The organism is Clostridioides sp. ZZV14-6150 (genome assembly GCF_020657875.1).
In the GTDB taxonomy this organism is placed as follows: Bacteria; Bacillota; Clostridia; order Peptostreptococcales; family Peptostreptococcaceae; genus Clostridioides.
Genome location: NZ_JAGWDA010000005.1, coordinates 173014 through 230684, shown reverse-complemented (window position 1 = coordinate 230684; position 57671 = coordinate 173014). Strand labels below are relative to the sequence as shown.

General features: G+C 29.5%; 52 protein-coding genes and 2 riboswitches (2 of these 54 only partly in view). Of the genes, 51 read left to right on the top strand and 1 reads right to left on the bottom strand.

Going from position 1 to position 57671, the window contains the following annotated elements; all coding sequences use genetic code 11:
• The 17 genes from glmS to fabZ form a co-directional block, all read left to right on the top strand.
• Positions 1–823 carry the end of a glutamine--fructose-6-phosphate transaminase (isomerizing) gene (gene glmS / locus KGF41_RS08390; protein WP_227827892.1) on the top strand. 1010 nt of this gene lie to the left of the window's left edge, so the window shows 823 of its 1833 coding nt (coding positions 1011–1833); its start codon lies beyond the left edge, outside the window; it ends in the stop codon at positions 821–823.
• A gap of 105 nt (positions 824–928) precedes the next feature.
• Positions 929–2086: a (Fe-S)-binding protein gene (locus tag KGF41_RS08385; RefSeq protein WP_413841048.1), complete on the top strand. Its 1158-nt coding sequence runs from the start codon at positions 929–931 to the stop codon at positions 2084–2086.
• A 28-nt stretch (positions 2087–2114) separates the two neighbouring features.
• The gene (locus tag KGF41_RS08380; protein ID WP_227850245.1) at positions 2115–2711 is read left to right on the top strand and encodes a CDP-alcohol phosphatidyltransferase family protein; all 597 of its coding nucleotides are present in this window, start codon (positions 2115–2117) and stop codon (positions 2709–2711) included.
• Between the two features lie 23 nt (positions 2712–2734).
• Positions 2735–3952 carry an ABC transporter substrate-binding protein gene (locus KGF41_RS08375; RefSeq protein WP_227850246.1) on the top strand — a complete coding sequence of 406 codons (1218 nt, stop codon included), beginning with the start codon at positions 2735–2737 and terminating at the stop codon, positions 3950–3952.
• A complete protein-coding gene (locus tag KGF41_RS08370; protein ID WP_227827889.1) occupies positions 3942–4817 on the top strand; it encodes an ABC transporter permease subunit in 876 nt (291 codons plus the stop codon). The genes KGF41_RS08375 and KGF41_RS08370 overlap by 11 nt, the downstream gene beginning before the upstream one ends.
• Positions 4818–4825: 8 nt before the next feature.
• The gene (locus tag KGF41_RS08365; protein ID WP_227856566.1) at positions 4826–5620 is read left to right on the top strand and encodes an ABC transporter permease; all 795 of its coding nucleotides are present in this window, start codon (positions 4826–4828) and stop codon (positions 5618–5620) included.
• Between the two features lie 20 nt (positions 5621–5640).
• Positions 5641–6678, top strand: coding sequence for an ABC transporter ATP-binding protein (locus KGF41_RS08360; protein ID WP_227827887.1), 1038 nt, complete (start codon positions 5641–5643; stop codon positions 6676–6678).
• A gap of 135 nt (positions 6679–6813) precedes the next feature.
• Positions 6814–7554, top strand: a complete 741-nt coding sequence (locus KGF41_RS08355) for a rhodanese-like domain-containing protein (protein ID WP_227856565.1) — start codon at positions 6814–6816, stop codon at positions 7552–7554.
• Between the two features lie 42 nt (positions 7555–7596).
• Complete coding sequence (locus KGF41_RS08350; protein WP_227856564.1) at positions 7597–8382, top strand: rhodanese-like domain-containing protein; 786 nt, start codon at positions 7597–7599, stop codon at positions 8380–8382.
• Positions 8383–8567: 185 nt separating this feature from the next.
• The gene (locus tag KGF41_RS08345; protein WP_227856563.1) at positions 8568–9437 is read left to right on the top strand and encodes a 4Fe-4S binding protein; all 870 of its coding nucleotides are present in this window, start codon (positions 8568–8570) and stop codon (positions 9435–9437) included.
• An 85-nt stretch (positions 9438–9522) separates the two neighbouring features.
• Positions 9523–10260, top strand: coding sequence for a YwmB family TATA-box binding protein (locus KGF41_RS08340; RefSeq protein ID WP_227839399.1), 738 nt, complete (start codon positions 9523–9525; stop codon positions 10258–10260).
• 20 nt (positions 10261–10280) lie between these two features.
• A complete protein-coding gene (murA, locus tag KGF41_RS08335) occupies positions 10281–11534 on the top strand; it encodes a UDP-N-acetylglucosamine 1-carboxyvinyltransferase (protein WP_227827882.1) in 1254 nt (417 codons plus the stop codon).
• 87 nt (positions 11535–11621) lie between these two features.
• Positions 11622–12686 carry a stage II sporulation protein D gene (gene spoIID / locus KGF41_RS08330; protein ID WP_227856562.1) on the top strand — a complete coding sequence of 355 codons (1065 nt, stop codon included), beginning with the start codon at positions 11622–11624 and terminating at the stop codon, positions 12684–12686.
• A 65-nt stretch (positions 12687–12751) separates the two neighbouring features.
• A complete protein-coding gene (locus KGF41_RS08325; RefSeq protein WP_227434544.1) occupies positions 12752–13420 on the top strand; it encodes a M23 family metallopeptidase in 669 nt (222 codons plus the stop codon).
• Positions 13421–13517: 97 nt separating this feature from the next.
• Positions 13518–13778, top strand: coding sequence for a sporulation transcriptional regulator SpoIIID (spoIIID, locus tag KGF41_RS08320; RefSeq protein WP_044212029.1), 261 nt, complete (start codon positions 13518–13520; stop codon positions 13776–13778).
• Between the two features lie 197 nt (positions 13779–13975).
• Positions 13976–14995, top strand: a complete 1020-nt coding sequence (locus KGF41_RS08315; RefSeq protein ID WP_003425449.1) for a rod shape-determining protein — start codon at positions 13976–13978, stop codon at positions 14993–14995.
• Between the two features lie 15 nt (positions 14996–15010).
• On the top strand, positions 15011–15439 hold the full coding sequence (fabZ, locus tag KGF41_RS08310) for a 3-hydroxyacyl-ACP dehydratase FabZ (RefSeq protein ID WP_227483562.1): 429 nt from the start codon (positions 15011–15013) through the stop codon (positions 15437–15439).
• Positions 15440–15574: 135 nt separating this feature from the next.
• On the opposite strand, the gene yyaC is transcribed toward fabZ, so the two are convergent.
• The gene (gene yyaC / locus KGF41_RS08305) at positions 15575–16084 is read right to left on the bottom strand and encodes a spore protease YyaC (RefSeq protein WP_021382545.1); all 510 of its coding nucleotides are present in this window, start codon (positions 16082–16084) and stop codon (positions 15575–15577) included.
• Positions 16085–16272: 188 nt separating this feature from the next.
• Positions 16273–16376, top strand: a riboswitch (SAM riboswitch).
• Positions 16377–16512: 136 nt separating this feature from the next.
• Between yyaC and metK the strand changes: the two genes are divergently transcribed.
• From metK to orr, 34 genes are all read left to right on the top strand, one after another.
• On the top strand, positions 16513–17706 hold the full coding sequence (metK, locus tag KGF41_RS08300) for a methionine adenosyltransferase (protein ID WP_227827880.1): 1194 nt from the start codon (positions 16513–16515) through the stop codon (positions 17704–17706).
• Between the two features lie 334 nt (positions 17707–18040).
• The gene (locus KGF41_RS08295) at positions 18041–19138 is read left to right on the top strand and encodes a hypothetical protein (protein WP_227856561.1); all 1098 of its coding nucleotides are present in this window, start codon (positions 18041–18043) and stop codon (positions 19136–19138) included.
• 271 nt (positions 19139–19409) lie between these two features.
• A complete protein-coding gene (locus KGF41_RS08290; protein ID WP_227840013.1) occupies positions 19410–21629 on the top strand; it encodes an ATP-dependent RecD-like DNA helicase in 2220 nt (739 codons plus the stop codon).
• A gap of 2 nt (positions 21630–21631) precedes the next feature.
• The gene (locus KGF41_RS08285) at positions 21632–22414 is read left to right on the top strand and encodes a ComF family protein (RefSeq protein ID WP_227856560.1); all 783 of its coding nucleotides are present in this window, start codon (positions 21632–21634) and stop codon (positions 22412–22414) included.
• A 343-nt stretch (positions 22415–22757) separates the two neighbouring features.
• Positions 22758–24662 (top strand): BglG family transcription antiterminator, encoded by a 1905-nt coding sequence (locus KGF41_RS08280; RefSeq protein WP_227842680.1) that lies wholly within the window; start codon positions 22758–22760, stop codon positions 24660–24662.
• Positions 24663–24801: 139 nt separating this feature from the next.
• The gene (locus tag KGF41_RS08275; protein ID WP_227483559.1) at positions 24802–25110 is read left to right on the top strand and encodes a PTS lactose/cellobiose transporter subunit IIA; all 309 of its coding nucleotides are present in this window, start codon (positions 24802–24804) and stop codon (positions 25108–25110) included.
• Between the two features lie 26 nt (positions 25111–25136).
• Positions 25137–25463, top strand: a complete 327-nt coding sequence (locus KGF41_RS08270; RefSeq protein ID WP_227434553.1) for a PTS sugar transporter subunit IIB — start codon at positions 25137–25139, stop codon at positions 25461–25463.
• Positions 25464–25509: 46 nt separating this feature from the next.
• Positions 25510–26844 (top strand): PTS cellobiose transporter subunit IIC, encoded by a 1335-nt coding sequence (gene celB, locus KGF41_RS08265; RefSeq protein WP_227842679.1) that lies wholly within the window; start codon positions 25510–25512, stop codon positions 26842–26844.
• A gap of 10 nt (positions 26845–26854) precedes the next feature.
• A complete protein-coding gene (locus KGF41_RS08260) occupies positions 26855–27373 on the top strand; it encodes a GrdB-related putative oxidoreductase (RefSeq protein ID WP_227827874.1) in 519 nt (172 codons plus the stop codon).
• Between the two features lie 95 nt (positions 27374–27468).
• Positions 27469–28428, top strand: coding sequence for a N(4)-(beta-N-acetylglucosaminyl)-L-asparaginase (locus tag KGF41_RS08255; protein WP_227827873.1), 960 nt, complete (start codon positions 27469–27471; stop codon positions 28426–28428).
• 54 nt (positions 28429–28482) lie between these two features.
• Complete coding sequence (locus KGF41_RS08250) at positions 28483–29535, top strand: Sapep family Mn(2+)-dependent dipeptidase (protein WP_227827872.1); 1053 nt, start codon at positions 28483–28485, stop codon at positions 29533–29535.
• Positions 29536–29537: 2 nt separating this feature from the next.
• Positions 29538–30212, top strand: a complete 675-nt coding sequence (locus tag KGF41_RS08245) for a copper homeostasis protein CutC (RefSeq protein ID WP_227856559.1) — start codon at positions 29538–29540, stop codon at positions 30210–30212.
• A 565-nt stretch (positions 30213–30777) separates the two neighbouring features.
• On the top strand, positions 30778–31329 hold the full coding sequence (gene hpf / locus KGF41_RS08240; RefSeq protein WP_227827870.1) for a ribosome hibernation-promoting factor, HPF/YfiA family: 552 nt from the start codon (positions 30778–30780) through the stop codon (positions 31327–31329).
• A gap of 131 nt (positions 31330–31460) precedes the next feature.
• On the top strand, positions 31461–34136 hold the full coding sequence (secA, locus tag KGF41_RS08235) for a preprotein translocase subunit SecA (RefSeq protein ID WP_227827869.1): 2676 nt from the start codon (positions 31461–31463) through the stop codon (positions 34134–34136).
• 14 nt (positions 34137–34150) lie between these two features.
• Positions 34151–35258, top strand: a protein-coding gene (gene prfB, locus KGF41_RS08230) for a peptide chain release factor 2 (protein ID WP_227850250.1) whose coding sequence is annotated in 2 segments (ribosomal slippage) — positions 34151–34225 and positions 34227–35258 — 1107 coding nt in all. Because the reading frame shifts where the segments join, the coding sequence is not laid out codon by codon here.
• 148 nt (positions 35259–35406) lie between these two features.
• Positions 35407–37548, top strand: coding sequence for a Tex family protein (locus KGF41_RS08225; RefSeq protein ID WP_227850251.1), 2142 nt, complete (start codon positions 35407–35409; stop codon positions 37546–37548).
• A gap of 147 nt (positions 37549–37695) precedes the next feature.
• Entirely contained in the window at positions 37696–38862 is a 1167-nt protein-coding gene (locus tag KGF41_RS08220; protein WP_227827866.1) for an amidohydrolase, read from the top strand.
• 59 nt (positions 38863–38921) lie between these two features.
• Positions 38922–39039, top strand: a riboswitch (FMN riboswitch).
• Between the two features lie 124 nt (positions 39040–39163).
• Positions 39164–39769, top strand: a complete 606-nt coding sequence (locus tag KGF41_RS08215; protein WP_227827865.1) for an ECF transporter S component — start codon at positions 39164–39166, stop codon at positions 39767–39769.
• Positions 39770–40105: 336 nt separating this feature from the next.
• The gene (locus tag KGF41_RS08210; protein WP_227827864.1) at positions 40106–41146 is read left to right on the top strand and encodes a DUF4116 domain-containing protein; all 1041 of its coding nucleotides are present in this window, start codon (positions 40106–40108) and stop codon (positions 41144–41146) included.
• Positions 41147–41333: 187 nt separating this feature from the next.
• Positions 41334–41786, top strand: coding sequence for a tRNA (adenosine(37)-N6)-threonylcarbamoyltransferase complex ATPase subunit type 1 TsaE (gene tsaE, locus KGF41_RS08205; protein ID WP_227842675.1), 453 nt, complete (start codon positions 41334–41336; stop codon positions 41784–41786).
• Positions 41786–42502 (top strand): tRNA (adenosine(37)-N6)-threonylcarbamoyltransferase complex dimerization subunit type 1 TsaB, encoded by a 717-nt coding sequence (tsaB, locus tag KGF41_RS08200; RefSeq protein WP_227827862.1) that lies wholly within the window; start codon positions 41786–41788, stop codon positions 42500–42502. Before tsaE ends, tsaB begins: the two co-directional genes overlap by 1 nt.
• Entirely contained in the window at positions 42492–42968 is a 477-nt protein-coding gene (gene rimI, locus KGF41_RS08195; protein WP_227827861.1) for a ribosomal protein S18-alanine N-acetyltransferase, read from the top strand. Before tsaB ends, rimI begins: the two co-directional genes overlap by 11 nt.
• A 5-nt stretch (positions 42969–42973) precedes the next feature.
• A complete protein-coding gene (gene tsaD, locus KGF41_RS08190) occupies positions 42974–43990 on the top strand; it encodes a tRNA (adenosine(37)-N6)-threonylcarbamoyltransferase complex transferase subunit TsaD (protein WP_227839993.1) in 1017 nt (338 codons plus the stop codon).
• A gap of 273 nt (positions 43991–44263) precedes the next feature.
• A complete protein-coding gene (hpdB, locus tag KGF41_RS08185) occupies positions 44264–46972 on the top strand; it encodes a 4-hydroxyphenylacetate decarboxylase large subunit (RefSeq protein ID WP_227827859.1) in 2709 nt (902 codons plus the stop codon).
• 3 nt (positions 46973–46975) lie between these two features.
• On the top strand, positions 46976–47233 hold the full coding sequence (hpdC, locus tag KGF41_RS08180; protein ID WP_227434571.1) for a 4-hydroxyphenylacetate decarboxylase small subunit: 258 nt from the start codon (positions 46976–46978) through the stop codon (positions 47231–47233).
• A complete protein-coding gene (hpdA, locus tag KGF41_RS08175; protein WP_227827857.1) occupies positions 47226–48176 on the top strand; it encodes a 4-hydroxyphenylacetate decarboxylase activase in 951 nt (316 codons plus the stop codon). Before hpdC ends, hpdA begins: the two co-directional genes overlap by 8 nt.
• Before the next feature lie 264 nt (positions 48177–48440).
• Entirely contained in the window at positions 48441–49814 is a 1374-nt protein-coding gene (locus tag KGF41_RS08170) for a sigma 54-interacting transcriptional regulator (RefSeq protein WP_227827856.1), read from the top strand.
• 217 nt (positions 49815–50031) lie between these two features.
• Positions 50032–51099, top strand: coding sequence for a 2,4-diaminopentanoate dehydrogenase (gene ord / locus KGF41_RS08165; RefSeq protein WP_227827855.1), 1068 nt, complete (start codon positions 50032–50034; stop codon positions 51097–51099).
• A 32-nt stretch (positions 51100–51131) separates the two neighbouring features.
• Complete coding sequence (gene ortA / locus KGF41_RS08160) at positions 51132–51440, top strand: 2-amino-4-oxopentanoate thiolase subunit OrtA (protein ID WP_227827854.1); 309 nt, start codon at positions 51132–51134, stop codon at positions 51438–51440.
• The gene (gene ortB, locus KGF41_RS08155; protein ID WP_227839989.1) at positions 51433–52863 is read left to right on the top strand and encodes a 2-amino-4-oxopentanoate thiolase subunit OrtB; all 1431 of its coding nucleotides are present in this window, start codon (positions 51433–51435) and stop codon (positions 52861–52863) included. The genes ortA and ortB overlap by 8 nt, the downstream gene beginning before the upstream one ends.
• Positions 52864–52940: 77 nt before the next feature.
• A complete protein-coding gene (locus tag KGF41_RS08150) occupies positions 52941–53315 on the top strand; it encodes an ornithine aminomutase subunit alpha (RefSeq protein WP_227827852.1) in 375 nt (124 codons plus the stop codon).
• Positions 53309–55513, top strand: coding sequence for a D-ornithine 4,5-aminomutase subunit OraE (gene oraE / locus KGF41_RS08145; protein WP_227839988.1), 2205 nt, complete (start codon positions 53309–53311; stop codon positions 55511–55513). The genes KGF41_RS08150 and oraE overlap by 7 nt, the downstream gene beginning before the upstream one ends.
• Positions 55513–56922, top strand: coding sequence for a GlmL-related ornithine degradation protein (locus tag KGF41_RS08140; RefSeq protein ID WP_227856558.1), 1410 nt, complete (start codon positions 55513–55515; stop codon positions 56920–56922). The genes oraE and KGF41_RS08140 overlap by 1 nt, the downstream gene beginning before the upstream one ends.
• Positions 56907–57671, top strand: partial view of an ornithine racemase Orr gene (orr, locus tag KGF41_RS08135; protein WP_227856557.1) — the 5' portion only. Its footprint extends 300 nt past the window's final position; the window shows 765 of its 1065 coding nt (coding positions 1–765); its start codon is at positions 56907–56909; its stop codon lies off the right edge, out of view. The genes KGF41_RS08140 and orr overlap by 16 nt, the downstream gene beginning before the upstream one ends.

Below are 57671 nucleotides of genomic sequence, written 5' to 3'. Positions count from 1 at the left end.
ATTTGTAGATGAAAACTCATTAGTAATATTAGTTAGCCAATCTGGTGAAACAGCAGACACTTTAGCAGTATTAAGAGATTCAAAAGCTAAAGGAGCAAGAATACTTTCAATAACTAATGTTGTAGGTTCATCTATAGCAAGAGAATCAGATGATGTTTTCTATACTTGGGCAGGACCTGAAGTAGCAGTTGCATCAACTAAGGCATATACAACTCAAATAACTTCTTTATATATGATAGCTTTAGATTTTGCTATTAAAAAAGGAACAATAACTAGAGAATTTTATGATAGTATGATTTCTAAGATGAAAGAAATACCATCAAAAATACAAGAAATATTAGACAATGAGGAATATATAAAAGAAGTTGCTAAAACAGTTGTTAGCTCTGACCATGCTTTCTATTTAGGAAGAGGTATAGATTATAGTTTAGCAATGGAAGGTTCATTGAAATTAAAAGAAATATCATATATACATGCAGAAGCTTTTGCAGCAGGAGAATTAAAACATGGAACAATAGCATTAATAGAAAAAGGAACTCCTGTAATTGCTATAGCTACTCAAGAAAAATTATTTGAAAAAATGGTTTCTAATATGGAAGAAGTAAGAGCAAGAGGAGCTTATGTCGTAGCAATTGCTCAAAGTCATAATAAAGACGTTGAAAAAGCTGCTGAAAAAATAATATATATACCAAACTCAGATGATATTTTATCACCAATATTAGCAGTTGTACCAATGCAATTACTTGCTTATCATGTTTCTGTACTAAGAGGTTGCGATGTAGATAAGCCAAGAAACTTAGCTAAATCAGTAACAGTTGAATAAAAATATATTAAAAATTGCATAGATAATATCTATTAGAAAAAACTCATTCTATTTGTTATAATTTTATAGAATGAGTTTTTTATTATAGAAAAAAACTATTAATCAATCTGGAGGTGTATTTGTATAAAAGAAGTAAAGCTAAAACTAGAGACATTAAAAAAAATCGAAAAAAATAACGATGATTGTATAAATTGCAAAAAATGTTTTAAAGTATGCCCTATGATGAAAGAATTTGGAGATTCACCAAGAGAACTTATGATAGATATTTTACAAAATAAATCAATAAATAAAAATATGCCATATTCCTGTATGTTATGTGGAATATGCAAGGTAGAGTGTCCAAAAGATATAGATTTAAAAGAAATATTTTTTGATGTAAGGAAAGAAATATTCCATGATAATCAAAAAGAATTAAATGATATAGGATATAGAACAATAAAATTTCATCAAACTAATAGTTTCTCTCCATTATTCTCAAAACAATTTATTAAAAAAAACACTAAAAAGATTTTTTTCCCAGGATGTAGCCTTTCTAGTTATAGTAGTGACTTAGTATTAGAAACATATAAATATTTAGAAAATCATATAGAAAATATATCCTTAGCTTTTGAATGTTGTGGCAAGCCAACTTTAGCTATGGGAGATACAAATAAATTTGATGAATATTATTCTAAAATAGACAAGCTATTTAGAGAAAATGATATAGATGAGGTAATCGTAGCTTGTCCCAATTGTTTTAATACTATAAGAAATAATAGTGATATAAAAGTGATTTCAATATGGGAGGTGATAAAAGAATATGGGCTTCCAGAAAATCTAAAAAATCATTATGATGATTTAAATCAGGAATTTTTATTACATGACCCATGCCCTATAAGAAATGAGAATAATATACATGAGTCAGTCAGAGATATACTGGGTTTTATGGGAATAAAAATAATTGAATTTGAAAAAAATAGAGAAAACACAGAATGTTGTGGCTCTGGAGGTATGGTAAGGGTTACTAATAATGAAGTTGCTATAAACCAGACCAAAAATAGAGCAAATAATAAAAAAACAGATTATGTAATCTCATACTGTCAATCTTGTTGTGAGTCTATGTTAATGGCAGATAAAAAAGCACTACATGTATTAGATTTTATTTTTGATGTTGATGTTATAAACAAAAATAAATTAACCCAGAAAAAAACATCATCTATTAAAAAATGGAGCACAAGGTATAAAGGAATAGCATTAGCAAAGAAGATGAATATAGAAACTTAATAAATGCACATAAAAAGTATATAAGCTAATGAAAGGAAATGATATGTTAGATACACATGCAAGAAAATATGTAGAGCCATTTATAAGCAAGGGAGCAGAGTTCTTTTTAAAACTTAAATTAACCCCAAATAACGTAACAATAATAGCGCTTATAGTTGGAATATCTACGTCTTTATTTATATATCTCGATATGAAAGTGCTAGCAATAATTACATTATGGGTTTCAGGATACCTAGATGCTGTAGATGGTGATATGGCTAGAAGTAGTAATAAAACATCCTTATTTGGAACATTAATGGATATTACTTTTGATAGAATAGTAGAAATAAGCATGATTTTAGTATTTGGTTTGAAGATGATTGATGTAAGATTAAATCTAATGATTCTTTTAAGTAGTATTCTTATCTCAATGACTATATTTTTAACTGTTGGTGCTTTAACTGATAAAAAAGGTATGAAATCATTTTATTATCAAGCTGGCGTAGCTGAAAGGAGTGAGGGATTTATACTTTTTACTTTGATGATTTTATTTCAAAGTTATATTGGGATGATAGCAAATCTATTTTCTATAGTAGTTTTATTTACAGCAGTTCAAAGACTATTAGAAGCAAAAAAAATATTATAAATTAATTTTCGAGAGGGGAAAAAATGAAAAAAAGGATATTAACAATACTATTATGTTTAGGACTTATATTTGGATTGGTAGGGTGCTCAAATAACGATAAAAAAGAAGAGCCTCAAAAAGACATATTAGAAAGTAGCAATGAAGAGATTTTAAAATCTGCAAAAGGTACAACAGTTAACTTTTATGGATATGGTGGAAATGAAGTAATGAATAAATGGTTTGATAGTTATGTAATTCCAAAGATGAAAGAAGACTATGACATAACTTTAAAAAGAGTAGGAATGGATATAGAAAACATTCTTAATAAACTATTGTCAGAAAAACAAGCTGGAAGTGCTAAGGGTACTATAGATGTGGTTTGGATAAATGGAGAAAACTTTAAAACAGCAAAAGAGAATAAATTGCTATTTGGACCTTTTGTAGAGAAACTTTCTAATTATGAAAAGTATGTTGATTCATCTTCTGAAGATATTACTACAGATTTCGGAGTGAAGGTAGAGGGGATGGAAGCTCCTTGGGGTAAATCTCAATTTGCAGTTGTAACAGATACATCTAAGATTAATACAAAAATAACTGATGCAGAAACACTAAAAGAAGCAATTGTATCTAATCCTGGAAAATTTACTTATCCAGCTCCACCAGATTTTACAGGAAGTGCATTTGTTAGAAATATAATATATGATGTAGTAGGATATGATAAAGTAAAAAATTTACCAGAAGATGAAGCTAAAGTAAAACAAGCCATACAACCAGCTATGGATTATCTTAAAGAAATAAAACCATACTTATGGAATAAAGGTAAAACTTATCCTGCGACATCTTCCCAGTTAGACAATATGTATTCAGATAATGAAACTTATTTTACAATGACTTATGCTCCAAATGTATTATTAGGAAGAATAGAAAATGGAGAGTTTAGCAAATCTACAAAAGCAATAGAATTTGAAAAAGGAAATATAAGTAACACACACTTTGTTGCTATACCAGATAATTCTCAAAATAAAGAAGGTGCAATAGCGTTAATAGATTTCTTGATGAGTATAGATGCACAATCCTCTAAGACAGAAACTAAAAATTGGGGAGATACATCTGTTTTAGATATGAAAAAGATTCCAAGTGAAGATGTTAAGAAATTTAGTGAAACTATAGTATTAAAAAATTCAGTTCCAGAATTAAAAGCAGGAATAGTTCCAATAATAGAAAAAATATGGACTCAAGAGGTACTAGAAAGTGAAAAGTAAAATAATTAATGATAAAATAATTCCATATTTATTAATAGCACCTGTATCTATCATCTTGATACTTATAATGGGTGTAGGAATTATAAATTGCATCTCGCAAAGTCTAGGATTTTTTCCTCAGATTGGTCTTGAGCAAATTACATTAAGTTATTATAGAGAAATTTTTAGAGATTCTAATTTTTTAGAATCTCTTATCTTTAGTTTGAAGATTTCTTTAGTGTCATCGATTTTAGCTGTTATTATAGGTATACTTTTAGCATACATAATGTCTCAAAATAGATTTTCTAAAGTTAGATATATGATTCTAAATATTCCACTAGTAGTTCCACATATAATAGTTGTATTGTTGGTATTTATAATATTTTCTCAAACAGGTATAATTTCAAGAGTATTTTACTTTTTCAATATAATAAAGGATTCATCTGAATTTATACCAATGGTTTCTGATAAAAACGGAATAGGGATAATTTTAGTTTATCTGTGGAAAGGAATACCATATATAACACTAATGGTTTATAATATACTGAAAAATATAAATGATAATCTACAACAGGTATCTATAAATTTAGGTGCAAGTAAACTTCAAACTTTTAGATATATAGTGTTGCCACTTGCTATGCCCACAATAATTTCTTCATTTATAATAATTTTTGCCTTTTCGTTTGGTTCTTTTGAAGTTCCTTTTTTAATAGGAGCATCAACTCCAAAAGCATTACCAGTTCAAGCATATCTGAGTTATGCTAGCTCAGATTTAATGCAAAGACCAATCTCAATGTGTATCAATGTTTTATTATCTGGAATAAGTTTTATACTATTAATAATTTATGATAGATTTTTTAATAAAATATCAAAATATAATGTATAGGAGTATCTATGAGTAAAAAATTTAATATAATTCTTAATATCCTGTTTGTAGTTATTATAACTCCTATAATATTATTGGCAATATGGGGAGTTGTAAATACATGGCCATTTCCAAATTTTTTACCTAATGAATTTTCATTAAGAGGATTTAGATATATTTTAGATATAAGTAATCTGAATATTATTTTGAGAAGTATTATAATATCAATAACTGTAGTCTTAGTCACTATTTTATTAAGCATACCAGCATCCAAAGCATTAGCATTATATAACTTTAAAGGAAAAAGGTTTTGTGAGTTACTGATATTGTCTCCAATTATAATTCCACTAATATCTGTTGCTATGGGCATACATATAGCATTTATAAGAATAGGTCTAGCCAATAATATTTTGGGAGTAATTATTATAAATATACTTCCATGCATACCATATTCAGTTCGAATAATAACAGATGTTTATAAATTAATAGGTGATAATTTAGAAATACAAGCGAGAGTACTTGGAGCAAGTAGATTTAATACATTTAGATATGTGACTTTCCCTTTGATTTTGCCAGGGATATTGGGTGCATCAAGTATGTCTTTCATAATATCATTTAGTCAATATTTTTTGACTCTTCTTATAGGTGGAGGTAGTGTCATAACCTATCCAATGATTATGTTTCCATATATACAAAGTGGAGACAGGACAATAGCATCTTTGTATAGTATGGTTTTTTTAATAATAAGTTTATTTATCTTGATAATAATAGAATACAATGTAAAAAAGAAATATAAACATATTCAAAATACAAGGCTATTTTAGTACGATTGGAGGTGTAACAATTGTCATCAGTTAAACTTATAAATTTATGTAAGAGTTTTAACAAAATAAAAGTTTTAAACAATATGAATTTGGATATAAAAGAAGGAGAAATAGTTTCTCTTTTAGGCCCATCAGGTTGTGGAAAAAGTACTACTCTAAAATTAATTGCTGGTATTCTACATCCTGATTACGGAGATATACTTTTAAATAATGAATCAGTATTAGATATACCTATAGGAAAAAGAGATACTGTGATAGTTTTTCAAGATTATTTACTATTTCCACATATGACTTTATATGAAAATATAGAATTTGGTCTTAAAATGAAAAAAATAAACAAGAATATAAGACAAAGTAAAGTAAATGAGCTTATAAATTTAGTTAAGCTAAAAGGATATGAAAATAAATATCCAAACGAACTCTCAGGAGGACAACAACAACGTGTTGCAATAGCAAGGTCTTTAGCAATAAATCCAAAGGTACTGTTATTAGATGAGCCATTTTCAAATTTAGATATTAATTTACGCAATGAAATGAGAGAATTTGTATTAGGATTACAAAAACATCTAAAGATAACAACGGTATTAGTAACACATGACAAAGAAGAAGCATTGATGATGAGTGATAGAATAGCAGTTATGTTAAATGGTGAGGTTAAACAATTCGACACGCCAGATAACCTTTATGAAAATCCCAAAAGTAAAGAAGTTGCAAATATATTTGGAGAAAAAAATTATTTAATAGGAAATATAAGAAACGGAGAATTTGTAAATGATATAATTTCTATTAAATTAGATAAATATAAAAATATAAATATAGATAATGTAGAATTAATGATACCAAAAGAAAGTATAATCCTAAAAGCGATTAATAATGATGTAGGAAGAGAAGGGATTATATTAAGAAAGAGATATGCAGGAGATAAAATTTACTATGATGTAGATATTGACGGAACTGTATTAAAAGCTAGTAGTAACAATAATTTATATGAAATAAATGAAAAGGTAAATGTATTTATAGAACAAAGAAAAATTCTATTCTTTCCTATTGAATTATAGAAAAAAACTATAACTGTAATCAAGTAAATAAGTATCAAATATATTTTAATTTTGTTATAATGAATTCGAATACTATAATAAAATAAGATTTTATATCAAAAAAGGGAATATTTTTAATATTTGGAGGGTAATTTTATGAAATTTAGTAAAAGATTTAAAGTTTTAGCTATTGGTTTAACTTTAGTATTAACATTAGGGAGTGTAGTTGGTTGTGATTCTAAAGAATCAGAAAAACCAAAAGAATCTTCTCAAAGTCAAGATAAGACTAGTTATAAAGAAGCCACAGGAGAAGAGGCTGTAAAAATGATGAAGAAAAATAAAGAGTTATTGATATTAGATGTAAGAGGTGCAGACGACTATGCTAAAGGTCATATTATAAATGGTATAAATATATCAGTGGATGATTTAGAAGGTAAATTAAGTGATTTAGAAGGATATAAGGATAAAACTATATTAGTGTATTGTAACTCAGGTAAAAAAAGTGCAAAAGCGGCTGAAATATTAATAAAAAATGGATTTAAAGATGTTTATAATGCAGAAGGTGTAAAAGATTTTGATTATGGATTAGTTAAATATAATGATATAACTGCGCCTGAAATGTTAAAGTTAATAAGCGAAAATAAAGATGCTATAGTGATAGATGCTAGAAAGGCAAAGGAATTTGAAACTGGACATTTAAAAGAAGCTATCAATATACCATTAGAAGACACAGAAAAGAAAATGGGAGAACTTGATAAAAATAAGGATATAATCTTATACTGTAGAACTGGAAATAGAAGTGGACAAGCAGCTAAAATACTTTCAGAGAATGGATTTACAAAAGTATATAATTCAATTGATGGTGTAGATGAATATGATTTTGATTTAGTTAAATAGATTAAAATAATAAAAGATTGCTTAGAAATCGGAGTACAAATTATGTCAAAGAAATTCAGAGAAGAAAAAGAATCTTATGCAAAAGGGCATATACCTACAAGTGTTCATATAAATACTGATATTATAGAACCTCCTCCAACATGGATGCTTACTAATGATGATAATTTGGCCAAATTTGCTTTAGACTATGGATTTACAAAAGATGATACTGTGATAGTTTCAAGTAGTGCATCTATGGCTTCTTATAGAATTGCTATTATATTACGATATATAGGAGTAAGAGATGTAAGAGTTTTGAATGGCGGAATAAACTCATGGTTATCAGAAGGATATGAGTTGGAGTTAACTAGCAATCCAAAGAGTTCATGTACTACTTTTGGGGCAAATATACCAGCTAATCCACAACTAATTGTTAGTATACCAGAATTAAAGCAAAAGCTAAGAGATAAAAATAAATTTACGTTAGTGGACAATCGTTCTTGGGATGAACATATAGGTAAAATATCTGGATATAGCTATTATGATAAAAAAGGGCGTATACCAGGAGCCTTATATGGTTATGCAGGTAGTGACAGTGTATCACTAGAAGAGTACCGTAATATAGATAACACAATGAGAAATCAATATGAGATCTTGGAAATGTGGGATAAAGAAAATATAGATACTAATAAACAACTTGCATTTATGTGTGGCAGTGGATGGCGTGCTGCAGAGGTATTAACATATGCAAATGTTATGGGATTTGAAAATACTTCTCTCTATAGTGATGGATGGATGGGATGGAGTCTTGATGATTCAAATCCAATTGAAATAGGAGATTTAAAATAGAATTTTGTAAAAAATACAATATAATTGTTTAAAATGAAGGTATATTCAGTTTATTAAGTTGAATATACCTTTGTTATGTTTTAAAATATAAACATAGTTAGAATATGCTTATATAGATGTACACTTATTTAAACATATTATTAGCAATATAGAATTAGAAATTTATATATTATGAGGTGTGAAATATGATTAGTAAAGCTGAAAAAGCAAGGTTAAAAGCTGAAGGTATATTAGCTCAAAGCCAAGAAGGGTATTTCTCAATAAGAATATTGAGTAGAGCTGGAAACTTTACAGCAGAACAACTTATCAACTTATCAAAGCTATCTGAAAAATATGGTAGAGGTTATTTAGGTGTTACTACTAGATTAGCTGTTGAAATACCATGGATAAAGTATGAAGATATAGATTTAATGAAGGAAGATTTAAAAGCTGTAGGGTTAAAGCATGGTGGTACGGGTAAAAAAGTAAGACCATTAGTCGCATGTAAGGGTACTGTATGCCAACATGGAATATATGATACACAAGAATTATGTGGAAAGTTACATGATTCATATTTTGGATATGATTTACCATCTAAAACTAAAATTACATTAGTTGGATGTCCAAATAACTGTGCAAAGGCGAATACTAATGATGTGGGTATAGTAGGTCAAGTATATGTAAAATTTAATGAAGAGAAATGTAAAAATTGTGGGTTGTGTACATCATCCTGTAGACAAAAAGCAGTTTATATGGAAGATAAGAAATTAGTGTGGAATAAAGAAGAATGTGTAAATTGTGGAAAGTGTGCTCAAGCATGTCCATTTGGAGCTATGGAAGTTGATAAAAAAGGACTAGCTGTTTATCTTGGTGGTAGAATGGGAAGAGGCTATAGATTTGGAGATAGACTTAGTAATTTGTATACAGAAGATAATATAGAAGAATTAGTGCAAGATGTATTTTATACATATAAACAATTAGCAAGTCCAGGAGAAAGAATAAGTAAAGTATTAGAGAGAATTGGAATTGAAGAGTTTGAAAAACATTTATTGAATATAAAATTACAAAATGCATAAAAATACATAATGATGAAGTATATCTCTCTTAAATTTGTTAATAATTCTGTTATAGAGAAAAACAAATTTAAGGGGGATTTTTATTATGAAGATAATAAAATTAGTTGTAAGTTTTTTTATGTTAATGGCTATAGGCATGACAATATCTTATGCGGATACAAGCATAAATACTAGATATAATAAACTAATTAGTGCTCTTGAAACTTCAGAAGCTGATTTTAAATATTATAATATGAAAATTAATTCTGTTATAAATTATAATTTATCAAATAAAGAATTACATAATATTTTTCTAGAAATAATTAACAATCTAAAGCTAGATGAAAAAGGAATAAATTGGAATGAAAAAGGGTATGGCGATAAAATACAATTATGTGCTACTATAAAAGATAGCGATAAAGAAATTTCTATAAAAGGAATAAATAAAAATAATAAAGAAAGCTACATAATAGTTGACATATTGGACAACAAAGTATATAAACATAAAGAGGATATTTATAGTAGTGTAGAAAATGTGTTAAATAAATATTCATCTCAAGTAGATGTATCTGCTTGTGTTGTTGGAGAATACACAAAAAGGTTACAAAACCACAAATATGATGATATTTTACAAAAAATATTATATAATATGAGTGCTAAGCAAATAGATAAAGTGAAAGACGTAAACTTTTTATCTATAACAGCATATAGTAAAGTATTAAATGATGATGATTTAGAATATTTAGGGGAAAAAATCAATTTAAATATAGGAATTAAATATAATGAGGACGATGGAAAAACACTCATATATATTGCCACACCAATTATAAAATTAGATTATTAATTATGAGGAGATCAGAAAATATGGCTAAGATAATAGTAAAAAAGAGTAATCCACTTAAAGGTAGTGTTAAAATAGATGGTGCAAAAAATGCAGTTTTACCAATAATAGCAGCAACTTTATTAGCGAACGGGAAATCAACTTTAAATGGAGTCCCAAATTTGAGAGATGTTCATGTTATATCAGATTTATTGAGACATGTAGGAGCAGAAGTTGAATATAAAGAAAATATACTTACTGTTGATGCAAGTAATATAAAAACTTGTGAAGCTCCATATGAGCTTGTAAGAAAGATGAGAGCTTCTTTTTTGGTTATGGGACCATTACTTGCTAGATTTAATAGTACAAAAATTTCTATGCCAGGAGGATGTGCTATAGGAACGAGACCTATAGATTTACATTTAAAAGGATTTAAAGCTTTAGGTGCAAAAATAGAAATGGACCATGGTTTTGTTGAAGCTGCAACAGAAAAATTAGTAGGAAATAAATTGTATTTAGATTTCCCATCTGTTGGAGCTACTGAAAATATAATGATGGCAGCTTCTTTAGCAGAAGGAACTACAATAATAGAAAATGCAGCAGAAGAACCAGAAATAGTTGACTTAGCTAATTTCTTAAATGAAATGGGAGCAGATGTTAAAGGTGCAGGTACTAACACTATAAAGATAAAAGGTGTTAAGGAGTTAAAAGGAGCAGAACATAATGTAATTCCAGACAGAATAGAAGCAGCAACTTATATGGTTGCAGCAGCTATGACAAAAGGTGACATAACAGTTGAAAATGTTTTAATGGAGCATTTAAAGCCAGTTGTAGCTAAATTAAGAGAAGCAGGTTGTGAAATTACAGAGATGGACAATTCTGTTAGAGTAGTAGGTCCAAAGGTATTAAAGCCAATAGACATAAAGACTTTACCACATCCAGGGTTTCCTACAGATGTGCAAGCTCAGTTTATGGCTATGCTTACTGTAGCTAATGGAACTGGTGTAGTTATAGAAACTGTTTTTGAAAATAGATTTATGCATGTTGCTGAATTCAATAGAATGGGTGCTAATATAAAAATAGATGGAAGAAGTGCGGTTGTTAATGGAGTAGATGAATTACACGGTGCAGCAGTAAATGCTACTGATTTAAGAGCAGGAGCAGCGCTTATTTTATGCGGTCTTATAGCAGAAGGAGAAACTCAAATAGGAGAAATATACCATATTCAAAGAGGTTATGTTGATATAGATAAAAAGATAACAGCATTAGGTGGTCAAATCAAAATAGTAGAAGATTAATAATTGGTTTAGATAAGTAAGTTATAAATTGATAGGGGTTGTTCATATACTTAAATACAAGGTTTTAAAAGCTAAGGAGGAGAGTATATGAAGAACCCATTGGTTGTTTTGTTAGGATTTGTAACTTGCTCTGTGTTAGTCCCTTCATTGATAACTTTAGTTTCTTACAAAAATGTGGAACTAACTGAAAAACCAGAGAAAGTAGTATCTATAAACAAAACCATTAAAAAAAATGATATTAAAGATGAAAGTAAGAAAGAAGAGAAAAAGGTAGTAAACTATGAAACTGTAGACAAAAAAACACCAGTTATAAATGTCTATAATCACATATCAAGTAAAGTTGAAAAAATGGACATGGAAAACTATCTATGTGGAGTACTAGCTGGTGAGATGTCCTCGGATTTTGATATAGAGGCTTTAAAAGCCCAAGCTGTAGCAGCTAGAACGTATGTAGTATATAAGCAAGAACATGGGAAATCAAGTAAACATAAAAATGCAGTGGTATGTACTGATTACAAACACTGTCAAGAGTACAAGAGTTATGCTACTCTTAAAAAGTTGAATGGCGAAGAATGGATTAAAAATAAGTATTCTAAAATTCAAAACGCAGTTAAAGGTACTAAGGGGCAGATAATAACTTATAATGATAAGGCTATACTTCCTCTTTATTTCTCTACCTCTTCAGGGAAAACAGAGAATAGTGAAGAAGTATTTGCATCAAAATATCCTTATTTAAAATCTGTAGAAAGCCCATATGATAAGTATTCTCCAAAATTTGCATCAACACTTAAAATAAGTAATACAGATTTTGTCAAGAGTCTTAGAAAGTTTTATAGTAGTATTGTAATAGATGTGAATAATTTGAGTAAACAAGTTGCAATAACTAAAAGAAGCGATGCTGGAACTGTAGAAAAAATAAAATTAGGAAACAAAGAAGTAACAGGTAAAGATGTAAGAACTGTTTTTAACTTAAATTCTGCAAACTTTGATATAAAATTTGGAGAAGGATACATAGATTTTGTAGTAAAAGGATATGGTCATGGTGTTGGTATGAGCCAATGGGGAGCTGAAGGTATGGCAGAAGAAGGCTATAAATACTATGATATATTATCACATTACTATACTGATACAAAAATAAAAGATATATACTAATAATTGTATAAAATACCAAAAACACGTCAATAATCCAAATGTAGAAATATATTTGGAGGTGCGAAATGAAGAAAAAACTGTTAGAAAAAGATGGTTTTTATTTATCTTTATTTGTATGTGTTTGTTTATTAGCAGTAGGTGGAGTTTGGTTTACAAATAATAATGTAGATAAATTAGCTTCTAATAAAGGCATGATAGAAAAATCTAATAAAGATAGTGAAGAGGAAATACATTTAATTGAAAAAGATAAGAAAGATGCTATCCCTACTGCGACAGATTCAAAACAAAACTTAGAAAAAGCTAAGGCAAAAGAAGAAAATAAGTCAAGTACAACAAAATTAAATTACATTGGTGATAAGATAATAAGAGAGTATTCAGAAAAAGAACCTAGTTATTCTAAAACATTGGATGTTTGGGAAACTCATAAAGGTATAGATGTTAGTTGTACTAAAGGTAAAGAAATAAAATCTCTATTAAACGGAATGGTAGTAGATGTATTTGACGATGAAGAATATGGAAAATCAGTAAAAATAAAAAGCGACAATAATACTGTAGTAGTATATTCAAATCTAGATGAAAATGTTAGTGTTAAGAAGAATCAGAAAGTAACAGAAGGACAATCACTAGGTACTGTAGGAAGTACTTCTCAGATAGAAAGTGAAGAAGGTATACATGTGCATTTAGAAGCATATAATGGAGAAAAATCTATAGACCCAATGAGTCTAATTAAGTAAAAGTATAACAAGTTTAATCATATTTGGTTAAGCTTGTTATATTTTTTGGTGTTTTTACATATATATCATTAAAGCTATTATGTGAGGGGGGTAATCTTTGAGATCTCATATAGAGGAAAGAGCCATAGTGGTAGCAAAATATATACTTGAAAAAAACACTACAGTAAGACAAACAGCCAAGACATTTGGAGTAAGTAAAAGTACAATTCACAAGGATGTTACAGAAAGATTGAAGGAAATAAATCCATCCCTTGCCAAAGAAGTTAAAAGTGTGCTAGACAAAAATAAATCAGAGAGACATATTAGAGGGGGATTAGCAACGAAATTAAAGTATGAGAAGGAACATAAAAAAATGTAGGTTAAAAACCTACTTTTTTTATTACATTAAATTATTATAAGAAATATATTAGATAATTATAAATAGTAAAAGAATAATACCCTCAAAACATTTATTTTCTCTTGATTAAAGCGAGATTTTTGTATATGCTTTATTATAGGAGTATTAATAAATAGGCTTATAATATAATCTAATATATAAATGAAGGAGTTGAAAAAATGGCTGGAGCTGATATAGGCATAGATTTAGGTACTGCAAATGTACTTGTTTATGTTAGTGGTAAGGGAATCGTTTTAGAAGAACCATCTGTTGTTGCAATAGACAACAGAACAGATTCTGTTTTAGCTGTAGGAGAAGAGGCTAAAAAAATGATAGGAAGAACACCAGGTAATATAGTTGCAATAAGACCTTTAAGAGATGGTGTAATTTCAGATTATGATGTAACTGAGAAGATGTTAAAATCTTTTATAGATAAGATAGTTGATAAAAAGGGATTTGGAAGATTTTTCATGCCTAGAATTATGGTATGTGTGCCAACAGGTGTTACAGAAGTAGAAAAGAGAGCAGTAGAGGATGCAACTAGACAAGCTGGGGCTAGAGAAGTATATATCATAGAAGAGCCAATAGCAGCAGCTATAGGAGCTGGTGTAGACATATCACAACCTAATGGTAATATGATTATAGATATTGGTGGAGGAACTGTAGATATAGCCGTAATATCACTAGGAGGAGCAGTTGTAAGTGAATCTATAAAAGTTGGTGGAGACCGATTTGATGATGCTATAGTTAAGTACATGAAAAAACAACATAATCTTCTTATTGGAGAAAGAACAGCAGAAAAAATTAAGTTTGAAATTGGTTCTGCATTTAAGAGAGAAGAAGAAAAGTATATGAAAATAACAGGAAGAAATCTGATTACAGGTCTTCCTAGTTCTATAACTATAAACTCAACAGAAATGTTAGAAGCCCTTAGAGAATGTGTTGAACAAATAGTTGTTGCAACTCATGCTGTTTTAGAAAAAACACCACCTGAATTAGCAGCAGACATAGGTGATGTTGGTATAATAATGACTGGCGGAGGCTCATTATTATATGGATTAGATAAAATAATAGAACAGAGAACAGGAATAACTGTTACAATAGCAGATGAACCACTATCTTGTGTTGCGAAAGGAACAGGGATTGCTTTGGGCTCAATAGATTTACTTGAAACAGGTGGGTCTTTCAAAAGAAAATAATTAGGAGAGTTTAAAATGTTAAATATAGATGAAATAAAAGAACTAATACCACATAGATATCCATTTTTATTAGTGGACAAGATTACAGAGTTAGAAGTTGGAAAAAGAGCTGTTGGTATAAAAAATGTAACAGTTAATGAACCATTTTTTCAAGGTCATTTTCCAAATTACCCATTGATGCCAGGCGTGTTGATAGTAGAAGCTCTAGCACAAGTGTGTGGAGTGGCAATGATGTCTTTGGAAGAAAATAAAGGGAAATTAGGTGTATTTGCTGGTATTGATAAAGTTAGAATCAAGAGAGAAGTAAGACCAGGAGATACATTGACTATGGAAGTTGAAATGACAACGCTTAGAAGAAATATAGCAAAAGCAGATGCTAAAGCTTATGTTGGTGAAGAACTTGTCTGTAAAGGTGAGTTAATGTTTGCTCTAGTAGAGAAATAAAATTTTTAAGCATGAAAACAGAAGAATAAATATCAAAATAAAAAGGTAGATAATTTGGAGTATTTATTAAATTAAATACTCTATAGTATCTACCCTTTTAATACAAAAAATTTTATCAGTTACCTTATATAAGATTTAAGTAGATACCAATAGTGCTAAGGCTATTGTTTCAGCTAAGTCTAGTATAAAGCTAAGACGTATATTATTAAATGAAAGTCTGTTATTTTCATCAATTTTATCTACAATTCCTACTATAGAATAATTTCCTATTTGAGGTAGTTTTTTTCCCACACCTTTTCCAGGCAGGATAGGTCCTTCTCTAATCTGTATATTACCTATGTTACTCTGTGACCCCAAGCAAGCATCTATAGCCAAGAAGTTACCTTGCATATGTGTATTTTTTATAGTATCTAAAGACTCATATATATTTAAGGCGTGAATAGGGTTATCTAGTGTACCGTAAACGGGGTATTTAAATTTACTGTTTTTAAGTATTGTTCCAACTAAAGGGCCTAAAGTATCACCTATAGCCCTGTCTGTTCCTATGCAAACAACAATCGTATTTTCATTAATTATGGTTTTGAGAACTGAACTTAGCATCTGTATAACATCATCATCGCTGTAATTTACTTTAGCTAAATACAATAGGAACACCCCCTTCAAAAAAATATATGAATAAAAAACATTAAAAAGACCTAACTTTAAATTTCAGATAGAGATAATATTTTATTTGTCTCACAAAAAAAGTAATGGCAAAAATATGACTAAAAATCTTGACAAAATTTTAAAAAAATAGTAAGCTAATAAGGTAAAATAAAACTTAAATCTTGATTACCTTATCAAGAGAGGCTGAGGGATAGGCCCTGTGAAGCCCAGCAACCACCCAAATGGGAAAAGGTGCTAATTCCTGCAAGACAAAAGTCTTGAAAGATGAGGTCAGTTAATTAGTATGTGATTACGATTATTAACCTCTTCTTATAAGGAGAGGTTTTTTATTTTGAGTAAAATTTCTAAGAATTTAAGATAAGGTAAAACCTATAATAAAAATTAAGAATGAATAAGGAGGAACAAAAATGGCAAGACATTTATTTACTTCAGAATCAGTTACAGAAGGACATCCTGATAAGATATGTGACCAAATATCAGATTCAATATTAGATGCATTGTTAGAAAAAGACCCACAATCTAGAGTAGCTTGTGAAACTACAGTAACAACAGGCTTAGTTTTAGTAGCTGGAGAAATAAGTACATCTGCTTATGTAGATATACCTAAATTAGTAAGAGAAACAGTAAAAGAAATTGGATATACAAGAGCAAAATATGGATTTGACTGTGACACTTGTGCAGTTATAACTTCTATAGATGAACAATCTGGAGATATAGCTATGGGAGTTGATGAAGGTCTAGAAAGTAAGACTGGAGAAGAAATAGAACAAGAAATAGAAAAAGTGGGAGCTGGAGACCAAGGTATAATGTTTGGATTTGCATGTAATGAAACTCCAGAATTAATGCCACTTCCAATATCATTAGCTCATAAATTATCAAGAAGACTTACAGAAGTTAGAAAGACAGGTTTAGTTGATTATTTAAGACCAGATGGAAAAACTCAAGTTACTGTTGAATATGAAGGAAATAAAGCTATAAGAGTACATACAGTTCTTATATCAGCTCAACACTGTGAAACAGTATCAAATGATAAGATAAGACAAGATTTAATTGAGCATGTTATAAAATCAGTTATACCAGCTGAATTACTTGATGAAGATACTAAAATTTATATAAACCCAACAGGAAGATTCGTTATAGGAGGACCTCAAGGAGATACAGGTCTTACAGGAAGAAAAATAATAATAGACACTTATGGTGGATATTCTAGACATGGTGGAGGAGCTTTTTCAGGAAAAGACCCTACAAAAGTTGATAGATCTGCTGCTTATGCTGCTAGATATGTGGCTAAAAATATTGTTGCAGCTGGACTTGCAGATAAATGTGAGATAGAACTTGCATATGCCATAGGTATAGCTAGACCATTATCTATATTTATAGATACTTTTGGGACAGGCAAAGTTTCAGAAGAAAAGCTTGTTGAACTAGTAAACAAACACTTTGATTTAAGACCAGGAGCAATAATAAGAGATTTAGATTTAAGAAAGCCTCTTTACAAAAAGGTTGCTGCTTATGGTCACTTTGGTAGAACGGATATAGATTTACCATGGGAAAGAACTGATAAAGTAGAACAATTAAGAAAAGACGCATTAGGTGAATAATGCTTAGATAAGGAGCTGCTAGAATGTAATTTTAAAATTACGTTTTAGCAGTTTTTTATTTTATGATTAAATATATTTAATAAATACTAATTTTCAATCATATAATAAAGAAACGTTATTTAGTGAGATTAATATATTTCATTATATAATATTGCATTAAATTAATACATATTAGGAGACATATGTTAAAAACTGGTTAAGATTTCGTTAAGTAATGTTAAATAATTCAAAAAATATTGAAAAGCATCAATAATACAACTAATATAGTCTTAATAAACTTACATTAAATTTTACTTATTAAAAAATTTATTTTATTTAGGAGGGAGTAGTGTGTATGTCGGGTAAAATGAACATCAAAATGGTTATAAGTTTTGCTGGAGCATATGTAGCGACTGTAATAGGTTCTGGATTTGCAACTGGTCAAGAGATATTACAATTCTTTACGTTTTATGGGTATGCTGGTATTATAGGAGGAATAATATCTATGGTATTATTCTCATGGTTTGGAGCAGAAGTTATAGAAAAAGGGAGAGAACTAAAGCTTAAAGAGCCAATAAAGATTTATCAAGTATATTGTGGAAAATATCTTGGTACATTTTTTGAATGGTTTGGACCATTGTTTTTGTTTGGTACATTAGTAATAATGATTGCAGGAGCAGGAGCTACATTGTCAGAGTATTATGGGCTAAATCCATATGTAGGTAGAATTGGCATGGCAATCGTTTCCCTAATAACTGTATCTCTAGGTTTGACAAGACTTTCAAAGATACTAGGTAATATAGGTCCTATAATAATAATATTTACACTTTTAGTGGGAGCAATTAGTTTATTTAGTAATATTGGTGCTTTATCAAATGCAGGAGCTATAGTTGATAGTCTAAACGTTAAAACTGCTACATCAAATGGATATTTCTCAGGTGTACTTTATACTTGCTATAATGTAATAATAGTAATAACATTCTTGACAGGAATGGGAGCTTCAGCAGTAAATAAGAAAGATGCTGTATGGGGAGGTATAATAGGTGGAGTAGCACTTATGGCAGCAGCTATAATGATGAATCTAGCACTACTTTCAGATGTAGGAAATATATACACAAAAGAAATACCAGCTCTTTATTTAGCTGACAAGATATCTCCAATTATAGGTATTTTATTCTCAGTAGTACTTTTATTAGGAATATATACTACAGCTGTACCATTATTATGGTCAGTAACTAATAGATTTGTGGAAGATGACCATCCTAAATTTAAAATAATAACAGTAGTAGTAAGCATATTAGCATGTATAGGAGGATTATTACCATTTGATAAACTTGTAGGGACATTATATCCATACACAGGTTATATGGGAATTTTAATTTTACTATGTATGCTTTATCGAAGAATTACCAAAACTGAAGGATATAAGGAAAATAAATCTGAAGTAAATTAATATCAAAATAAATTTGTGAAATTTAATCTATGTTTTAGAAGCAAGATGGTTGAAATAAAATAATTATTTGTATATGGTGCCTTTATTTTAAGGTACCATATTTTTAGGATGCAGATTTTTTTTGTTTCTGATAAAATGTATAATAGTTGGAAATTAAGTTAAGTATAAAAATATAGAAAAATTTTCTGATAGAATCCTATCATAGAACTTAATATATTTAAGTATACTAACATGCAAACGGGACAATTATTAGTATTTTTAGGAGATAAAAATGGAAAAATTAGAAGGAATGATAAGTGAAATAGTCTTTAAAAATGAAGATAATGGCTATACAATAGCTCATCTGGTAAATGAAAATGATGAAATTGTTGTTGTAGGATGTATGCCTACCTTAGCAATGGGAGAGAGTATAGAAGTTGAAGGTAAATGGGTAAACCACAAAATTTATGGAACTCAATTTGAAGTGAATAGTTTTATGCCAGTGACACCATCATCTTTAGAAGGAATTTATGTTTACTTATCTTCTGGTATGATACATGGAATTGGCGAAAAAATGGCTAAGAGAATAATTGATAAGTTTGGTGTTGATACACTAGATGTAATACAAAATTACCCAGAAAAATTACAAGAAGTAGAGGGTATAGGCAGTAAAAAGGTAAAGCAAATAGTAAAGAGTTATGAAGAAGATAGAGAATTAAGAAATATAATAATAGAACTATCTCCTTTTGGAATAACACCCAATTACTGTCTAAAAATATATAAAAAATATAAAAGTAGTGCAATAGAAATTATAAATAAAAATCCATATCAGCTTGCTGAAGACATAAGAGGAATAGGGTTTAAAGTAGCTGATAGTATAGCTAATAAAATTGGCATAGATAAAAATTCTAAAGATAGAGTATGTCAAGGAATATTATATACCTTAAATAAATCCCTAAGTAATGGACATACATATTTACCAGAACACATTCTAATACAAGATTCGGAAAAATTGTTGGAGTTAAGTGGAGACATAGTAAAAGAATGTGTAATGATGTTGGTATATAATCAAAAAATACATATAGAAAAAGTAAATAATGAAAATCTCATATATCTTATGCCATACTACCTATCTGAAAATGGAGTATGTAGTCAAATAGTAAAATTGTCGCAGTATGAATTTGAAGATTTGAATATAGATATAGAAAATGAAATTAAAATTTTAGAAGATGATAAGAAAATTAAGTTAGCAGAGAAACAAGTTTTAGCAGTTAAAGAATCTATGAACAGTGGAGTATTAATTATAACTGGTGGTCCAGGTACTGGAAAGACTACTACTATTAATGCAATTATAGATATATTTGAAAATAATGGTAAAAGCGTAACTTTAGCTGCTCCAACGGGAAGAGCAGCTAAGAGAATGAGTGAAACTTCTAATAAAGAAGCAAAGACTATACATAGATTATTAGAAATGGGATTTTCAACAGATGATGATTTAACATTTTTTAAAGATGAAGAAGACCCGATAAACTCAGATGTAATAATAGTCGATGAAGTATCAATGGTAGATATTATCTTAATGTATAATTTACTTAGAGCAATAAAATTAGGAACAAGAGTAATATTAGTTGGGGATAGTGACCAATTACCTTCTGTAGGTGCGGGTAATGTACTTAAGGACATGATAGACTCAAATATTATAAATGTGGTCAAATTAAATGAAATATTTAGACAAGCTCAAGAAAGTATGATAATTGTGAATGCGCATAAGATAAATAATGGCGAACCACTTCATTTAAATACAAAGGGAAAAGACTTCTTTTTTATAAGAAAATCAACGAATGAAGAGATATTGAATGAAATAATAGGTTTGGTAAATGAAAGACTACCTAAATTTTATAATGTTGATAAACTAAAAGATATACAGGTTTTATCTTCAATGAGAAAAGGAGAGCTAGGAGTTACCAATCTGAATATAGAGTTACAAAAGTATCTTAACAAAAAGGAGAAGTTTAAAGTAGAAGAAAGTTTTTCTAAAAGGTTGTTTAGAGTTGGTGACAAGGTAATGCAAGTAAAAAATAATTATACAAAAAAATGGGAGACAGAAGACCAAAAGGAAAGTGGGGAAGGTATATATAATGGAGATATAGGCTATGTATATCATATAGATAAAGATAAGAAAACTATTTATGTGTTATTTGACCAAACTAAAATTGTATCATATTTATATGATGAGTTAGATGAGATTGACCATAGTTTTTGTACAACTATACATAAAAGTCAAGGAAGTGAATTTCCAGTTGTAGTGATACCAATAACTTGGGCTCCTCCTATGTTATTAAGCCGTAATTTATTATATACAGCAGTGACAAGAGCAAAAAAATTAGTTGTATTAGTTGGAGATGTGAAATATTTGGAATATATGATAAAAAATAATAGAGTAAATCAAAGATATTCAAACTTAGGATATAAGCTAAATAAATTCAAACAAGAAGGGCTGTTGATAGAGTAAATATGAAAATATGCAATGATAATTTTATTAAGAGTCTTAGAAATCTGATTAATAAATGTCTGGATTTTATTTATCCTGAAAATATAAATTGCATAATTTGTGATAAATCAATAAAAAAAACTAATACCTATTCAGTCTGTAAAAGTTGTTTTGATGAAATGAATTTTATACTAAATGGGTGCATAAAATGTGGAAAGCCAATCATACATCATTCGCTTGAAAAAGAATTTATTGAAGGATGTAGCTATTGTTTTGATAAAAGTTTTTATTTTGATAAGTCAATCTCCTGTATTGAATACAATGATATAACTAAAAAAATAATATTAGGATTAAAGTACAATCAAAAAACATTTATGGCTAAATACATAGCTCAAATAATGAAAGAAAAGTTGGATTTAGAAAATGTGAAATTTGATTATATATTATTTGTTCCACTTCATAGGAAAAGACTTAATAAAAGAGGATTTAATCAAGCACGAAAAATAGCTTTGAGTTTGAGTAAAATAACAAATGTTCCAATATTAGATTGTATATCTAGGGAAAAAAATACAAGGATGCTCTATAAGTTAAGTAAACAAGAGCGAAAAAAGGAATTAAAAAATGTATTTGCTGTTAACGAAAATATTAAATTAATAAATAATAAAAATGTACTTTTGATAGATGATATATTTACAACTGGCTTGACAACAAATGAAATATCTAAGATTTTAAAGTTATCTGGTGTTAATAAGGTTTTTGTAATGACTTTGCTTACAAGAGCAAATGACAACTATGTTATGGAATAATCTTATATATTGACAATTTCACTTTAAAATATTAAAATGAATAAGTGATATTTAGGTCTGTGGTTGAAAGTCCAAGCCAGTCGCAGGCAAAAGGATCCACGTAAGTTAACACTAAAAGTTGAGTTAATGAGCATGGTGCGGCTTAGAAGTAAGACCTACCGATAATAAAATCGAGAGAGAGTAGTAGTGCGGCGAACCCAAGCGAACCCTCCAGTAGGCGAGTGTGGGGTCAAAGACCAGGTCAGCTAAATATCATATTAAAAGAGAGCTAACATAATGTTTTTATGTGTAGCTCTTTTTTATATATAATAAATTTAGAATGAGTCATAAAGAGGTGATATATATGAACAAAAGACAAGAGAACTTGTTGACAGTATTGCTATTAAAAGAAGAATTTATAAATATCAATGAGATTGCTAACGATTTTGAGTGCTCAGAGAGAACAATAAGAAATGATTGTAAGTACATTGATGAATGGTTATCTACTTTTTGTAGTGCTTATATTAAAAGAAAGCCTAACATAGGGATTAAGTTTAGTGGAGATGATACGGATAAAATAGTAGTAAATCAGAAGTTAAGAGGTGAAGTTAAAAGAGTAAATAGTGAACTTCATAAACAAGTTGAGATATTGAATCTATTACTTTGCAATAATAAGAAAATTACCTTAAATGATTTATCCAATAAATTGTATATAAATAAAAATATTGTTAGAGAAGAAATAAATAAATTATCAGTAGAATTAAGTAATTATAATTTAAAAATTTCAACTAAAACAGGTAGTGGTATATGTATTGAGGGAAATGAGAAAGACATAAGGATAATGTTAGTGGCGTTCTTATTTAAATATATAGATAAATACAGACTAAACATGGATGAAATAGAATATTTCCATATGGTAGACATAATAGTTGTCAAAAATATAATGTCTATGATAGAAGATAAAATGGATATAAGACTTACAGATGTCTCATTCAGGCAATTGATGTTATTTTTACTTATAAATATCATACGAATAAGGTTAGGGAATTTTTTTGAAATATTAAATACTAAAAAAGAACTAAAATTAGAAATTCTTATATTAGATATAGAAAATGAGTTGAAATCCAGTCTGTCTATAGTGTTAAACCATGAAGAAAAATTATTTATAGAGTCACTAATACTTGGTATGAATAAACAAATAAATAGTAAAGATACTAAAAAATCACTATACCTTAATGAAGAATTATCAGAGTACACAAAAAGAATTATAAATCTAGTATCAGAAGAATCAGGTATAAACTTTAATAATGATATATTGCTTTATGACCAATTAATATGTCACTTAAATGTTACAATGCACCAAATGCAAAGTAATGTTTATTTGGAAAATCCACTTTTAGATAATATAAAAAATAAATTTTGTTTTTTATTTACAGTAATTTCAAATTCAATAGGAATTGAGCAAAAAGAAAAACAAATAACTGAAGATGAAATAGGTTATCTTACTCTTCACTTTCAAACATCTTTAGAAAGAAAAAGTAATAAGAGAGAATCAACTAAAAAAGCAAGTATCGTATGCCCATTTAGCTTTGGAGTAAGTATGTTACTAAAAGTAAAGATAGAAAAGAGATTTAATAATATAGAAATAGTTGAAACACTAAGGGAAGAAGATTTAAGAAGAGATAACTTCAATAAAATGATAGATTTTATAATTGCATTTCAAGAATATGAAAATGTACAAAAGCCAATTTTTATAACAACACCACTATTTACTGATGAAGATGAAAATAAACTCAAAGAATTTACCAACAAAATAAAAGAAAAAGATACATCATATAAACTTATGAATAGATTAATGATGTCTGATTATTTAATAAGAGAGCTAGAACATAATGATATTTATGAGGCTATAGCATACTTAACTAATTTATTAATCGAAAAGCATTATGCAGATAAGGAGTATTTAAATTCTATTATAGAAAGAGAAAAGGCATATCCAACTAATGTCGGGAAAGGAATATTGTTTCCTCATGGAGATATGAAATATATAAAACAATCTGTCCTATGTTTTGCAAGATTGAAAACACCAATAAAAATTAGAAATGGAAAATACATAAAGATTATACTTTTGTTAGCTTATAAAAAAGATGATGATAGAAAAGTATTTAGAGAATTATTCAAAGAAATATCTAAATTGACAGAAGATGAAAATATGCTTGATGTGCTAAGTAAATGTGATATTAAAAATATAAAAAATATTCTTATATAAATTTATATCAAAATGTGAATAAGCACAAAATTTTCCATGTAATGGAAAAAGTTGTGCATGTTTTTTTGTTTTTATAAGATATTATATATCTATCAGATAGAAATCAGTTAAAAGTAGACAAGTAATTTAGGAGGAAGAAATGGAAGAAATAGTATTAAAGATTATAATTCATGCTGGAAATGCAAAATCTATGCTTTACGAAGCTCTTGATTGTGCAAAGGAAAACGATTTTGAAAAGGCTGATGAATTAATCGAAAGTGCAAATGAAGAAATATTAAAAGCACATAAAGTACAAACAGAACTTATACAAAAGGAAGCAGGAGGAAATAAGTCAGATATATCTATCTTACTAATTCACTCTCAAGACCATTTAATGACTTGTATGAGTGAAAGAAACCTTATAAAAGAAATGATAGTGCTAAGAAAAGAAATTCAAAAACTAAAATAAAAAGTAGTTAAGGGGGATTTAAGATAATGAAGAGAAAAGTATATTTATTTTGTAGTTTTGGGATGTCAACAAGCTTACTTGCAGGAAAGATGCAGAAAGTAGCAGATGAACACAATTTACCAATAGAAGTAGAAGCATTTCCAATAGCAGAAATTGATAAGATAGTTGCAGAAAAGAATCCAGATTGTATATTGTTAGGGCCTCAAGTTAAATACATGCTAAAGGAGTTAAAGCCAAAGTTTGAAGCTCAAGGAAAACCTGTGGATATAATAAACGAAACTGATTATGGAACTATGAATGGAGAAAAAGTACTAAAGCTTGCTATAAAATTAATAAAATCTAAACAAGCTTAAAGGCTTAAAATATAGTAAAAAGATACTGAGAAATGAGGGTGGATAGATGAATAAATTGGAAAGAATACTTATGCCATTGGCTGAAAAAATAGGTAAAAATAAATTATTAATTGCAATTAGAGATGGTTTTTTAGTATCATCACCATTATTGATAATAGGGTCGTTATTTTTATTAGTAGCGAACTTCCCAATAAAAGGATGGGACGAATTCGTAGGTCAAATTTTTGGTCCAGATTGGGCAGTAAAATTACAACAACCAACTATAGCGACTTTTGAAGTAATGACTTTACTTGCAGTTTTAGGAATTGGTTACTCTTATGCTAAACAAATAGATGTAGACCCAATTGCATCAGCAGCAGTTGCAATAGTAGCTTTTTTTATAGTGACACCATTTGTAATACCATATACACCAGAAGGAACAAAGGCAGTCTATATGGTAACAGGTATCCCATTAGGTTGGATGGGTTCTAAGGGAATGTTTGTAGGAATGATAACCGCAATAACATCTGTTAAATTATTTGCAGTAGTTGTTAAAAAAGGGTGGACATTGAAGATGCCAGATGGAGTTCCTCCAACTGTTTCAAAATCATTTGCTGCATTAATACCAAGTGCAATAGTTATGATAGTTTTCTTTTTAGTTAAGATTGCTTTTGAAGCTACACCATATGGAAGTATACATGAATTTATATTTAAGTTTTTACAAATGCCATTATTAAAATTAGGAAATAGTTTAGGTGCTATGGCAATAGCTTATATATTCTTACATTTATTCTGGTTCTTTGGAATAAATGGTAGTAGTGTTGTTGGAGCTGTCTATAATCCAATATTAAAAATTTTATCAGCTGAAAATTTAGCGGCTTTTCAAGCTGGTTCAAAAATACCAAACATAATAACTGGTCAATTCCAGGATATGTTTGCAACATTTGGTGGAGCAGGTAGTACACTATCCTTAATTATAGCTATGTTACTTATATGCAAAAGTAAACGTATAAAATCAATGGGTAAATTATCAATTCTACCAGGGATATTTGGAATAAATGAGCCATTAATATTTGGTCTACCAATAATGCTTAACCCAATATTATTGATACCATTTGCAATAGTTCCAACAATAAACATAATAATAGCTTATTTCTGTATGTCAGCAGGATTAGTACCACTTACAAATGGAGTTCAATTGCCATGGACAACTCCAATTATATTCTCTGGATTTCTAACAACAGGATGGCAAGGTGCTTTACTACAAATAATACTTCTTGTACTAGGAATATTTATGTACATGCCATTTATAAAAATGTTAGATAAACAATATTTAAAAGAAGAAAAAACAAATGTTGAAGAGGAAGATGATGATATATCTTTTGATGATTTAGTATTATAGGAGGAAAATTATGAAGAAAATAGTTATGATATTGGATCAAATACAAGCAGGTGCAGGTGGGAAAGAAAAAAGCAATATACCTCCTGCTGGAAAATCAAGCCCATTAGGTCCAGGTATAATGATGGAACCATTTTTAAAAGAATCTAAAGTGATAGCGACACTTTTTTGTGGGGATGAATTTTTTATAAACAATGAAGAAGAAGTAACAAATAAGATGATAGCTATGGTTAAAAAGTTAAATCCTGATGTAGTTATTTGTGGACCGAGTTTTAACTATGAAAATTTTTCTAAGATGTCAGCAATATTATCTAAAAGTATAAACAATAAAACGGATATACCAGCTTTTGCGGCTATGTCAGAAGAAAATACAGATATAATAAACGAATACAAAAATGATATATGTATAGTTAAGACACCTAAAAAAGGTGGAATTGGTCTTAACGATTCACTAAACAATATATGTAAATTAGCAAAATCAATAGCAAATAAAGAAGATATAACTTCAATGAGAGAAGAATTTTGTTATTAATTAATACTTCACCAATTGTCAAGTTTAAGTACCATACTATATTATGATTAAAGTATATGGATAGAGTTTATATAATTAAGGAGGGATTTTCTGATATGTGGGGAATGATAGCAACATGGAGAATGGCCATAGAAGGAATCACTGAAGCATCAGAACATTTAGAAAAAGGAATGGAAGCAGGAGATGCTGTAGAACTTGCTGTAAGAAAAGTTGAAGATTATCCATTCTATAAATCGGTTGGATATGGAGGACTTCCAAATGAAAACTGTGAAGTAGAACTTGATGCTGCATTTATGGATGGAAACACACTAGATATAGGAGCAGTTGCAGGTATAAGAGATTATTCTAATCCTGTCAGTATAGCTAGAAAATTAAGTTATGAGAAAGTGAATAATTTCTTAGTTGGAATAGGAGCTGAAGAGTATGCTCATAAAAATGGATTTGAAAGAAAAAATATGTTAACAGATAGAGCTAAGCTACATTATAAGAAGAGAAAAAAAGAAACTTTAGATAAAGGATTAAGCCCATATGCTGGTCATGATACTGTTGGGATGATATCTTTAGATAAAAATGGAAAGATGTGTGCAGCAACCTCAACAAGTGGTCTATTTATGAAGAAAAGAGGTAGAATAGGAGATTCTGCACTATCTGGTTCGGGGTTCTTCGTTGATAGTAGCATAGGAGGGGCTACAGCTACTGGTCTTGGAGAAGATTTGATGAAAGGATGTATATCATATGAGATAGTTAGACTTATGAAAGAAGGAAAACATCCACAAGAGGCATGTGATATAGCAGTAAATGAGTTAGATGAACAGCTTATCAAAAGACGAGGAAAAGCTGGAGATTTATCATTAGTTGCTATGAATAATAAAGGAGAGTGGGGAGTAGCTACAAATATAGCTGACTTTACATTTTCAGTAGCTACTAAAGCAGAAGCTCCTACAGTATATATATCAAATAGAATAGATGGTAAAACTATACATAAGGTTGTGTCAAACGAGTGGATGGAAGCATATGAAGCTAGGATAAAGGCACCAATAGAAGTGAGTGAATAAAGTTTGTATTTATACAGTAAAGTAGAGTTCTTTAATATTTAAAAGGAGATTTTTATGAATATCATAAACAATAAAGTAGATGAGATAAAAGAAGATTTATTAAGTGATATTGTAGATATTGTAAAAATACCTAGCGTTGAAGGGGAGCCAGAAAATGGCTTCCCTTTTGGCGAAAAGGTAGGAAAAGCACTTAATAAAGCACTAGAAATTTCAAGAAAATTAGGATTTAAAGTTAGAAACTTAGACAATTATATTGGTTATGCAGAATATGGAGATAGTAAAGATTATATCTGTGTAATTGGCCATGTAGATGTAGTACATGAAGGTAAAAATTGGATATATCAACCTTATGGAGGAGAGATATATAATGGAAGAATCTATGGTAGAGGGGTATTAGATAATAAAGGGCCTATAATGTGTTCTTTATATGGACTATATGTTATTAAAGAATTAAGTTTAAAGTTAGATAAAAAAGTTAGGATAATTTTTGGTACAAATGAAGAAAGTGGATTTAAAGATATACCATATTATTTAAAAAAAGAAAAACCTCCTATAATGGGGTTCACACCAGATTGCAAATATCCTGTTGTATATGGTGAAAAAGGTATGGCGAAAATTATAATCAAAAATAACTGTAACTATAAGGAAGACATATTTTTAAGCTTTATAGAAAACATGTCTGAAAAAGTGATTGTTACAAATCAAGAGTTACATAAAGAGAATAGTTACATAATGCTGGAGATAAAAGTAAAATATGACTTTAGTTATAAACTAGAAGATGTATTATATGAAATAAAATCTAATTTTCCTAATGGTACAGAGATAGAAGTAATTTCTAATTTTAATCCTGTATATTTTGATAAGGATAGTAAGCTTGTTAAAAAACTTCAAATAGCTTATGAAAGAGTAACATCATTAGATGGTACTCCAGTAACAACTAATGGAGGTACATATGCAAAAGTAATGCCAAATATAGTTCCATTTGGACCTTCGTTTCCAGGACAAAAAGGAATAGCACATAATCACGACGAATACATGGATATAGATGATATAATTTTAAATGCAAAGATATTTGCAAATGCAATATATGAATTAGCAAAGGAGTAGTTATGTTAGAGATAATAGGAATGACAGTAGAAGACGCTAAGATTATAGAAGATTGTGGCGCAGATAGAATAGAATTAGTTAGTGCTTTAACTGAAGGAGGACTGACACCAAGCTTTGGCCTTATAGAAAGTGTTGTTAACAGTGTAAAGATACCTGTGAATGTAATGATAAGACCTCATGCCAAAAGTTTTGTGTATAGTAAAGAAGATATAAGTATAATGTTAAAAGATATAAATATAGTCAAAGAGATTGGAGCTAATGGAGTTGTATTTGGAATGCTAGATAAGAATGATAATATAGACGAAGAAAATTTAGATTTTTTGTTGCAATACTGCGATAATCTTGATGTTACATTTCATAGAGCAATAGATGAATCAAATACAATAGAAAGTGTTAATATTCTAAAGAATTATGACAGAATTACAAATATACTAACATCAGGGGGCAAGGGAAATATAAAAGATAATATAAAAATTATAAAAGATATGATGCTTAACTCTAATAATATAAAAATTCTTTTAGGTGGAGGTCTTAATTTTAATAATATAGTTGAAATAAAGGGAGTAACTAAGGCAAGTAATTTTCATTTTGGTACAGCTGTTAGAATAGATAAGAGTCCATTTGAAGATATAGACAGACAAAAGCTTAAACAATTAGTAGATATAATTTCGAAATAATATAAACATATATGATTTATACAACTTATTAGATTAAATAAAGAGTGTTAGTCAATTGTAGTTTGGGTATATGAATATTATGAGTATTGATTAAGAAATTATTGTTATGATGCTTTACTACTTTTAGGTAATCTTGAAGCTAAACTAAATAGTGAAAGAAAAAATGAAATATGGAGGTCTTAGAAGGTGGATAACTATGAAAAATTTATAAAAGTTAAGTGGCATAGAATACATATAATTTCCTAAAATTACCACTTTATGACATGAATTCACATATTAATAAACAATTATTGGAGATATTTGTGGATAGAAAGGACAATAAAAATAGCTTTAAATACACAGGAACAAGAGTTATTAACAGTTTTATCCACATTATCCACAGGGTATTGTTATAATATTAATCCACATAAGCGTTAAGGTGATTTAAAATGAAAAATAATTCTATCAATTGAATAGAAAAAATCACAAAAGTTAATAATAAAAGAAGGATTATGAGAGTTCGTGTAGAATATATTATTAAAGTATAAATTTTCTTATACTGGCATAATTGAAGGGAGATGTACTTATGAACATAATTATATCTGGAAAACAAATCGAATTGACTGATGCAATAAAAAATAAAATCGAAAGCAAATTAAGTAAGTTAGATAATTACATTCATCCAGACACTGATGTAAAGGTTACAGTAAGTGCTAGAAAAACAAGACAAAAAATAGAAGTAACAATAGCTACTGTAAATGGTCCTATAATTAGAGCAGAAGATATGCAGGAAAATTTATACACAGCTATAGATGTTGTATATGATAAATTAAGTAGACAATTAAAAAAATATAAAAAGAGACTACAAGATAAGCATCAAGACAATAAGAGTATAAGATTCCAAGATGCAGAGATAAATCTAGCAGATGAACAAGAAGATTACGAAGATGAAAATCAAGATATAGTAATTCAAAGACGTAAGAAGTTTAGTGTTAAGCCAATGAGCGAAGAAGAAGCTGTATTACAAATGGAATTAGTAGGACATGATTTCTATATGTTCAAGAATATAGATTCAGATGAAATAGCCGTAGTTTATAAACGTCATAATGGCGGATATGGTATAATAGAACATGAATAAAGCAATTTAGATTTAATCATATTAGCTATCGATAAATTATTTATCGATAGCTTTTTAAATTAATATTAAAAGTATAGTTTTTATGGTAAAATGAATAATAGTACAATAAAGAACGAGGAGAGATGTAAAATATGAGCTTTATGGATAGTTTATTCAACATGGCAGATAAAAAAGAATTGAAAAAGTTCAGTAAGACTGTTGATATAATAGATTCATTAGAACCTAAATTTGAATCTATGGCAGACTCGGAACTTAAAAATATGACAAATACATTTAAAGAAAGATTAGAAAATGGAGAAAGTATAGATGATATACTTCCAGAAGCATTTGCAGTAGTCAGAGAGACTTCTAAAAGAGTATTAGGTCTTAGACACTACAGAGTTCAAATGATTGGAGGTATAGTATTACATCAAGGAAGAATAGCTGAGATGAAAACAGGTGAAGGTAAAACTTTGGTTGCAACTGCTCCTGTTTATTTGAATGCTCTTACTGGAAAAGGTGTACATGTTGTAACAGTAAATGACTACCTTGCAAAACGTGATAGAGACCAAATGGCAAAAGTTTATGAGTTTTTAGGAATGAGTGTAGGTGTTATTGTACATGGTCAAAATCCAAAAGTTAGAAAAGAACAATATGATTGTGATATAACTTATGGTACAAATAATGAATACGGATTTGACTACTTAAAAGACAATATGGTAATACACAAAGAGCAAAGAGTTCAAAGAGGATTAAATTATGCGATAGTGGATGAGGTCGACTCTATACTTATAGATGAAGCTAGAACACCACTTATTATATCTGGTCCTGGAGATAAATCAACTCACTTATATTCAGATGCAAATACATTTGTGTTAACTTTAAAACCAGATGACTATGAATTAGAAGAAAAAGATAAGGCTGTATCTCTAACAGCATCAGGTATACAAAAAGCAGAGGTATATTTTAATGTTGATAATATAACAGATATATCTCATACAGAGTTATACCACCATATAAATCAGGCTCTAAGAGCACATGTAATAATGAAAAAAGATGTTGATTATGTTGCTAAAGATGGAGAAATAGTAATAGTTGATGAGTTTACTGGTAGACTTATGTTTGGTAGAAGATATTCAGAAGGCTTACATCAAGCAATAGAAGCAAAAGAAGGTCTTAAAATACAGAGAGAATCTAAAACACTAGCTACTGTAACATTCCAAAATTACTTTAGAATGTATAAAAAACTTTCAGGTATGACTGGTACAGCAAAAACAGAAGAAGAAGAGTTTAAAGCAATATATAAAATGGATGTTTTCCAAGTGCCTACTAATAAGCTTATGGTAAGAGAAGATTTACCAGATTGTGTATATAAAAGTGAGATAGGTAAATTTAACGCTGTAGCTGAAGAAATAATTGAAAGACACAAAGTTAATCAACCAATACTTGTAGGTACAGTTTCGATAGAAAAGTCAGAACTACTATCACAAATATTAAAGAAAAAAGGTATTAAACATGAAGTGTTAAACGCTAAACACCATGATAAAGAAGCAGAAATAATAGCACAAGCAGGTAGACTTGGAGCTGTTACAATAGCTACTAACATGGCTGGTCGTGGTACTGATATAGTTTTAGGTGGGAATCCAGATTTCTTAACTAAGAGAGAAATGAGAAGAAATGGATTTAAAGAAGATGTAGTAAATAGAGTTGATACTCCAATAGAAGGAATACCTGTGGCAGGAAATGAAATTTTATTTGAAGCTAGAGCAGAGTACGAAAGATTATATAAACAATTTAAGCAACAAACAGAAGAAGAACAAAAACAAGTGATAGAAGCAGGTGGACTTGCTATAATTGGTACAGAAAGACATGAATCTCGAAGAATAGATAACCAGTTAAGAGGTCGTGCTGGTCGTCAAGGTGACCCAGGTAGCTCAAGATTTTATATAGGGCTTGATGATGACCTTATGAGATTGTTTGGAAGTGATAGAATATCTGGAATCGTAAATAAAATAGGTCTTGAAGAAGACATGCCTATAGAACATAGAATATTATCTAAATCTATTGAAGGTGCACAAAAGAAAGTCGAAGGTAAAAACTTTGGAATAAGAAAACATGTACTTCAATATGATGATGTTATGAATAAGCAAAGAGAAATAATATATGCAGAGAGAAAACGTGTATTAGAAGGTGAAGATTTACAAGAGCAAGTACAGTCAATGACTCATTCTATAATAGAAGAATCAGTGACTCTTTATACAAAAGATAAAGGATTTGATGAAGACGGATTTAAGGAACATATGTATAATCTGTTCTTACCAAAAGGTAGTATAGAAATCCCAGAGATAGAAAAGCTTAATCCAGTTGAAATAACAGAAAAAGTTTATGAAATAGCTATGAAGATATATACTGCAAAAGAAGAACAAATAGGTTATGAAAGAATGAGAGAAGTTGAGAGAGTTATCTTACTTCAAGCTGTTGATAATCATTGGATAGACCATATAGATGCAATGGATCAATTACGTCAAGGTATAGGGCTTCGTGCTGTAGGTCAACAAGACCCAGTTATTGCTTATAAAATGGAAGGTTTTGATATGTTTGATGAGATGAATAAACATATCAAAGAAGATACTGTAAGATATTTATTTAATATAACAATAGAGGCTCCAGTGGAAAGAAAAGCAGTTGTAGATGTTGAAAATCTAACTTCTCCATCAGATGGAACTCTTCCAACAAGTAAAACTATTAAAAAAGATGAAAAGGTTGGAAGAAATGATTTATGTCCTTGTGGAAGTGGCAAGAAATATAAAAACTGTTGTGGAAGATAGTCTTGGAGGATTAAATGTTAAGGATACAAGAGTATAGACATAGTGTGGAGCAAATAGCTTCAAATTTAGAAGAATTGAGGGTTTCTCTTTGACGTAGCTTCATTGATGGAAAAGATAAAAATTAATGAAGAGAAGATAAACAAACAAGATTTTTGGAATGATAATGAAGTAGCACAAAAAGTACTTCAAGAAAATAAAGCTTTAAAAGAAACTCTAGATGAATATGAAAGTCTAAACAACTTATTAGAAGATATAGAAGTATTAATTGAAATAGGTCTAGAAGAAGAGGATGATTCTGTTGAAAAGGATATAGAAAAGTCTATAGAATCAATAGAAGAAAAATTATCTGAGATGAAAATAAAAACTCTTCTAAATGGTGAGTATGATAAAAATAATGCTATATTATCTATAAATGCTGGAACTGGAGGTCTAGACGCTCAAGATTGGGCTCAGATGCTTCTAAGAATGTATATAAGATGGGCAGAAGGTAAGGGTTATAGAGTTAAGCTTTTAGATATAATATCAGACCCTGAAGCGGGAATAAAGACATCTACAATTCTTGTAGAGGGAACCAACACTTATGGATATTTAAAAAGTGAAAAAGGGGTTCATAGATTGGTAAGAATATCTCCATTTGACCCATCAGGAAAGAGACATACTTCATTTGCTTCTATAGATGTAACACCAGAGTTAGATGAAAATATAGAAGTGGAAATTAATCCATCAGATTTAAAGATAGACACATATAGAGCGTCTGGTGCTGGAGGACAGCATGTAAATACAACTGACTCAGCCGTTAGAATAACACATATTCCTACTGGTGTAGTGGTTCAGTGTCAAAATGAAAGGTCTCAACATTTAAATAAAGATAGAGCTATGAGACTTTTGATGGCAAAATTGATAGAGTTAAAAGAATTAGAGCAAAAGGAAAAAATAGAAGATATACAAGGCAAATACTCACAAATAACGTGGGGTAGCCAAATTAGGTCATATGTTTTCCAACCATATAAGTTAGTCAAAGACCATAGGACAAATGCTGAGTTTGGAAATGTAGATAGTGTGATGAATGGAAATATAGACTTGTTTATCAATGAATACTTAAAAATGAATAAGACAGTTTAATAAATAATGCACAGTAATTAAGATAGATATATAAGAAGGTTAGTGCTTACTATGCACTTTTTACAGCACTTAGGCTGAGGACTACAACCCTCAGCCTTCGTTCTGTTTGTTATACTTATGAAAAAACTAACATTAGGAGTGAAAAAAATTGGATATAAATCAAATCTTAAAAAATGAATTTAATCTCAGAGACGAACAAATAAATAATACACTAAAGCTTATTGATGAAGGAAATACAATACCCTTTATAGCTAGATACAGAAAAGAAATGACTGGTGAGATGAGTGATGTCACATTAAGAGAATTCTATGAAAAATTGATGTATCTAAGAAACCTTCAAAGTAGAAAAGATGATGTAGTTAGGTTAATAGATGAACAAGGAAAATTAACAGATGAGATAACACAAAATATAGAAAAAGCAAAAACACTACAAGAAGTAGAAGATATATATGCGCCATATAAACAAAAGAAAAGGACTAGAGCAACAATAGCAAAAGAAAAAGGTCTAGAAAATCTAGCAGTATCAATACTAGAGAGGAATCTAGATAATATAGATTTAGAGGCAAAGAGTTATATAAATGAAGAAAAAGAAGTAATTTCTGTTGAGGATGCCCTAAAAGGCGCAAGAGATATAATTGCAGAAACAGTTTCAGATGATGCTAAGATTAGAAAATACATAAGAGAGCTTGCTTTAAGACAAGGAATGATAGTTAGTAAAAGTTCTACTGATGAGAAATCAGTTTATGATATGTATTATGATTATAGTGAAGCAGTAAAAAGTATGGCTCCACATAGAGTTTTAGCAATAAATAGAGGAGAAAAAGAGAATTTTTTAAAAGTTAAATTAGAAATAAATAATGATAAAGTTTTAAATTATATAGTAAATGAATATGTAAATGATAAAAACTTTAAGAATAAAGATGAAATTGTAAATTCAATAGAAGATTCGTATAAAAGATTAATTTTCCCATCTATAGAAAGAGAAATAAGAAATCATCTGACAGAAATAGCTCAAGAAAGAGCTATAAGTGTATTTGGAAAAAATGTTAAAAGTTTATTACTTCAACCACCAGTTAAAGATAAAGTAGTTATGGGATTTGACCCTGCATTTAGAACTGGTTGCAAAATAGCAGTTGTAGATAAAAATGGTAAATTATTGGACTATACAACAGTATATCCAACAGACCCTCAAAATAATGTAGAAGGGGCAAAGAAGGCTTTAAAAGAATTAATTGAGAAATATAATATAGAAATAATTTCAATAGGAAATGGGACAGCATCAAGAGAATCAGAAACATTTGTATCAGAAATGATAAAGGAGATAGATAGAGAAGTTCAATATGTTATAGTCAGTGAGGCTGGTGCATCAGTTTATTCAGCATCTGAACTTGCAAATGAAGAACATCCAGATATAAATGTATCAATAAGAGGAGCTATATCTATAGCGAGAAGACTACAAGACCCATTAGCAGAACTTGTAAAAATAGACCCTAAGAGTATAGGTGTAGGTCAATATCAACATGACTTAAACAAGAAGAGATTAGAAGAAGTATTAAATGGAGTTGTTGAGGATTCTGTAAATAGTGTTGGAGTAGATTTAAATACTGCATCATATTCTCTCTTAGAGCATATTGCAGGAATAAGTAAGGTTATCGCAAAAAATATAATAGCATATAGAGAAGAAAATGGAGACTTTACATCAAGAGTCCAATTGAAAAAAGTAAAAAGACTTGGACCTCAAGCATTTACTCAATGTGCTGGATTTATGAGAATTTTAGATGGAAAAAATCCTCTAGATAATACAGGTGTACATCCTGAAAGTTATGATATATGCAAAAAAATGATTGAAATAATAGGATATTCTTTGGATGATGTAAAAAATAAAAATATAGAAGAAATAGATGAAAAAGTTAAGGAAATTGGTTTGAGAGAATTAAGTGAAAAATTGGAAGTAGGTCAAGTTACTTTAAGAGATATAATAGCTGAAATCAAAAAACCAGGAAGAGACCCAAGAGAAGAAGGTATAAAGCCTATACTTAGAACTGATGTCTTAAAAATTGAAGATATACAAGAAGGAATGTCTTTAAAAGGTACTATAAGAAATGTTGTAGATTTTGGAGCATTTGTAGATATTGGAATAAAAAATGATGGATTAGTTCATAAATCAGAAATGAGTAATAGCTTTGTAAAAGACCCTATGAGTATTGTTACAGTAGGTGATATAGTAGATGTAAAAGTAATTGGAATTGACTTAAATAAAAAAAGAGTAGCATTGTCAATGAAAAAATAGGCTAATTTATGTTTAGTTATGCTACTTACATGTAACAATTATAAATGTAAGTAGCATAATAAAAAATTTAAGAAATTATGAAATGAGATTGTAAAAAAATAATATTTAAAATAATTAGTATAGTATTGAAAATCAGGAGGAAAATGAATGGTTTTTGTAAAAAATGGTAACATAAATACCATAACAAATGGAATAATTCAGGGAGATATACTTATAGACCAAGGAAAAATAATAGAAATAGGAAAAGATTTAATAGCACCTTTAGATGTAGAGGTGATAGATGCAAGTGGTAAATTTGTGTTTCCAGGGTTTATAGATGCCCATACTCATTTAGGATTATGGGAAGATGGTATAGGATTTGAAGGAGCAGATGGAAATGAAGAAACTGACCCAATAACACCACAATTAAATCCTATAGATGGGATTAATCCAATGGACAGAACATTTAAAGAAGCTTTTGAAGGTGGTATAACTTCTGTATGTACAACTCCTGGAAGTGCGAATGTTATGGGAGGTCAATGTATAGCTATAAAGACATATGGAAAAAGAATTGATAAAATGGTAATAAAAAATCCAGTAGCATCTAAAATAGCCTTTGGAGAAAATCCAAAAAGTTGTTATGGTCAAGATGATAAATCTCCACAAACTAGAATGGCAATAGCTTCATTACTTAGAGAAAATCTTAAAAAAGCAGAAGAATATTTAGAGGAAGTCGACCTGTATGAAAGTCATGATGATGAAGACTGTGAAAAACCTGAATATGATATAAAAATGGAAAGTTTGATACCTGTTTTAAGAGGAGAAATTCCTTTTAAAGCACATGCCCATAGAGCTGATGATATGTTCACAGCTATAAGGATTGCAAAAGAGTTTAATTTAAAGCTTACATTAGACCATTGTACAGAAGGTCATCTTATAGTGGATGAGCTATTGGAAGAAGGATTTCCTGTAATAGTAGGACCATCATTATCAGAAAGGTCTAAATTTGAACTTAGAAATTTAACGTTTAATACAGCTGGAATACTTTCAAATGCAGGGCTTGATGTGTGTATAATGACAGACCATCCAGTAATACCAGTTCAATATCTTCCAATATGTGCAGGGATAGCAGTTAAGCATGGTATGAAAAAAGAAAAAGCAATAGAATCCATTACAATAAATCCAGCTAAGACTCTAGGGATTGAAGATAGAGTAGGTTCTATAGAAGTTGGGAAAGATGCAGATATAGTAATTTGGGATAATTCTCCACTAGAGATTCAAAGTAAGGTGCTTTACACGATAATAAATGGTAAAGTAGTGTACGAAAAAAAATAACTTGACAATTATTAAAAAATTAACTAATATAAGAGTGTAAGGAAAATTAAAAAATCAAAGAAGATCTTCGGGGCAGGGTGAGATTCCCTACCGGCGGTATAGCCCGCGAACTACTTAGGTGGTTGATTTGGTGAAATTCCAAAGCCGACAGTAAAGTCTGGATGAGAGAAGATATTTATGGAATATAAATAAGTTTATTTTAGTTTGTTTAAACTATATCCATAAAAACTCGAAGATAGGGTCTTCGAGTTTTTTGTTTTTCCTAAAAAATATAAATATATTTATTAGGAGGATAATAATTATGCAAAGTACAGCAAAAAGAGGTAATATGATTTCAACAAGAACTTTAGTAGTAATGTCAATTTTATCAGCAATATCTTATTTACTAATGTTTATTCAAGCACCAATACCAGGTATATTTCCAGATTTCTTAAAAATTGACTTATCAGATATTCCAGCAATATTTGGTGGTATGTCTTTAGGGCCAGTGGTTGGGTTTGGAATAGTTGTAGTAAAAAATGTACTACAAGCAATTACAGCAACAACAACTGGAGGGATAGGAGAATTTGCAAATATATTAATTGGTGGTTCTTATGTAATGATACTTTGTTATTCATATAAGAGAAGTAAAGATTTAAAAGGTGTATTAATTGGTTTTGTATTAGGAACAATAGCAATGACTATAATTGGTTCATTAGTGAATTATTTTGTAATGTTACCACTTTATGGTCAAATGATGGGACTAGATGCTATAATAGGCTTAGGTTCAGCTCTAAATCCTAAAATTCACGACCTATTTACTTTTGTAATTTGGATGATAGCTCCATTTAATGTACTAAAAGCTGTGATAATATCTTTAGTAACATTACCACTTTATAAAAAAATGGGAAATGTAATAAAAAAATAATCAGACAAGAAAATATAAAATTTTAAAATTAAATATATTGGAAAGCCATAATTTATTTATAACTTCAGTCTCATGTTGTGATTGATGTATTAAATACATTATGGCTTTATTAATTTATCAAAAAATGTATTTAAAATAAGAAATATTTAGACAGATTTAATTTTTAAAATAAAGGAAGAATTAAAACGATTAACTATTAAAATACTAAAAAGGTATCTACAATATGCAGAGCGAATTCATAATAAACAAAAAATAAAGTTATTATTAAGAATAAATAATGTTTTGAACTGTAATTCTTAATAATAGCTAATTTAATAATGATAGGAGAGTAGATTTATGAAAGTATGTAAAAAAATGAAAAAAGTATTTTTAGACGATAAAGGGTATTATTTTAATAGTGATTGGGAAAATATTCATATAGGCATTGATAGTGAAATGTTAGGAGATTCTTTAAAGCATATTACGAATGAATATATTGAAAATATGGAAAGAGTGAAGTATGATTATCATGAATTAGAAAATATAAATAACCAAACAGATGGTATGTGTATTTTAGCGGTAAGGCAGAATTATAAAGCTTTGAAGTATGTAAAAGAGCAAACAGAAGAATTATGTTTAGAAGCTATAAGGTACAATTATAGAGCACTTGAATATGTAAAAGAACAAACTGAGTATATATGTCTTGAAGCAATAAAAAAGGATTGCAATGCACTTAAGTATGTAAGAAATCAAACAGAAGAACTTATTATAAAAGCAATAAGATGTTCTTCTAATATAGATGTTGTAAGTATATTAAAAGCTTTAGAGGTTCAAACAAGAAAAATATGTTTAGAATCAATTAAAAAAGATGGCAGGTGTCTTGCATATGTTAGAGAACAAAGTGAAGAATTATGTATAGAAGCAATAAAACGAAACTATAAAGCACTTCAATATGTACAAAACCAAACAGAAAAAATGTGTATAGAAGCTGTAAGTCAAAATGGTATGGCATTACAATATGTAAACCAGCAAACAGAAAAAATATGTTTAGAAGCAGTTAAACAAGATGGAAGGAGCCTACAATTTGTTAATAATAAGACAGAAGAAACATGTATAAGAGCTATAAGATATTTGGATAAAAAGTACAATATTAAAGATGTACTAAATTACATAGATAACTATACAGAAGAGATATGTACAGAGATTGTAAGACAAAATGGAAAGATGCTTATGTATATAAAAAATCAAACAGAAAAAATGTGCATTGAAGCAGTAAAAGAAAATTATAAATCTCTCAAGTACGTAAAAGAGCAATCAGAGGAAATATGTAAAGAAGCTCTAAAACAAAATTGTAAGGCAAAAGAATATGTAAAGATTGCTATTGATGATTATATATAAGTTTTGATTAAAAAATAGCTACGCACACTCATGACTTTAGCCATGGGAGGTTCAGAGAATCATCAATATTGAAAGATAAACAAAAAAGATAAATAGAAGTACTTTATAATAGTTGGGGCTTATACTATAATTAATTAAGCAGTGATATAAATTCACACGACGATTATATCAAGATGGAGATGAATTAATGGCAAAAATATATTTAGAAAATGAAAGTAAAACTAGAGAAATAGGACATAAATTAGGTGAATTATTAAAAGAAGGTAGTGTAATTTGTTTAGTGGGGGATTTAGGAGCTGGAAAGACCACAATGACACAAAGTTTAGCAGACTCATTAGGAATAAATGATTATATAACAAGTCCAACTTTTACTATAATAAACGAATATGAAGGAAAAATACCTTTGTATCATTTTGATGTTTATAGAATTGGTAGTAGTGATGAAATGTATGATATTGGATATGATGAATATATAAATTCAAATGGAATCTGTATAATTGAATGGGGTAATTTAATAGAAGATATACTTCCAAAAGAATATTTAAACATAGAATTAAGATACAAAGATGAAGGAAGAGAAATGATATTAACTCCAAAAGGAGATTATTATAAAGGTATAGTTGAGGAGTTGATTAAATAATGAAGATATTAGGTATAGATACATCTTCTATGGCAGCAAGTGTAGCAGTTGTCGAAGATGATAATTTAATCTGTGAGTTTACAGTAAATAACAAAAAAACTCATTCACAAAAGCTTATGCCAATGATAGAAAATATGTTGGATATGAGTGATTTAAACATAAAAGAGATGGATTTGTTAGCTATATGTATAGGGCCTGGTTCATTTACAGGTCTTAGAATAGGTATGGCTACAGTAAAAGCTATAGCCCATGTAAATAATCTACCAATAATAGCAGTAAATTCTTTAGAATCTTTAGCTGGTAATATGAATTTATGCGAAAGAAAAATATGCTCTATATTAGATGCACAAAAAAATCAGGTTTATTCAGCTAAATATAAGTTTGAAGATGGAGAGTTAATAGAGTTAGATAGTGTTGATGTTGTAGAGTTTGAAACTTTACTAAAAGAGATTAAATCAAGTGATGAAGAATTTATAATAGTTGGAGAAGCTGTTTATAAATATAAGGATGAGCTAGAAAACATAAAAAATATAAAGATACCTTCACCAGCTCATAATGTATCTAAAGCAGGAAGCTTATGTTCTGTAGCATTAAATAAATATAGTAAAAATATAGATGTACATACTTGTTATACAATAAACCCTATGTATATCAGAAAATCTCAGGCTGAAGTACAATATGACGAAAAAATGAAGAGGATAAATAATGAAAGATAATACAAAACAAATAGTAGATGATGTAAAAATAGAAGAAATGACTATTAAAGATATAGATGAAGTTTTTGAAGTAGAAAAAAATTGTTTTGAAGATTATTGGTCAAAAGAATCTTTTAGAAAAGAGTTATCTAATGAAGTTGCAAAGTATATAGTAGCAAAACTAGATGGAAAAGTAGTTGGATATGTTGGAATTTGGCTTATAATTGATGAAGGGCATATAAATAATGTAGCTGTTCATAGTGACTATAGAGGCAGAAAAATAGGAGATAAGTTAATAAAAAGATTAGTTGATTTATGTAAAGATAATAATATTGCGTCTATGACATTAGAAGTTAGAGCATCAAATAAAATAGCACAAAATCTATATAGAAAATATGGATTTAAAATGGGTGGAATCAGAAAAGAATACTACAGTGATAATAAAGAAGATGCAATTATAATGTGGAACCAATTAAAAGAGGTGTAGAGTTTATGGGTGATATAATAACATTAGCTATAGAGAGTAGCTGTGATGAGACAGCTGCATCAGTTTTAAAAAATGGTAGAGAAGTACTTTCAAACATAATCTCTACTCAAATAGAAACACATAAAAAGTTTGGCGGTGTAGTACCAGAGGTGGCTTCAAGAAAACATGTGGAAAATATTGATATAGTTGTTCAAGAAGCTTTAGACAAGGCAAATATAGGATTTAATGATATAGACCACATTGCAGTTACATATGGTCCAGGGCTAGTAGGGGCTTTATTAGTTGGATTATCCTATGCTAAAGCACTTGCATATACATTGGATATTCCTCTTGTAGGAGTAAATCATATTGAGGGACATCTAAGTGCAAACTATATAGAACATAAAGATTTAAAACCTCCTTTTATAACATTAATAGTATCGGGAGGTCATACTCATTTAGTAGAAGTTAAAGATTATGGTAAATATGAAATTTTAGGAAAGACGAGAGATGATGCGTCTGGAGAAGCCTTCGATAAGATTTCAAGAGCTATGAATTTGGGTTACCCAGGAGGTCCTATTATTGATAATTTAGCTAAAAAGGGAAATAAGCATGCTATAGAATTTCCAAGAGCTTATTTAGAAGAGGATAGCTATGACTTTAGTTTTAGTGGTCTAAAATCTTCTGTATTGAATTATTTAAATGGAAAAAGGATGAAAAATGAAGAAATAGTAGTTGAAGATGTTGCTGCATCTTTTCAAGAAGCTGTAGTTGAAGTTTTAGCTACTAAAGCATTAAAGGCAACAAAAGATAAAGGTTATGATGTTATAACTCTTTCTGGTGGAGTTGCTTCTAACTCTGGTCTTAGAGCTAAAATAACAGAACTTGCAAAAGAAAGTGGAATTATAGTTAAATATCCTCCTTTAATTTTATGTACAGATAATGCTGCTATGATAGGTTGTGCAGGATATTATAATTTCATAAACAATAAAACACATGATATGAGTCTGAATGCAGTTCCAAATCTTAAGATAAACCAGTAATATAAACTAGGTTTAAAAATATATTGAGTAAGTATTTTTATAAAATTAAATATGTTGTCTATTAAAGCTTAAAACAAGACCATGGATAATCTTTATATTCTAATAAATCAGGAGGTTTTTTAGATATTTAGATATAAGGTAAATTTATGGTCTAAATTGTTTTAAGTTTTATTTTTTTGTAGAAAGATTATTTTAGAAAGTGGGTAATAGACTCTTTTTTTTCATTCTTAAAAAGTTTTATACTAAGTGTAGAAAGTTTAAGGAGGGGAAGAAATGAGTCAAAGTAAAGAAGATAAAATAAGAAGTATTTTAGAAGCAAAAAATATTAAAGCAAATTTTCAAAATCAAGAAAATTTAGATGAACTTAGTGAAAAAAAAGCAAGTAAAAGAGCAGATGATTTATTGAATGTATATTACAATACATTGTCTACAGCTGATATGGAATTTCCATATTGGTACAATAGAGAATATAGAAAATCAGATGGTGATATAGCAGTAGTTAGAAGAGCTAAAGCTCTTAAAGCTGCTTTTTCTCATATGACACCAAATATAATACCTGGTGAGAAGATAGTAATGCAAAAAACACGCCATTATAGAGGCTCTTTCCCAATGCCTTGGGTAAGTGAAAGTTTCTTTGTTGCTCAGGGAGAACAAATGAAAGAAGAAGCAAAGAAGTTAGCTAGCAATACAGCAGATGAGCTTACAAAATTTGGTTCTGGTGGAGGAAATGTAACTGAAAGTTTTGGAAATGTTGTTTCAATAGCTGGTAAATTTGGAATGAGAAAAGAAGAAGTTCCTGTTCTTGTAAAAATGGCAAAAGAATGGGTTGGAAAATCAGTTGAAGATTTAGGATTTCACTATGAAAAGATGATGCCAGATTATGATTTAAAAGAAAATTTAATGAGTACACTTATATGCATGTTTGATTCAGGATATACACTTCCTCAAGGTAGAGAAGTTATAAACTATTTTTATCCTTTAAATTATGGATTAGATGGAATTATAGAAATGGCAAAAGAATGTAAAAAAGCAGTCGCAGGAAATGCATCTGGAGATGGTCTTATCGGAATGGATCGTCTATATTTTTATGAAGCTGTTATTCAAGTTATTGAAGGGTTACAAGCTTGGATTTTAAACTATGCAAAACATGCAAAATATTTAGAGAGTATAGAAACAGATTTAGAAGCAAAAAAAGAATATTCAGATTTAGTAGAGATATTAGAACATATTGCACATAAACAACCTCGTACATTTAGAGAAGCTCTTCAATTGACTTATACAATCCATATAGCATCAGTAAACGAAGATGCGATATCTGGTATGTCTATAGGTCGCTTTGGTCAAATTTTATATCCTTGGTATGAACAGGATATGGAAAAAGGACTAATTACAAAAGAAGAAGTTATTGAATTATTAGAACTTTACAGAATAAAAATCACTTGTATTGACTGTTTTGCTTCAGCAGGTGTAAATGGAGGAGTATTATCAGGAAATACATTTAATACTTTATCTATAGGTGGTTTAAGAGAAGATGGTTCTACAGGAGCTAATGAATTAGAAGAATTATTATTAGAGGCAAGTATGAGATGTAGAACTCCTCAACCTAGCTTGACTATGTTATATGATGAAAAACTTCCAGAAGATTTTTTAATGAAAGCTGTTGAATGTACAAAACTTGGTTCTGGTTATCCAGCATGGGTAAACAATTCAAATGGGACAACATTTATGATGAAGCAATTTGCCGATGAAGGAATGACTGTTGAAGAAGCTAGAGCATTTGCATTAGGTGGATGTCTTGAAACATCTCCAGGATGCTGGAAACAACTGACTTTAAATGGAAAGACATATTCTATTGCAGGTGGAGCAGGACAATCTGCTGGTTCTGGAGTTCACTTTATTGCTAATCCCAAAATCTTAGAGCTTGTTCTTATGAATGGTAAAGACCATCGTATGAATATACAAGTATTTGAACCTCATAATAAGCCATTAGATACTTATGAAGAAGTTGTAGAAGTATTTAAAGATTATTATAAACAAGCGATAAATGTTCTTGAGAGAGCAAATAATATTGAGTTAGATATATGGAGAAAGTTTGATACTTCTATAATAAATTCTCTATTAAAACCAGACTGTTTAGATAAAGGTCAACATATAGGAAATATGGGCTATCGTTATAATGCAACATTAAATGTAGAAACTTGTGGAACTGTTACTATGGTTAATTCATTTGCTGCACTTAAAAAACTTGTATATGATGACAAAACTTTTACAGTTGAAGAAATGAAGGATGCTGTATTAAATAATTTTGGATTTAAAGACGCATTAGAAGTTGGTAATTATTCTATGGCAGACCAAGTAAAAGTAGATAAGACTGGCAAATATGATGCTATTTATAAGGCCTGTCTTGATGCACCTAAATATGGAAACAATGATTTGTATGCAGATACGATTCTTAAAAATTATGAAATATGGTTAGCAAAAGTGTGTGAAGAAGCACAATCTTTATATGCTAAAAAAATGTATCCTTGTCAAATTTCTGTATCTACACATGGGCCACAAGGAGCTGCCACTTTAGCTACTCCAGATGGTAGATTAAGTGGAACAACATATTCAGATGGTTCAGTTTCTGCATATGCAGGAACAGATAAAAATGGTGTGTATGCATTATTTGAATCTGCAACTATTTGGGACCAAGCAGTAGTTCAAAATTCTCAAATGAATTTAAAACTTCACCCAACAACTATTAGAGGACAACAAGGAACAAAAAAACTGTTAGATTTAACAAGAAGTTATTTAAGAAAAGGTGGATTCCATATTCAATACAATGTTGTGGACTCAGAAACTTTGAAAGATGCACAAAAAAATCCTGACAATTATCGTCAACTAATGGTACGTGTTGCTGGATTTACTCAATATTGGTGTGAGTTAGGTAAACCAATACAAGATGAAGTAATTGCTAGAACAGAGTATGAAGGGGTGTAAAATATGAGAAAACATAGTGATTGTATGAATTTTTGCGCAGTAGATGCCACTAAAGGGATTTGTAGATTATCAAAACAAATGATTAATCTAGATGATGAAGCATGTTCAGAAATAAAAGTAATGCCAAAATGTAAAAATTGTAAAAATTTTGTTGACGCTAATGATGAAGGTATAGGTAAATGTGTTGGGTTAGAAAATGAAGATTGGGTATACTCAACATTAAACGCAATTACTTGTGAAGGGCATGTGTTTAATGAATAGTCAAAGCCAATTAGAAGGAATGATTTTTGATATACAAAGCTTTTCAGTTCATGATGGGCCAGGTTGTAGAACAACTGTATTTTTAAATGGATGTCCACTTAGTTGTAAGTGGTGTGCAAATCCTGAAAGTTGGACTGTTAGACCACATATGATGTTTAGTGAGTTGTCTTGTCAATATGAAAATGGATGTACTGTATGTCATGGTAAATGTAAAAATGGTGCATTGAGTTTTGACCTTGACAATAAGCCCGTCATAGATTGGGATATATGTAAGAATTGTGAGAGTTTTGAATGTGTCAACTCATGTTATTATAATGCGTTTAAATTATGTGCAAAACCCTATACTGTAGATGAACTTGTAAAGGTGATTAAGCGTGATTCTAACAACTGGAGAAGTAATGGAGGAGTAACATTTAGTGGAGGAGAGCCACTACTTCAACATGAATTTTTACATGAAGTGCTATTAAAATGTCATGAAACAAATGTGCACACTGCTATTGAAACGAGTGCATGTGTTTCAAATGAAATTTTTAATAATATATTTAAGGATATAGACTTTGCGTTTATTGATATAAAGCATATGGATAGAGAAAAACACAAAGAACAAACAGGTGTGTATAATGATTTAATATTAGAAAACATATCAAATCTTGTAAACTCTGACTGGGGTGGAAGATTAGTACTTAGAGTACCAGTTATTTCAGGGTTTAATGATAGTATGGAAAATATAAATGATATTATATCTTTTATGCATAAAAATAATTTAGTAGAAATTAACCTATTACCATTTCATAGACTAGGAGAATCAAAGTGGATTCAATTAGGTAAAGAATATGAGTATTCTGATAAAGGAGATGTTGATGAAGAACATCTTGAAGAATTACAGGACATATTTTTAGATAATGGCATAGCCTGTTATGTTGGACATGAGACTGCTTTTTAGAAATAAATATCATAAAAATTAAATATTAGTTTGCAGAAGGGAGTTATCGCATGAGTAAATTAAATTTATTCTGTGATAGCTTCTTTTTGCTATTCATACTCTACTATATAGTTCATCCAGCGTTAATTAAAAATATAATGGACATAAAAAATATCATAAATATGTGATAAGATAAATATATAGAAATATTTTACTTATTTTGGGGTTGTTATATATTTAGGTACTGGGGTGATATAGTTGAACCAAGAAATATTTTTTAAAGTAATGAATGAAATATTGGAAAATATTGATGAAGGGGTACATTTTGTTAATAAAGAAGGGAAAACTATAATCTACAATGATTCTGTACAAAAAATGGAAAAAATGAATAGACATGATATTTTAACTAATTCATTTTTTGATATAGTCAGCAAAATGAAAATAAATAGAAGTACACTAGTAGAAGTTTTGGAAAAAAGGGAAATTATTAAAGACAATATTCAAAAATATCTAGATAAAAATGGAAAAGAAATAACAGCAATAAATACTACGATACCAATTGATATTAAAGGAGAATTTGTAGGGGCACTTGAAATATCAAAGAATATGACAACTATAGAAAATTTATTAAACAGAAGCTATAAAAAAAATTTAGTTAATAAAGTTAATAATAAACAAAAAAATGGCTATGAATTTGATGATATTTTAGGTGAAAGTGATTTGATTAAAGAGGCAATAGCAAAATCTAAGAAAGCTTGTAAGTCTGATGCCTCAGTATTTATATATGGTGAAACTGGGACAGGCAAAGAGTTATTTAGCCAGTCCATTCACTATGGAAGTAATAGAAAAAATTATCCGTTTATAGCACAAAATTGTGCAGCTTTACCAGAATCATTATTCGAAGGAATACTATTTGGAACTGCTAAGGGAGGATTTACAGGTGCAATAGACAGGCCAGGTTTATTTGAACAAGCTAACAAAGGAACATTATTATTAGATGAAATAAATTCCATGCCTATTATGTTACAGGCTAAATTACTAAGGGTTTTGCAAGAAGGTTATGTAAGAAGAGTTGGAGGGACCAAAGATATACCTGTTGATGTAAGAATTATTGCAACAACAAATGAAAGTCCAAGAGTTATTTTAAATGAGAATAAAATTAGAAAAGATTTATATTATAGGCTTAACATAATACATATAAAAATTCCTCCTCTTAGAGATAGAAAAGAGGATATATCTGTATTATGCAAAAAATTTATTTCAAAGTATAATAAAAAGTTAAATAAAAAAGTAGTAGGTATTTCAGATGAAGCTATCAGAATTTTAAAAAATTATGACTGGCAAGGTAACATAAGAGAACTGGAAAACATAATTTATTGTACTATGAGTATGATGGAAGACGAGATACAAATAGAAACAAGCATGATTAATCTAAATGACTATTACAATCTAAAAGAGAATAAAGAGGTTAACAATTATTCTTTAAATGATTTAGAGAATAAGACACTTAATAATATTATTGGTGAGATAGAAGAGAAGTATATATATGAATCATTAGAAAAGACCTCATATAATATAACTAAGGCTGCATCAATTTTAGGTATGAACAGGCAAAATTTACAGTATAAAATGAAAAAATATAATATCAAAATATTATAAAGGAGCAAAATAAAGGAGCAAAATTATTATGAAAGAGCAAAATTTTTTGCTCTTTTTTTATTTCTCAGAAAAAATATTATTTTTTATTTATGAAAATATATAACAAGATAATTATAGTTTCAACGTTCTCATAAATATTTAACTTCGTTTTGAAGTTGGCACGATTTATGCTTTAACTAATAATTAAGAATATATAAATTTTTAGGAGGGTGTATATATGAGAAAAGTAAGAGTTGGTATATGGGGATTTGGAGCTATGGGGATAGGAATGGCTAATATGATTTTAAAAAAAGAAGGTATAGAAATAGTATCTGTTTGCAGTAGAAGTACTTCAGGTAAAAGTATGTATGATGTCCTAGGAATTGAAAGAGGAGAAAGAGAAGAAGTTATTATCAATGGAAATTATGAAGAAGTTTTTAAAGAAAAAAGTGCAGATGTTGTTTTATTAGCAACTGATTCATTTACCAAAAAGGCTTTTGATAAAATAATGTTCTTATTAAATAGAAAAATAAATGTTATATCAACAGCAGAACAAATGGCATATCCACAAGCTGATGATGCAGATTTGGCTAAGCAAATGGATGAAGTTGCAAAAGAGAATGGAGTAAGTATTCTTGGAACAGGAATAAATCCAGGGTTTGTATTAGATTTACTAGTATTAGCACTTTCAGGTACTTGTGAAGAAGTTAATAGTATAAAAGCTAAGAGGGTAAATGATTTATCACCATTTGGAAAATCTGTTATGGTAGAACAAGGTGTTGGAGTAACAAAAGAAGAGTTCATAAAAGGTGTAGAAAATAATACTATAGCAGGTCATGTAGGATTTGTAGAATCAATAAATATGATAGCTGATGGATTAGGATGGAAACTAGATAAGATAGAACAAACAAAAGAACCAATAATGACTACAGTAGATAGAAAATCTAAGTACGGTGAGGCATTAGCTGGAAATGTTGCTGGTTGTAGACAATGTGGATATGGATATGTAAATGGAGACGTTTTAATTGAAATGGAGCATCCACAACAGATAATACCTGAAGCAGAAGGCATTAAAACAGGAGACTATGTATCAATAAAAGGGATACCAAACATTGATTTACAAATAAATCCTGAAATACCTGGAGGGGTAGGTACTTACGCAATGATAGTAAACTCTATTCCATTAATAATAAATGCTAGACCAGGTCTTAAAACTATGTTGGATATACCAGTACCTAGAGCAATAATGGGAGATATAAGAAATCAGATAGAAGTTGAATTAGAAGAAGAATCAAAAGCAAATTAATAAAATAACATAGTTAATAAGGGGATGAAAAAATGGATGCTAAAATTAATGATTGGGTTATTATACACAATATAGTGTTAACTCCAGAAGAAAGAGCTCCACAAGTTCCAGAGGATACTAAGAAAGTATCCTTAGAAATGTGGGTTAAAGGATTTATACAAAAAGATGCTTTTATAGGCGATTTAGTAGAAGTTAAAACAATTACAGGTAGACTTGTAAAAGGTAATTTACTTAAAGTAAATCCATACTATACTCATGATTATGGTAAATGTATACCAGAGTTACTCCAAATAGGAATACAGGCGAAAGAAATATTATTTGGAGGTGTATGTAATGAATAATGCAGCATCAATGAAAGATATGAGCTATCAAGCTGTTATGGGAAGAAACAATGAAATAATGAAAAATGCAATTGGACTGGATTACTCATCTTTTGAACAAGAAGGAATAGGATTTGATTATGAAAAAATGATGGGTGAAACAGGATATACATTACAAGATATTGAAGCAATTCAATCACAATATGCTGTTGGAAATACTCCTATAATAGAACTTAAAAATTTGACTAAGCTAGCTAGAAAATGCGCTCCAGAAGGTAAAGGTGCTAGAATATTTGTAAAAGATGAAGCAATGAATGCATCTGGTAGCTTTAAAGCGAGAAGAGCAGCTACTGCAGTATATCATGCCAAAAAAATGGGATATAAAGGTGTAATAGCAGCCACTAGTGGTAACTATGGGGCAGCTGTAGCATCTCAAGCAGCAATGCAGGGGTTAAAATGTATAATAGTCCAAGAATGCTATGATTCTAATGGTGTAGGTCAACCTGAAATTATAGAGAAAGCAAGAAAATGTGAAGCCTATGGAGCAGAAGTTGTTCAATTAACTGTTGGGCCAGAATTATTTTATACATTCTTAGTTTTATTAGAAGAAACAGGCTATTTTAATGCATCATTATATTCACCATTTGGCATTGCAGGTGTAGAAACTTTAGGGTATGAGTTAGCTATTCAATTTAGAGAAAAATATAAAAAAGACCCAGATATAGTTGTTTGTACAAATGCAGGTGGAGGTAATCTTACTGGAACTGCAAGGGGTCTAATAAAAGCTGGTTCCCTTAATACTAAAGTAGTAGGAGCAAGTGTTGATTTGAAAGGATTACACATGGCTAGTGATAATCAATTTAATAAAAAATCATTTACAACAGGACATACAGGTTTTGGTATACCATTCTGTACATGGCCTGATAGGTCAGATGTACCTAGATCTGCAGCTAGGCCACTTAGATATATGGACAGATATGTGTTAGTAAAACAAGGAGAAGTTTTCTATACAACTGAATTATTAGCACAGTTGGAAGGGATAGAGAGAGGTCCTGCTGGTAATACATCTTTAGCAGCAGCATTTTCTTTAGCACAAGAATTAGATGAAGATAAAGTTATAGTAGTACAAGAGACAGAGTATACAGGTGCAGGTAAACACATATGTCCACAACTTACTTTTGCAAGAGAAAATGGAATAGATATAAAATTTGGGAATCCAGAAGAAGAAATTGCAGGAGTAAACTTAATATTACCAGAAAGACCAGAATTATTAAAATGTGTTGATATTGATATGAATAAAATAAGAAAATCATTTATAAAAAATTGTATCTCTCACAACGATATTCATGATGTTGATAGTATAAGTAATCAAGATATAGAATTTTTAATGGAAGAAGTAAAAAGTTCAAGAGATTTTGTTATTGATACGTTAAATAATTTATAATAGTTACTGTTTTTTAATTTAACATGAAATAAATAGTTGGAAAATTCACTTAAATTGATATGAATGGGGGAATGTTCATGAAAAAAAGAGAGGATGATTTTGAGGTTAGAAGAAAACATCTTCAGAAATTGAGTGATGATGAGTTAAAAGAAAGATTTTGGAGTTTAGCTACCCAGATAGTAGAACCAATGATAGACCTTGGTAAAAAGAACACAACACCATCAATAGAAAGGTCTGTTTTGTTAAGAATGGGATTTTCTTCTCTTGAGGTAAAACCTATTTTAGAAGGTGTTATGGAAAGAGGTCTTATAGGTAAGGGGGCAGGGCATGTAGTTTATAAGTTTGCTAAATCTAAAAATATATCAGTTAGAGAAGCTGGTTTATTATTAGTTAATGGTGAATATTGGGATGAAGTTACATGTTTATTTAGAGAAGGGGTAGAATCATGTTAAAGGAAAATAAAAAATTAGATATAGACTATATATTAAAAGATTTGGATAAATATAAACCAAAAAGAAGAGGTTGGGTTTGGAGAGAACACTTGGAAAATCTTGAAATGGGACCTTTTGAATATAAAGACTGTACAAAACCTTTAAAGAAGAGTATAGGGTTACCATCATCTAAATATTTCAATAATATAGACCCTCAACCAAGCCCAGTTATTACTACTGAAATAGCTTCTGGAAGATTTGAAGATGATATAAGAAGAATGAGGATGGCAGCTCATCATGGTGCTGACCACTTAATGGTCATTAGAACAGCTGGACAATCGCATTTTGATGGACTTATAGAAGGCACTCCTCAAGGTATAGGTGGTGTTCCAATAACAAGAAAACAAGTAAGAGCTCAAAGAAAAGCTCTTGACTTTATAGAAGAAGAAGTTGGTAGACCGATTAATTACCATTCATATGTAAGCGGTGTTGCGGGTCCTGAAGTAGCAGTAATGTTTGCTGAAGAAGGGGTCAATGGAGCACATCAAGACCCACAATATAATGTTCTATATAGAAATATAAACATGGTAAGATCTTTTGTAGATGCTTGTGAAGCTAAACAAATAATGGCTTTTGCCAATATAGCTCAAATAGATGGAGCACATAATGCTAATGCTACTGCTAGAGAAGCATGGAAGGTAATGCCTGAACTTATGGTTCAACACGCTTTAAATTCTATATTCTCAGAAAAAATAGGAATAGATAAAAGTAATATATGTTTATCAACAGTTCCACCAACAGCACCTCCAGCACCATGTTTAAGAATAGACTTACCTTACGCTGTTGCACTTAGGGAGTTATTTAGTGATTATAAGATGAGAGCTCAAATGAATACTAAATATATGGAATCATCAACTAGAGAAGCTACAGTCACTCATGTATTAAATTTATTAACATCAGTTTTAACTAGAGCTGACATACAATCAACTATAACACCTGACGAAGGTAGAAATGTACCTTGGCATATATACAACATAGAAGCATGTGATACAGCAAAGCAAGCTTTAGTTGGTATGGATGGTCTTATGGATATGATAGAACTTAAAGATGTTGGCGAATTAAGATACAAAGCAAGAGAGCTTAAAGAAAGAGCTGTATTATATATGGAAGAAATATTTGAAGTTGGAGGATATTTTGAATCTGTAGAACAAGGATTCTTCGTTGACTCAGGAAATTATCCAGAAAGAAATGGTGATGGAATATCTAGAAAAATAAAAGGAGGAGTTGGAGAAGGTACTGTTTATGAAAGAGATAAAGATTATTTAGCACCTGTAACTGCTCACTTTGGATACAATAATGTAGCTCAATACGATGAAAAAGCTATAGATAATCCATCAATATTAATAGATGGATGTACATTTGAAAATCCAGACAAAATAATATACATCGATGAACTGGATGATTTTGATAATGTGGAAAATAGACTAAAAGAATCAGAGGAATACAGAAGTGGAACTAAAATCAAGCCTGAAATGGAATGGTGTGCAGATGGAATTGTAATGATAACAATGATGCTTCCTACCGATAAAAGAACAGCTGAGTTTGCAGCATTGGAATTTGTCAAAAAAATGAATTTACAAGAAGTTGAGGTTATAAGTAGAGAAGTTATGCATGAATCTGAAGGTACTAGGATAGAAGTAAAGGGAAGAGTTCCATTTGATATAGATTTAAATGATTTAGTAATACCAGAAGAGCCTAAAGTACTAACTGATGAAGAAATAAGAGCAGATATAGAAGAAAAACCTATGAAAATAGTTTCAGCAACAGTTGGAGAAGATGAACATTCAGTTGGTTTAAGGGAAATAATAGATATAAAACATGGTGGTATTGAAAAATATGGTATAGAATGCCATTACTTGGGAACTTCTGTACCTGTAGAGAAATTAGTAGATGCAGCAATAGAGCTAAATGCAGATGCAATACTTGCATCTACAATAATAAGTCATGATGATATTCATTATAAAAATATGAAGAAATTACACGATTATTGTGTAGAAAAAGGTATAAGAGATAAAGTAATGATTGCTTGTGGAGGAACACAAGTAACACCTGAAATAGCCGTTGAACAAGGAATAGATGCTGGATTTGGAAGAAATAGTAAAGGTATACATGTAGCCACTTTCTTAGTTGAAAAAAGAAGAGAAATGAATAATAAATAATGAAGAATAAAAAAGTTTCTCTAAAAATAGATGTGTTGGTAGCTGAAATAGGAAGTACTACCACTGTGGTAAACGCTTTTCATGATATTGATACTGATAATCCTGTATTTTTAGGTCAAGGTCAGGCTCCAACAACAGTGTTTGAAGGTGGCGATGTAAGAAATGGCTTATCAGGTGCTATTAAAGATTTAGCTAATAAATTATCTGTAGATGATATAAAATATAATGATATGTTTGCAACTTCTAGTGCAGCTGGTGGATTAAAAATGACTGTTCATGGATTAGTATATGATATGACAGTAAAAGCAGCTAAAGAAGCTGCTCTAGGAGCTGGAGCTGTTATTCGTCAAGTAACATCAGGTAGAATTAAAAGAACTGATTTAAAGAAAATAAAAGAAATAAATCCCAATATAATTTTAATAGCTGGTGGAGTTGATTACGGAGAAAGAGATACAGCTATTTATAATGCCGAAATGATAGCTTCTATGAATTTAGGTATACCAGTTATATATGCTGGTAATGTTGAAAATCAAGAGGAAGTAAGATTAATATTTGAAGATACAAATTATAAGCTTTATATAACAGAAAATGTATACCCTAAAATAGATTTATTGAATATAGAACCTACAAGAAAAATCATTCAAGGTGTGTTTGAAGATCATATAACTACAGCACCAGGAATGAAGTATATTAAAGAAATGGTTAATGAAAATATTACTCCAACTCCAGGGGCTGTAATGGAAGCTTCTAAACTCTTATATAAAAATATTGGAGATTTATTAACTCTAGATGTAGGTGGAGCAACTACTGATGTACATTCTGTTACAGATGGAAGTGACTATATTAATAAAATATTAGTTAACCCTGAACCTGTAGCTAAAAGAAGTGTTGAGGGGGATTTAGGTGTATATGTAAATATGAAAAATATAGTAGAAGTTATAGGCAAAGAAAATTTACAAAATGAATTATCTATAGATATTGATAAAGTAATAGATAATTATCCGCCAATACCAAAATCAAAAGAAGAAATATTATTTGTCGAGAGATTGACAAAAGAAGCTGTTATTAAAGCTATGTTAAGACACTCAGGAAAAATAAGAAATATTTATGGAACAACTGGAAAAATCAAAATTGCAGAAGGAAAAGATTTAACAGAAGTAAGATATATAGTGGGTACAGGAGGAGCACTTACTAGGCTCCCTAGTAGAATTAAAATATTAGACAATATAACTAAATACAATAAAAATAAAGAATTACTATTTCCAAAGGAAAAAACAAAGATATTGATAGATAGTGACTATATTATGGCTTCTATGGGTGTTTTGTCTAAAAAATACGAAGAAGCATCTCTTAAGCTCCTACTAAAAAGTTTGAACTTCAAGGAGGAAAGATTATGTACCCTAGATTAGAAATAGATATAGAAAAATTAAAACATAATGCTAAAATAATTTTACAGAGTTGTCATGAAAGAAACATTAAAGTATCTTTTGTAACTAAATCATTTTGTGCACAAAAAGAAATAGTAGAAGCAGTATATAGTGAAGGAATAGACTATATAGCAGATTCAAGAGTTCAAAACTTAAAAAAATTACAAGATATAAATTTACCTAAAATGCTGATTAGAATACCCATGATAAGTGAACTAGAAGAAGTTATCAATTATTGTGATATAAGTTTTAACTCAGAATTAGAAACTATAAAGAAATTAAATGAGTTATGTGAAAGTAAAAATATTATTCATAATATAGTTCTTATGTTTGACTTAGGAGATTTACGAGAAGGTTACTTTTATGAAGAAGACCTCTTTAATAGTATAAAAGAGATAGTAAGATTAAAAAATATTAAAATAGTTGGTATAGCTACAAACTTAACTTGTTATGGAGCTGTTATACCATCTAAAGAAAATATAGGTAGGCTAGTAAGTATAGCTCAAAAGATAGAAGGTAAATTTGGAATAAATCTAGAAATAGTATCAGGAGGTAACTCAAGCTCTATACATTTAATGACAAGTAATAATATGCCAGAAGGTGTTACTAATTTGAGAATAGGTGAATCTATTCTACTTGGTAGAGAAACCGCATATGGCAAAAATATAAATGGGACATATCAAGATGTATTCAAATTAATATGTCAAATAGTTGAATGTAAAGAAAAGCCA

Coding starts and splice junctions, on each gene's coding strand:
- KGF41_RS08380 (WP_227850245.1), top strand. CDS start 2,115: ATGAAAGGAAATGATATGTTAGATACACATGCAAGAAAATATGTAGAG.
- KGF41_RS08375 (WP_227850246.1), top strand. CDS start 2,735: ATGAAAAAAAGGATATTAACAATACTATTATGTTTAGGACTTATATTT.
- KGF41_RS08365 (WP_227856566.1), top strand. CDS start 4,826: ATGAGTAAAAAATTTAATATAATTCTTAATATCCTGTTTGTAGTTATT.
- KGF41_RS08355 (WP_227856565.1), top strand. CDS start 6,814: ATGAAATTTAGTAAAAGATTTAAAGTTTTAGCTATTGGTTTAACTTTA.
- KGF41_RS08350 (WP_227856564.1), top strand. CDS start 7,597: ATGTCAAAGAAATTCAGAGAAGAAAAAGAATCTTATGCAAAAGGGCAT.
- KGF41_RS08345 (WP_227856563.1), top strand. CDS start 8,568: ATGATTAGTAAAGCTGAAAAAGCAAGGTTAAAAGCTGAAGGTATATTA.
- KGF41_RS08340 (WP_227839399.1), top strand. CDS start 9,523: ATGAAGATAATAAAATTAGTTGTAAGTTTTTTTATGTTAATGGCTATA.
- murA (WP_227827882.1), top strand. CDS start 10,281: ATGGCTAAGATAATAGTAAAAAAGAGTAATCCACTTAAAGGTAGTGTT.
- spoIID (WP_227856562.1), top strand. CDS start 11,622: ATGAAGAACCCATTGGTTGTTTTGTTAGGATTTGTAACTTGCTCTGTG.
- KGF41_RS08325 (WP_227434544.1), top strand. CDS start 12,752: ATGAAGAAAAAACTGTTAGAAAAAGATGGTTTTTATTTATCTTTATTT.
- KGF41_RS08315 (WP_003425449.1), top strand. CDS start 13,976: ATGGCTGGAGCTGATATAGGCATAGATTTAGGTACTGCAAATGTACTT.
- fabZ (WP_227483562.1), top strand. CDS start 15,011: ATGTTAAATATAGATGAAATAAAAGAACTAATACCACATAGATATCCA.
- metK (WP_227827880.1), top strand. CDS start 16,513: ATGGCAAGACATTTATTTACTTCAGAATCAGTTACAGAAGGACATCCT.
- KGF41_RS08295 (WP_227856561.1), top strand. CDS start 18,041: ATGTCGGGTAAAATGAACATCAAAATGGTTATAAGTTTTGCTGGAGCA.
- KGF41_RS08290 (WP_227840013.1), top strand. CDS start 19,410: ATGGAAAAATTAGAAGGAATGATAAGTGAAATAGTCTTTAAAAATGAA.
- KGF41_RS08285 (WP_227856560.1), top strand. CDS start 21,632: ATGAAAATATGCAATGATAATTTTATTAAGAGTCTTAGAAATCTGATT.
- KGF41_RS08280 (WP_227842680.1), top strand. CDS start 22,758: ATGAACAAAAGACAAGAGAACTTGTTGACAGTATTGCTATTAAAAGAA.
- KGF41_RS08275 (WP_227483559.1), top strand. CDS start 24,802: ATGGAAGAAATAGTATTAAAGATTATAATTCATGCTGGAAATGCAAAA.
- KGF41_RS08270 (WP_227434553.1), top strand. CDS start 25,137: ATGAAGAGAAAAGTATATTTATTTTGTAGTTTTGGGATGTCAACAAGC.
- celB (WP_227842679.1), top strand. CDS start 25,510: ATGAATAAATTGGAAAGAATACTTATGCCATTGGCTGAAAAAATAGGT.
- KGF41_RS08260 (WP_227827874.1), top strand. CDS start 26,855: ATGAAGAAAATAGTTATGATATTGGATCAAATACAAGCAGGTGCAGGT.
- KGF41_RS08255 (WP_227827873.1), top strand. CDS start 27,469: ATGTGGGGAATGATAGCAACATGGAGAATGGCCATAGAAGGAATCACT.
- KGF41_RS08250 (WP_227827872.1), top strand. CDS start 28,483: ATGAATATCATAAACAATAAAGTAGATGAGATAAAAGAAGATTTATTA.
- KGF41_RS08245 (WP_227856559.1), top strand. CDS start 29,538: ATGTTAGAGATAATAGGAATGACAGTAGAAGACGCTAAGATTATAGAA.
- hpf (WP_227827870.1), top strand. CDS start 30,778: ATGAACATAATTATATCTGGAAAACAAATCGAATTGACTGATGCAATA.
- secA (WP_227827869.1), top strand. CDS start 31,461: ATGAGCTTTATGGATAGTTTATTCAACATGGCAGATAAAAAAGAATTG.
- KGF41_RS08220 (WP_227827866.1), top strand. CDS start 37,696: ATGGTTTTTGTAAAAAATGGTAACATAAATACCATAACAAATGGAATA.
- KGF41_RS08215 (WP_227827865.1), top strand. CDS start 39,164: ATGCAAAGTACAGCAAAAAGAGGTAATATGATTTCAACAAGAACTTTA.
- KGF41_RS08210 (WP_227827864.1), top strand. CDS start 40,106: ATGAAAGTATGTAAAAAAATGAAAAAAGTATTTTTAGACGATAAAGGG.
- tsaE (WP_227842675.1), top strand. CDS start 41,334: ATGGCAAAAATATATTTAGAAAATGAAAGTAAAACTAGAGAAATAGGA.
- tsaB (WP_227827862.1), top strand. CDS start 41,786: ATGAAGATATTAGGTATAGATACATCTTCTATGGCAGCAAGTGTAGCA.
- rimI (WP_227827861.1), top strand. CDS start 42,492: ATGAAAGATAATACAAAACAAATAGTAGATGATGTAAAAATAGAAGAA.
- tsaD (WP_227839993.1), top strand. CDS start 42,974: ATGGGTGATATAATAACATTAGCTATAGAGAGTAGCTGTGATGAGACA.
- hpdB (WP_227827859.1), top strand. CDS start 44,264: ATGAGTCAAAGTAAAGAAGATAAAATAAGAAGTATTTTAGAAGCAAAA.
- hpdC (WP_227434571.1), top strand. CDS start 46,976: ATGAGAAAACATAGTGATTGTATGAATTTTTGCGCAGTAGATGCCACT.
- hpdA (WP_227827857.1), top strand. CDS start 47,226: ATGAATAGTCAAAGCCAATTAGAAGGAATGATTTTTGATATACAAAGC.
- KGF41_RS08170 (WP_227827856.1), top strand. CDS start 48,441: ATGAATGAAATATTGGAAAATATTGATGAAGGGGTACATTTTGTTAAT.
- ord (WP_227827855.1), top strand. CDS start 50,032: ATGAGAAAAGTAAGAGTTGGTATATGGGGATTTGGAGCTATGGGGATA.
- ortA (WP_227827854.1), top strand. CDS start 51,132: ATGGATGCTAAAATTAATGATTGGGTTATTATACACAATATAGTGTTA.
- ortB (WP_227839989.1), top strand. CDS start 51,433: ATGAATAATGCAGCATCAATGAAAGATATGAGCTATCAAGCTGTTATG.
- KGF41_RS08150 (WP_227827852.1), top strand. CDS start 52,941: ATGAAAAAAAGAGAGGATGATTTTGAGGTTAGAAGAAAACATCTTCAG.
- oraE (WP_227839988.1), top strand. CDS start 53,309: ATGTTAAAGGAAAATAAAAAATTAGATATAGACTATATATTAAAAGAT.
- KGF41_RS08140 (WP_227856558.1), top strand. CDS start 55,513: ATGAAGAATAAAAAAGTTTCTCTAAAAATAGATGTGTTGGTAGCTGAA.